The organism is Mixta mediterraneensis (assembly GCF_030283135.1).
GTDB lineage: Bacteria > Pseudomonadota > Gammaproteobacteria > Enterobacterales > Enterobacteriaceae > Pantoea > Pantoea mediterraneensis.
Genome location: NZ_JASUAZ010000014.1, coordinates 1 through 57,440, shown reverse-complemented (window position 1 = coordinate 57,440; position 57,440 = coordinate 1). Strand labels below are relative to the sequence as shown.

The following is a 57,440-nucleotide window of genomic DNA, read 5'->3' as shown; positions in this document are numbered from 1 at the left end:
TGGCTGCACGCGCCATTCGTGTAGCGTTTGTACCAGTCCGGCCTGCTGTTTACTGTTAAGCTGTTTCAGGCTGACGTCCGGCACTATTTTCATCTCTTGCAAGATCTCGACTAAACGCTTAGGCAGCAGTTTCGCCAGGCTGTTTTTCAGGCTGAGATTGGGATGCGCCTCGCGCTGCACATTAATAAATGCGTCCAGATCGCTGGCAGGCGACAAATTAATAGTGACGAATTCGCCTGGCTGCCAGTAACTTGAAATTTGTAGCACCGCCGGGCCGGATAAGCCGCGATGGGTGAACAGCATCGCTTCTTTAAACAGCGTGCCATCCTGCGCTTTAATGGTGGTATCCAACGCAACGCCGGAAAGCGTTTGTAATTGCGCCAGTAGCGGCTTGTGCAACGTAAAGGGCACCAGCGCTGCACGGGTGGGGAACACAGTGAGGCCAAACTGCTCCGCAATTTTATAGCCGAATGGCGACGCGCCCAGACCCGGCATAGACAGCCCGCCGCTGGCGACCACCAGTTTTCCAGCCTGCACGGCGCCATCACTCAATTGCAACATATAACCGGCTTCATTGCGGTTCACGCTCAGCACCTCCGAGCGCAGACGCAGCGAAACCCGTCCTTTTTCACACTCCTTCAGCAACAGCCCGACAATCTGTTGTGCCGAATCATCGCAAAACAGCTGACCCAGCGTTTTTTCATGCCAGGCGATGCCGTGCTTATTTACCAGATCGATGAAATCCCATTGGGTATAACGCGCCAGGGCGGATTTACAAAAATGAGGATTATGCGACAGATATGCCGCAGCTTCGGTATAAAGATTAGTGAAATTACAGCGGCCTCCGCCAGACATCAAAATCTTGCGTCCCGGCTTTTTGCCATTATCCAGCAGCAGAACGCGGCGGCCCCGAAGGCCAGCCTGCGCGGCACAGAACAAGCCTGCGGCCCCGGCGCCAACGATGATAACGTCAAATTGTTCCACTGCTACTTATCCCGCTTTATCAGAAAGGCGCAGATTGTAGTGATCTGCTCACTCCGACGCCAGTGTCAAAAAACCACCGTAAATATGTCATATTATAACTGATTAATTTTTAGGAAATTTTCTTTGATCCCGACAGGTAAATTACAACTTTCCCACAAATTAAAGCTATATTTCTCTTTCCCATACAGCATGTTGTCGCGGATAATGCGCCGCGTTCATGTCCTCCCAAAATGGCGTAACGCTTATGCTACATCTGTTTGCTGGCCTGGATCTTAGTACCGGCCTGTTATTGGTTCTTGCTCTGCTGTTTGTATTGTTTTACGAAGCAATCAATGGTTTTCACGACACGGCTAACGCAGTTGCGACGGTCATTTATACCCGCGCCATGCGGGCCCAGCTTGCTGTAGTGATGGCAGGCGTATTTAATTTCTTTGGCGTATTGCTCGGTGGTTTGAGCGTTGCCTACGCCATTGTTCATATGCTGCCTACCGATCTGTTATTGAATGTTGGATCGGCCCACGGTCTAGCCATGGTGTTTTCTATGCTGTTGGCGGCGATCATCTGGAATCTTGGCACCTGGTATTTAGGGCTGCCTGCCTCCAGTTCTCATACCTTAATTGGCGCGATTATCGGTATCGGTCTCACCAATGCGTTGATGAACGGTACTTCCGTGGTTGATGCGCTCAATATCCCGAAAGTGATCAACATTTTTCTGTCCCTGATTCTGTCGCCGATTGTTGGTCTGATCATCGCGGGTAGTTTGATTTTCATCCTGCGTCGTTACTGGAGCAGCACTAAAAAACGTGCGCGTATCCATATGACACCTGCTGACCGTGAAAAGATTGATGGCAAAAAAAAGCCGCCATTCTGGACCCGTATCGCCCTGATTATTTCCGCCATTGGCGTGAGCTATTCACATGGTGCTAATGATGGCCAAAAAGGCATCGGTCTGATTATGCTGGTTCTGATTGGTGTGGCACCGGCGGGCTTCGTGGTAAATATGAGCGCTTCCGGTTATGACATTACACGTACCCGCGATGCCATTAATCACCTCGAACAGTATTACCGCCAGCACAATGAGTCGCCGACGCACATCGTTCAGATGGCACCGCCTGTTCTGCCTACGCCAGAAGAAGTGCCGTCAGGCCCGCAGCAGTTCCATTGCGACAGCGCACGTGCGCTGCAAGCGGTGCAGCATGCGCAAGGATTGCTGAATAATCTGCAAAGCTATGACCAGCTGTCCGTTGATCAACGCAGCCAGATGCGTCGCCTGCTGTTATGTATTTCAGATACGGCGGATAAAACGGCGAAGCTGCCTGAAACCACCGCGGATGACCAACGCTTCCTCAACAAGCTGAAAAGCGATCTGCTCGGCACCATTGAGTATGCGCCAGTGTGGATTATCGTGGCGGTTGCTGTCGCGTTAGGCACGGGAACGATGATTGGCTGGCGTCGTGTGGCCACGACCATCGGTGAGAAAATTGGTAAAAAAGGCATGACTTACGCGCAAGGGATGTCGGCGCAGGTCACTGCTGCGCTGTCAATTGGGATTGCCAGTTATACTGGCATGCCGGTTTCCACCACGCATATCCTCTCTTCTTCTGTTGCCGGAACCATGCTGGTAGACGGCGGCGGATTGCAGAGCCGAACCATTAAAAACATTGCTATGGCATGGGTTTTCACTTTGCCAGTATGCATTGTGCTTTCAGGTTCGCTTTACTGGATAGCGCTAAAGCTGGTGTAAATCAGCGCTAACTGGGGCGACGCAAGTCGCCCTTTTTAATGCCAAATCGCCAACGCGATCAGGCTAATGACCACCAGTCCACACAACGAACTGGTCAAAATAAACTGGCCGCGTACCCGCTCACAGCGACGGATAAACTCTTCATCATGATGATCAAGGTAACGCTTTGACCAGATATAGCGTACCAGCCGTACCTGTTTGCTGGGTTGTCCATGAGAAGTGAAAAAACCAGCCCCATCAACGTACTGATACAGCAACGGATCGCAGCCTCGCAGTACCGCCAGTAAAGCGCGCAGTGAAGAGAAATAGCGTGCCATATTCACAATACAAACCACACACAGAGCCCAAAAAAGCGCGATAGTGCTGATCATCATGTTCCCCTCCCGGCTGGAACCGCAGAGACGCTTACAGCGGCGAAACGCTGAATACGCCCCACAGAAATTTCCAACCACTGAATAAACCAGACTGCGATATTGTTTTGACAAGCCTGGACGGCCAGTACATTAGGTAATGTGGCCGTCATTTTCAGTGTAGGAGAAATGTTTCATTTTTTTCCAGCGAGGATTTTCGTTCAGCGCGAGCAAATATCGCTTACTTTTGATCTTATTCACAACCGTAGCGGCTACAGAAGCATTTGTTAACATTCACGGCTATACTCAAAAACATAACAATATGCCGTCTGCTTCGTAGACGAAAACTTTGGTGGCGCTCATCGCCCGCTCGCGTAAAGGATTTCGCCTGGCTGTGACGCGGCAGAAAGACAGGTTGCCATCCTGAATCTTGTGAAAGGAGTTATATCATGGCTTATAAACATATCCTGATTGCAGTAGACCTTTCTCCCGAAAGCCAGTTGCTGGTGGATAAAGCCGTTTCGCTGGCTCGCCCTTATGATGCCAAAATTTCTCTGATTCACGTTGATGTGAATTACTCCGATCTCTACACCGGCCTGATTGACGTAAATCTCGGCGATATGCAGAAACGTATTTCCCAGGAAACGCATCAGGCGCTGAAAGGCTTATCTGACTCGGCGGGTTACCCGATCAGTGAAACCCTGAGCGGCAGCGGCGATCTCGGTCAGGTGTTAGTGGATGCGATTAAGAAGTACGACGTGGATATGGTGGTATGCGGTCATCATCAGGACTTCTGGAGCAAGCTGATGTCATCAGCCCGTCAGCTGATTAATACCGTGCACATCGACATGCTGATTGTGCCGCTGCGCGATGAAGAGGACGAATAAGCCTTCTCGCTGATAAAAAAGCCGGTTTGCGAACCGGCTTTTTACTGTAATTAATGTGCTAAGGGTGAATAAATATCAAAACGGTGGCTTTTCGTTACCACCGCCGATTGTGTTGCAATACCCGCCAGCGGCGGCGCGTAATCGGGACGTTTCACCACAATACGCTTTTTGGCCAGGCGCCGCGCCGGTTCCAGCAACGCATCAGCATCATCATCAGAACCAACCAGCGTCTGAAAGACCCGCATCTCCTTTTTCACCATCGCGCTTTTCTGGCGATGCGGATACATGGGATCGAGATATACCACATCAGGTTGCGGAGAAATATCGCTCAGCGCTTGTGCGCTAGAGGCGTGAATGAGTGTCAGCCGCTCACGCAACCAGTCACCAATTTCAGCGTCCTGATAGCCGCGCTGCAACCCATCTTCCAGCAATGCCGCCACCACCGGGTGTCGTTCCAGCATCCGCACCCGACAACCTAAAGCCGCCAGCACAAACGCATCGCGCCCCAAACCCGCCGTCGCATCCACTACATCCGGCAGATAACCGCCTTTGATGCCCACCGCTTTTGCCACCGCTTCACCGCGTCCGCCACCAAATCGACGACGATGCGCCATCGCGCCGGAAACGAAATCGACAAAAATGCCGCCCAGCTTCGGTTCATCGCGTTTGCGCAGTTCTAGATGCGCTGGCGTTTGTACCAGCGCCAACGGTGCATCATCATCGTGCTCTAGCTGCCAGCGCTGCGCTAAAAGTGATAAGGCGCCGTCTCCGGCGCCTGATTCATCGAGCAAACAGATTTTCACGTAACGACTTATCCCTGAATGCCGTAATGTTCCAGCATCGCATCCAGCTGTGGCTTGCGACCCCGGAAGCGTTTAAACAGCGCCATTGGCTCTTCTGAGCCCCCGCGCGTCAGGATAGTGTCGAGGAAGGACTGGCCGGTTTGACGGTTAAAAATACCTTCCTCTTCAAAGCGCGAGTAAGCATCAGCAGCCAGCACATCCGCCCACAAATAGCTGTAATAACCGGCTGCATAGCCACCTGCAAAGATATGGCTGAAAGCATGCGGGAAGCGTCCCCATTCCGGGCTGGGTACGACAGCAACAAGGTTTTTCACTTCACGCAGGGTTTCCAGGATTTGCGCGCCTTTTTCCGGATTGAATTCGGTATGCAGACGGAAATCAAACAGGCCAAATTCCAGCTGACGCAGGATAAACAGCGCCGCCTGGTAGTTCTTGGCCGCCAGCATTTTATCCAGCAACGCTTTTGGCAGCGGCTCGCCGGTTTCATAATGACCGGAGATAAAGGCCAGCGCGTCCGGCTCCCAGCACCAGTTTTCCATAAACTGACTTGGCAGTTCGACGGCATCCCACGGCACACCGCTGATGCCCGCAACGCCCGGCGTTTCCACGCGCGTAAGCATATGGTGCAAACCGTGACCAAATTCGTGGAACAGCGTGATCACTTCATCATGCGTGAACAGCGCTGGCTTGCCCTTCACCGGGCGGTTGAAGTTACAGGTGAGGTAGGCCACCGGTTTTTGCAGGCTGCCATCAGCTTTACGCATTTGGCCGACGCAGTCATCCATCCATGCCCCGCCACGTTTGTGCTCCCGTGCGTACAGGTCGAGATAGAAGCTGCCGCGTAATTCACCGGTTTCGTCAAACAGGTCGAAGAAACGCACATCCGGATGATAAACATCTACATCGGTGCGCTCTTTGGCGCTGATGCCGTAAATGCGTTTTACCACTTCAAACAAGCCCGCCACCGCGCGCGATTCCGGGAAATAAGGACGCAGTTGCTCATCGCTGATAGTGTAAAGATGTTGCTTCTGTTTCTCGCCGTAATAAGTGAGATCCCATGGATTCAGGTTATCAACGCCATGTTCTTTTTTTGCAAAGGCGCGAAGCTGTGCCAGCTCTTTTTCGCCTTGCGGGCGGGCGCGCTTCGCCAAATCGTTGAGAAAATCGATCACCTGTGACGGGCTTTCGGCCATCTTGGTCGCCAGCGATTTGTGAGCAAAGGAATCAAAGCCCAGCAGCTCAGCCAGCTCGTGTCGCAGTGCTAGCTCTTCCGCCATGATCGGGCCGTTATCCCATTTACCGGCGTTCGGGCCTTGATCGGAAGCACGCGTCGAGTAAGCGCGATACATCTCTTCACGTAGCGCGGCATTGTCGCAATAGGTCATGACCGGCAGGTAGCTTGGAATATCCAGCGTTAACAGCCAGCCTTCCTGCTCTTTGGCTTCCGCCTGTGCTTTTGCGGCGGCCATCGCGCTTTCCGGCATACCCGCCAGCGCATTTTCATCAGCGATCAGTTTGCTCCAGCCCATCGTGGCATCCAGCACATTGTTGCTGTAAGCAGAACCCAGTTCGGAGAGGCGCGCAGCGATTTCGCCATAACGCTTTTGCTTATCTTTTGCCAGGCCAATGCCGGAAAGTTCAAAATCACGCAGCGCATTATCTACCGCTTTCTTCTGTGCTAAATCCAGGGCCGCGTAATTGTCGCCTTCTTTCAGGTTGCGGTACGCCTGATACAACCCCTCATGCTGACCGACCCAGGTACTGTATTCTGACAGTAGCGGCAGCGTTTGCTCGTATGCCTGACGCAGCTCCGGGCTGTTTTTCACCGAATTAAGATGGCTAACCGGCGAGAAGATACGGCCAAGGCGATCGTCGGTTTCGGCTAACGGCTGAACCAGATTATCCCAGGTGTAAGGTGCGCCTTGCGCCACCACTTTTTCCACCATCGCACGGCAATCGTTCAATACCTCGGTAACGGCAGGAACTACATGCTCAGGCTGAATAGCAGAAAATGGCGGAAGGGTAAAAGAAGTGAGTAACGGATTGGTCATAGCGCAGTCCTTTATCAATGTATGAAGCGCGACGGGTCGCGCAATGCAATCTTAGTAACATGCGGCTAAGTGTAGCGAAAATCAATGGCAGGCAAGGCGAGGCGCGGAAGAAACGGGCAGTTGTCCGGTTCAGGGTGTAAAAAGCCGTGAAACATCAACAAAGCGGTGCAAATAAGAGTGGACAATGCGAAACGTCAGCAATTGTTCGCGTCTGGCGTTATAATCCCGCACATCGCTGTATCCCATTTTAGCTGCAACCTCGGAAATCCCATTTTTTATGCTGAGCTATCGCCACAGTTTTCACGCCGGCAACCATGCCGATGTGCTGAAACATACCGTACAGAGCCTGATTATCAGCGCGCTCAAAGAAAAAGAAAAACCGTTCTTTTATCTCGATACACATGCAGGTGCAGGACGTTATCAACTGAGCGGTGAACACGCTGAACGCACTGGCGAATATCTGGAAGGCATTTCACGTATCTGGCAGCAGCCCGATGCGCCAGAATTGCTGCAACCTTATTTTGACGCGATTCATGCCCTCAATCGTGGTGATACGCTGCGTTATTATCCAGGCTCGCCGTTAATTGCGCGTCATCTGTTACGTGAAGACGATAAATTACAGCTGACAGAGCTGCATTCCAGCGATTATCCGCTGTTGCGCAACGAATTCAGCAAAGACAGTCGCGCACGCGTTGAGCGTGCCGATGGGTATCAACAGCTGAAAGCCAGGCTGCCTCCGCCATCACGCCGTGGACTGATTTTGATCGATCCGCCGTATGAGATGAAAAGCGATTATCAGGCAGTGGTAAAAGGTATCCAGGAAGGCCACAAACGCTTTAGTACTGGCATTTTCGCGTTGTGGTATCCGGTCGTATTGCGCCAGCAGATCAAACATATGCTGCGCGATCTGGAAGCCACCGGCATTCGAAATATATTGCAAATTGAGCTGGCGGTTCGCCCTGATAGCGCCCAGCGCGGTATGACAGCATCCGGTATGATTGTTATCAATCCACCCTGGAAACTGGCGGGCCAGATGAAAACGCTGTTGCCGTGGCTGCATCAAAAACTGGTTCCGGCCGGTACGGGAAACTTCAGCGTGACGCAGGTCGTGCCAGAGTAACCCGACGTTTAGCCGCGATAATCTCTGTCGCGGCTGTTACCCTCGACGATACCCCTGTCAGATTATGTGCAGCAACGTTTCCTGTCATGCCCCTGCTGTTTTGCCTGCCCCGCCCATCCTAAATGTCGAATACCGCGAAATCATGCGCCAACTCGGTAGCAGGAAAGACAGACTGACATTCTGCCAACAGGCGCGCCATATCCTGTGGTAAATAACGTGAACTGAAATGAGTGGCAATCATGCGTTTTGCACCGGCTTTCTTTGCCGCCTCGGCTGCCTGGAGCGTAGTTGAATGTCCGCGCCCGTTAGCCTTCTCCATCATTTCCGCTTCAAGCGTGGTTTCATGCACCATGACATCAACATTCGCGGCCAGTTGTAGCGCAACGTCCGTCGGCGCGGTATCGCCGAAAATCGCCAGCGTTTTGCCTTTGGTAGCGGGACCAAGATAATCAGCGCCGTTAAATTCCCGGCCATCTTCCAGCGTAATGGTTTTACCCTGCTTCAACTGCTGATACCAGGGACCGCGCGGCACGCCTTCGGCTTTCAGGCGCAAGGCATCAAGAAAACCCGGCTTATCATATTGTTCAATGCGATACCCAAAGCATTCGATAACATGATTAAGCGGCCAGGCAGTGACGCGAAACTCGCCGTTATCCAGCACCGTTCCCGCCTCGATCTCTATAATTTCCAACGGATAGCTGGTATAGGAACCACTGAGCGACAGCGCGGTTTCGATAAAGGCTTTAATGCCTTTCGGTCCGTACACGGTGAACGGCTCCGTCAGCCCGGCCATAGAACGGCTGGTGAGTAAGCCGGGCAGACCAAAAATATGATCGCCATGCAAATGAGTGATAAAAATCTTATCTAGCCGCCCCGGTTTCAGTGCGCTGCGCATGAACTGATGCTGCGTGCCTTCGCCGCAATCAAACAGCCAGGTTTCCCCGCGGATAGAGTGCGTAAAAGCGATGGCAGACACATTGCGTTGCAGGCTGGGCGCACCGCCGCCAGTGCCAAGAAAAGTGAGACGCATGCTATGCTTCCCTGTAAAAGATGGAAAAATTTAACCCTATTACAATCATAGGTGCAAACTTTGCGTCAATTCGACCCGCAGCGTTACACTCTATGCCAATTTTTCTTGCAACCGAATGGATATAGCAATGACCCGACATTTTGACTATCTCGCCATTGGCGGCGGCAGCGGCGGCATCGCGTCAATTAACCGTGCGGCAATGCATGGACAGAAATGTGCTCTGATTGAAGCTAAAGAGTTGGGCGGCACCTGCGTCAACGTGGGTTGCGTGCCAAAGAAGGTAATGTGGCATGCTGCGCAGATTGCCGAAGCTATTCATCTTTATGGACCCGATTACGGTTTTGATACTACGGTCAATCGCTTCGACTGGGCAACCCTGGTGAAAAACCGCAGCGCCTATATCGACCGTATCCATACCTCGTATGACAACGTGCTAGGCAAGAATAATGTCGAGGTGATTAAAGGCTTTGCCCGTTTTGTTGATGCGCACACGGTGGAAGTAAACGGCGAAACCATTACCGCCGATCATATCCTGATTGCCACCGGTGGACGTCCGAGCCATCCGGGCATTCCAGGAGCCGAATATGGCATTGATTCTGACGGTTTTTTTGAACTCGATGCGCTGCCAAAGCGTACCGCCGTGGTCGGTGCAGGCTATATCGCGGTTGAACTGGCAGGCGTGGTGAATGCGTTAGGCTCAGAAACGCATCTGTTTGTGCGTAAACATGCACCGCTGCGAACCTTTGATCCGTTGATCACCGAAACCCTGGTTGAAGTGATGAACGCTGAAGGCCCCAGACTGCATACGCATGCGGTTCCAAAAGCCGTAATCAAAAACGCGGATGGCAGCCTGACGCTGCAGCTAGAGGGGGGTAGCGAGCAAACCGTTGATTGTCTGGTGTGGGCGATTGGTCGCGAACCCGCTAACGACACGCTGAATATTGATGTGGCGGGCGTGGAGCTGGACGAAAAAGGCTATATCAAGGTCGATAAATTCCAGAACACCAACGTGTCAGGTATTTACGCCGTGGGCGATAATACGGGTGCGGTTGAGTTGACGCCAGTTGCCGTCGCGGCGGGTCGTCGCCTTTCTGAGCGCTTGTTTAACAACAAGCCGGATGAACATCTGGATTACAACAATATCCCAACCGTTGTATTCAGCCATCCGCCAATTGGTACTGTGGGGTTAACTGAACCACAGGCACGTGAGCAGTACGGCGATGACCAGGTGAAAGTGTACAAATCCTCCTTCACTGCTATGTACACCGCAGTCACACAACATCGTCAGCCGTGCCGGATGAAGCTGGTTTGTGTGGGTAAAGAAGAGAAGATTGTTGGCATTCACGGCATTGGTTTCGGTATGGATGAAATGCTACAGGGCTTCGCGGTGGCGTTAAAAATGGGCGCGACTAAGCAAGATTTCGATAATACTGTGGCGATTCACCCGACAGCATCGGAAGAGTTTGTGACGATGCGCTAAACCGCTCAGGCAAAAACGCTGATCGCCTTTAAATTACCCTGTTTTCCAGCACAGGGTAATTTTTTTCCTGCCGCCCGGACCAACGTAGCCTTTTTACTTCTTTGACGATGCGGCCATATATGCCAACGCCGGTTAATTAAACCGCTCCAGCCAGCGCACATAGGCTTGATCCCACAACGCAGCAGGCGTGCCTGCTTTCCCCAAACCAAAGCCGTGACCGCCTTCGCTAATCTGAATCAGCTCAACCGGCACATGATTGCGGCGACAGGTGTTGCGCATTAACTCGGTGTTGAAAGGACTGGACGTGCGATCGTCTTCAGCCTGCGCTAAAAACGTCGGCGGATAGTTACGCGTGACATAGTTTTGCACCGACCAGCTGGCCTCATCCTGTGGTGTGGCATTTTTTCCCACCATCATCAAATGCGTCGTGGTGTGCTGATAGGGCATTTCGAGCGTAATGACCGGATAAATCATGCCAACGCTGTCAACGTTTGGCACCATCTCATCCAGTGGATCCTGGGGGGCGTAAGACGCAAAATCGGGTCGGGCTGCTGCCATCCCCAGCAGATGCCCACCGGCTGAGAAGCCCAGCACATGCACCTTGCGCTCAAACGAGCGCACCAGGCGAATAGCGCGCTGCGCATCCTGTAGCGGTGCCAGGTGCCCAGCTTGCCACTTCTCATGGGGCAGACGATAGCTCAATACATAGGCGGTATAGCCATTTGTATTAAGCCAGCGTGCGACTGGCCAGGCTTCGCGCCCCATGCCAATCCAGCGATAGCCCCCACCCGCCGCGATTAATACGGCCTCACCGTTAGGATTTTCCGGATTAAAACGCTGAATTGCCGGACTCACGATATTCGACCAGGAGCCATTTTTGCTGACATGTAGCTCACCGGACGGGCCGCCGCCGCCGGGAGGTTCATCCGGCCAGAGAGGAACGATGTCATTACGGGCAAACAATTTGCCGGTCGTCATCGAAAGCGCGAGCGCTCCCGAGCCGAGAATAAAGTGTCGACGCGTAATCATAATGCCTGTTATTTAATGCCAAACGAATCAGCCAACCATTGCGGCTCGCTGCGGTAATAGTAGAGACGAATCCAGTGCCAGATACTGGCGATTATGTCCGCAACTTTACCTTAAAATCCATAAAAAAACGCGTCGAAAAGACGCGTTTGTATGTGAGTGAAGCGGGCGGTATTAATCTTCTTGCTGAAACTGGGCCATGACGGCTTGTTCACACTGCTGCTCATCCGAACGCAATTTGGCGCGCTCGTCATCCCCTAATTGCAGCCATGCGCTGACGACATCATGCGCGGTATCCTCATCAAATTCCGGCTTTTTCATTGCAGATGACGACTGGCTTTGCGCCACATTTGATTTCATTTTCTCAACGTACTGGTCAGCATTAGAGGTCGAATGTTCGCTGCTGACAATGTGACACAACTGGCTGGCATAGACATTTTGTTCATTATCATCAGCAGCCAGTGCGCTGCCGGAAACCAGCATGCCCAGCAGCAGTATTTGCGTCGTTTTCATTTAATACTCCTGTTTTATCGGGTTAAGAAAATTATTGATTGCGATGGCGCGCTTCAAGCCGTTTCTGCCGCCAGTTAAGCAGCGGTGTCACCGTTACGCCATGAATCACAATGCTGCACACCACCAGCGTCAGCGCCATATCAACCATCAACTCGGCCTGTTCTCCCTCCATGCCATGAACCCAGGCGAAGGCAATATAGTTGAGGCTACCGATACCGCGAATTCCCAGCCAGCCGATCAGCAATCGTTGCGCCATGGGAATGCCGCCGCCAATGGTCACAAGCCATACCGCCAACGGCCGGACCACCACAAACAGCAACAGTCCGAGCAGCACGCCGTTAAGGTTCCAGTGATGCACCAGCGTCACGCCCAGCACCACCATCATCAACGCAGCCAGCAAGCGTTCGATAGTATCGCCAAACGATAGCGCATCCCCTACCACCAGCCCTACCGACTTGACCATGCCGTTGCCTTGCTGTTCCATACGTTTATTGGGGTTTACCAGCGCTTCGGCAGGCATTACACGCTCATCCTCAGACATATCATCCGACTGATAACGTTTGAACACGCGTAGCTCGGCACGGCGCAAACCCACACCGGCGGCAAAGGCGGCGAGGAAACCGGATGCCCCTAACCATTGCGCCAGCGCATAACTTAGCGCAATTAACGCCAGGGCAAGAAAGTCATTAGGCGCGACATCGCCATTCGCGCTGCGCAAGTGGGTTGCCAGCAAACCGATTATTCGCCCAAGGACGAACCCTGTCAGCAGCCCGCCGCCAATCGCCCACAGCACCTCTCTTGCGCCCCACTGCGTCAGCAACGCACCGTTCAGGCTCTGCCCGTTGAACAGCAGTAATGCCAGTACCAGCAACGGCAGAGCGGAACCGTCATTCATTCCCGCTTCACTGGAGATCGCCACGCGCAGCGAATCATCATCGCGTGCATCGTTAACTGAAATCAGACTTGCCAGCACCGGATCGGTAGGCGCCACAATCGCCCCAAACGCCAGCGCTAGCGGCCAGTCAAAGCCAATAAGCCAGTGCACCAATACGGTCATCGCCATCACGGTCAACAGCATGGCAGGAAACGCCAGCCGAACGCCGGTACGCAAGCTGTGGGCTTTGAGCGGCAGACGCAGCTTCAGGCCGGTAATAAACAGGGACGCCGCCATGGTAATTTCGGTGATATGCGCCACCAGATCGGCATGGCTGAGTATGTCAATTTGCAGGACGTTAAACATCCATGGGCCACACAGCAAGCCCGCAACCAAAAAGAGGCCGAATGGAGTGACCGGCCCACGGTGTATCCAACCGGAAGCCAGTGACATTAGCAACAACAGGCAACCCGTTGCGGCTGTCCAGGCAAGAAAATCCATAGTGATCCGTCTTAATTCGAGATTATCTCTAAGCCTGGCACAAGAATTGTCAGGCTGAAGGATCAGTTTTTAAGGCGGGGCGGCAAAGCAGGGTCAGGCTAACAACGTTGGCTCCGGTCGATAATGCCGATCCCGCTAAAGAGACAGCCAGTAAAGATGCCGCTATTTTTGCCATGATGAAGAGAAAGTATCAGAGCTGGCAGAGCACACGAGCGGCCCCGGATGAGCTGAAGGCGAGGCTTTTTGTACCGGGCCCTCACTGAGGACCCGTAAGCAGACGATCAGTTTTAATGCCCTTGTTTCTCACCACGCGACATCTTATCCAGCCAGCCCATGACAAATGCCGAGAGCACGAACGTCAGGTGAATAATCACATACCACATTAGCTTGTCATTAGTGACATTGCGCGCTTCCATAAAGACGCGCAACAAATGAATAGAAGAAATTGCCACAATCGAGGCCGCGACTTTATTCTTCAGCGAGCCGGAATCCATCTTTCCCAGCCAGCTCAGCTTCTCTTTATTTTCATCAATGTCGAGTTTAGAAACAAAATTCTCATAACCCGACAGCATCACCATAACCAGCAGGCCGCCAACCAGCGTCATGTCTACCAGCGACAGCAGCAGCAGAATCAGATCGTTTTCCGCAATGCTAAAAATGCCGGGCAACAGGTGAAAAATTTCCTGAAAAAATTTGATGGTTAGCGCCAGCAATCCCAGCGAAAGGCCAATGTAAACCGGAGCCAATAACCAGCGCGATGCATACATCAGATTTTCGGTAAAACGTTCCATAAGCTTCCAGTAATTTACCAATAAGTGAGGCATTATAACCGATGAACGGCAAATTTATTTCAATCCATTTTCACAAATCCAGGCAAGCGCGCCTTATCAATAACAGTCTACACGCCGCACACCTTAGCAGTGCCTCGCGATTTTTATCGGTTTATCCACTGATTTTTCAGCAAATTAAATTGTTTCGCAACCGGCTCTGAAGCCAGCCTTGTTAAACATCGCCCACACGTTCGGCTTGTTCTGCTGAAACATAGCGGTGCCTGCTCCGAAAAAGGTATGCGCGATCTTTCTGCTGACGATCTGGAACGCTGCATTGCGTAACGTAGCGATCGGCTGAGAACCAATGGTCACGTTGCGGATGAGTAACAGGGGCGGAGAAGCGAGAGACAGGCGCTGATTAATAAGATGCGATTTCTCAGCGCATCATCAGCGCGTCGATTGTGGATCAGCCTCTGAGATAAGCACCCTGCTTTTCTCAGAGGCGATAATACGTAAAGGTGCCTCACGTTTTTTCATCAAACGCGGCGGCAAGAATGTCCTTTATCCGCACGTTAAATTGCTTTGATGCTCTCTTCTTCCCTCTGTCTTTCGAAGCTTTCCTTACTGACCGGCTGTTCTTTACCGACACGCTCGATTGGGCCCATGACAAACAGGAACAGCACGGCGGCAAGCACGCAGTGGGCGCCGACAAATGCCAGTCCAATGCTGTAGCTGCCGGTCAAACCGACGATGATGCCAAACAGCAGTGGCGTGACGAAACCGGCGATATTACCGATGCCGTTAAAAATCGCGCCAGCCAGGCCAACCGCTTCTTTTGGCGCGGTATCGCTGATCACCGTCCAGGTGCCCGCTCCTGCCGCCACACCTTTGCCAAAAAAGGCAAACGACATAATGGCGATAATGCCGACATTGCTGGGGATCACCGCCGCCAGCGTCAGACTTGCCGCCATCAGCATACCAACGATATAAGGAGTTTTGCGTGCCCAGGAAACGCTCCAGCCGTGCGCGAGCAGCTTGTCAGAGATGTAACCGCCGCTAATACCACCGAGGAAACCGAACAGCGCCGGAGCAATAGTGGCTAAACCGGCATCAAGAATATTCATGCCGCGCGCCTGCACCAGATAAATAGGGAACCAGGTGATAAAGAAATAGCTCAGCGCAATGATGCAATACTGTCCGAGGTAGGCGCACCATAACATACGGTTAGTCAGCAATTTCCTGAATATCGCTTTGCTCAGCACCGGACGCTCCTTCAGCGTTTTCGCGGAGTCAATATCCACCAGCCCGCCCCCATCAACAATGTGGCGCAGCTCCGTTTCCGATACGCCTGTATGATTTCGCGGTTCACGCATATAACTGGCCCAGACAAGCACGGTCACCACGCCAATGCCGCCTAATACGAAGAACGGCCATTCCCAGCCGTAGCGTGATACCAGCCAGCCGGAAAGCGGTGAGAATATGGCGACAGCGAAGTATTGCGCCGAACTAAACAGCGAAGAGGCGCGACCGCGTTCCGCGCCAGGAAACCACATGATAACCACGCGGGCGTTGGCCGGAAAACTTGGCGCTTCAATCAATCCCAGCACAAAGCGCAGGCCGAACATCAGCACCAACGCACCGGTCATACCGCTGGAAAACTCACCGACAAAGCCCATCGCAATGGTGGCTATTGACCAGAGAACCAGCGTCACGCCATACACTTTTTTGGCGCCAAAACGGTCAAGAAACAGGCCGCCGGGGATCTGGCCGATCACGTAAGCCCAGCTAAATGCCGACAGGATCAGTCCAAGTTGGATCGCTGACAGGCCAAACTCCTCTTTGATCGCCGATCCGGAGATCGACAGGATCGAGCGGTCGGCATATGCCACAACCGATAAGAACAAGATCAAACACAATATCCAGATGCGAACATGCGTCGTTTTGGTCACGCGTTTATCTTTCAACATGAGGTGAATTCCTTAAAAAGGGGCAGCTCCATGCCGCAAAGATTTTTTTCAGGAATACCGCTGAAATTCCCCTGTCCAGGCAATATAGATAGAAGAGCAATAAAAGGTCATTGTGCGATTGGTGAGATTATCAGACGCATTTGCCGGAAATTTTGGCATCTGCCACAACACGCAGTGCGACGCTGCACATAAGCCAAAAAAGAATCCTGTTTTTGCTGTGGAATGTGCGCCAGGTCGAAGAAATCGGTCACTATGACAGCTATGCGCCCTCTATTTTTCAGCAAAATGTGCACCCGTTAGCAACAGTAAAATCAGCAAGTTGCCAAAGCGCGGGCCGACACTTAGGCTACAAATGAATTCATTCAACCATTTTATTTTTGAATGAAAATAAAATTCTAAAATACCCTGCGGAGTTTGCGATGAAGAAAAACGCATTTGTATTGCTGTGCCTGTTAGGTGTCTCCACTTCTGCGCTGGCTGAAAAAATTGGCGTGTCGATGGCCTACTTTGACCAAAACTTTTTGACTATTATTCGACAGGCGATTGATAAAGAAGCAAAAGCGCGCGGACTGGAAACGCAGTTTGAGGACGCACGCGGCGATGTCGGGCGACAAACCGATCAGGTGCAAAGTTTTATCGGTTCAGGTGTGGATGCCATCATCGTCGATCCGGTCGATTCGGCCAGTACACCGGTGCTGGCTAAGCTGGCGCAACAGGCGAAGATCCCGCTGGTATTCGTGAACCGTTCACCCGGCAATAAGGCATTGCCGCCAGGCGTCGTGTTTGTTGGCTCTGACGAACGCGAATCAGGCGTGCTGCAAATGGAAGCGCTGGCGAAGATGGCCAACTATCGCGGCAACGTCGCCATTATGATCGGCAATCTGACCGATGCCGGCGCATTGCAGCGCACCAAAGACGTTGAACAGGTCGTCGCGAAATATCCCAATATGAAAGTCGTGCTGAAACAGACCGCCAATTACTCGCGTAGCGAAGGCGTGGATCTGATGATTAACTGGCTGTCGAATGGCGAAGACATTGATATTGTCGCCGCGAATAATGACGAGATGGCGATCGGTGCCACCATGGCAATTGCACAGACGAAACCGAATAAAACCATTCTGATCGGCGGTATTGATGCGACACCAGACGGATTAAAATCGCTGGCTAAAGGCGGTATGCAGGTCACGGTTTTTCAGGATGGGATTGGACAGGGCAAAAAATCGGTTGAAGTGGCACAACGTTTAATGAAAGGCGAAAAAGTCGATTCGCATCAATGGATCCCCTTTGAGCTGGTCGCTAAACAGAATATGCAGCAGTACGTTGAAAAAAGTAAATAAATGCGAAACCGGAGCAGCTGAACGGCTGCTCCGTTCTTTATCTGGCAGGCAATAACGTCGCCATCATCACCACATCATGCAGTTTACCTTCCCGCAGCGATGCCTGCCGACGCACACCTTCGCGCTCAAAGCCGAGACGTTCATACAAGCGCAGCGCACGGTGATTATCGTGAAACACTTCCAGTTCGATGCGCGTCACGCCCAACCAGTTTTGTGCATATTCTATGCCAGTACGAATCAGACGCTCGCCTACTCCACGTCCGCTAAAGGCGGGATCAACGCCGATGCCAAAGCTGATGCAATGGCGGGTACGCGGCTTATTATCGACAAACAGCGTTAACTCGCCCACCATCTGGCGATCAATTTCGGCGATAAAGGCGATATAACCTTCAGCGTCCATTTTTATAAATTTCTTTTCCCACGTGGCTACGCTTGGATACGGCATTTGTAGCGTCCAGGGATAAACATCAGGATGGCTGTACAAACGCTGATAAGTCGCAGCATCGCCTGGTTCACGTCCACGAATAATAATTTCCATATTTTCTCCTGTTAGACGATAGGTTTTATTGCACTAAGCTGTAACTCTTCATGGGACGGAAAGAGTGAATCTATGTTGTATCGTCGTTTTGAACGTTTTATCAATATTTTTCAGGATGCTCCCACCGATACGCCGCCATCCTCAGTCTGGCCTTTCTATCTTTATTACCTGCGTCAGGTGTGGCCCAGTTTCGCCGCGCTACTGGTCGTGGGGCTAGGATCAGCGCTGATTGAAGTAGCGCTTTTCAGCTATTTAAGCCGCATTATTGACCTGGTTAACCATTCAACACCCGCCAGCCTGTTCAGTGATAACGGGCGAATTTTATTGTGGATGGGTTTTGTCGCGCTGATCCTGCGGCCAGTTTTTATTGCTCTGCATGACATGCTGGTACATCAGAGTATTAATCCCAGTATGACCAGCATGATCCGCTGGCAACACCACAATTATGTGTTGCGTCAGAGCCTGAATTTCTTTCAGAGCGATTTCGCGGGGCGCATTGCACAGCGCATTATGCAAACGGGCAACGCGCTGCGTGATTCTGCGGTGCAGCTGGTAGACGCTATCTGGCACGTGCTGATTTATGCCGTGACCTCGCTGTTCTTGTTCGCCGAGGCGGACTGGCGTTTGATGATCCCCCTGGTGATCTGGATTATTGCGTATAGCGCCTCGCTGCGTTTCTTTGTGCCACGCGTGAAAGCGCGTTCGGTGGTGTCGTCGGAAGCGCGCTCAAAATTGATGGGAACCATTGTGGATGGATACACCAATATCGCCACCATCAAACTGTTCGCCCACAGCGATTTAGAACGTCAATACGCCCGTGAAGCCATCCAGGAGCAAACCGATAAAACACAGCATGCCAGCCGCATGGTGACCAGTATGGATTTAACGCTGTCAGCGCTGAACGGCCTGCTGATTGTCTCCACCTCCGGGCTGGCGCTGTGGTTATGGAGTGAATCGCTGATTAGCGTCGGCGCCATCGCGCTGGCGACCGGCCTGGTGATCCGCCTGGTGAATATGTCTGGCTGGATTATGTGGGTAGTGAACGGCATTTTCGAAAATATCGGCATGGTGCAGGATGGCCTGAATACCATTGCCCAGCCGCTCAGCGTGCAGGATGTACCAAAGGCTAAAGCGCTGGAAGTCACACGCGGCAATATCCGTTTTGAAGATGTGCGCTTCGATTACGGCGGTGGCCGTCAGGTCATTAACCGCCTCAACCTCGACATTAAACCCGGTGAGAAAATTGGACTGATTGGCCCGTCTGGCGCAGGCAAATCCACTATGGTGAATTTACTGCTGCGGCTGTACGACCTAAACGGTGGCCGCATTATGATTGATAATCAAAACATTGCAGACGTCTCGCAGGAGAGCCTGCGCGGCCAGATTGGCATGATCACTCAGGATACCTCGCTGTTACACCGCTCAATCCGTGAAAACTTGCGGTATGGACGCCCCGATGCCAGCGAGCAGGAACTGGCGACGGCAATTCATCGTGCCCGTGCCGATGAATTTATTCCGTTACTGTCCGATTCGCTGGGACGCACCGGATTAGATGCGCACGTTGGTGAGCGCGGCGTGAAGTTGTCGGGCGGTCAACGTCAACGTGTGGCGATTGCGCGCGTATTACTGAAAGACGCGCCAATTCTGATTATGGATGAAGCGACCTCCGCGCTTGATTCGGAAGTCGAAGCAGCCATTCAGGAAAGCCTGGAATCGTTGATGCAGGGTAAAACGGTGATCGCCATTGCGCACCGTTTATCAACCATCGCGAAAATGGATCGCTTAGTCGTGCTGGAGAAAGGTGAGATTGTCGAGATGGGCAGCCACCGCGAACTGCTGGCACAAAACGGCCTGTACGCCCGCTTATGGCAACATCAAACCGGTGGTTTCGTCGGCGCCGATTAATCACCACGTCGATAGGGTAAGGCGTCGCGCGCTTCCTCAGCCCAGGCGCGCACGCCCTCTCTTTCCTGCTGAAGAAATTCATTCACGGCTTCGCGCAGGCCCGGATGCATTAAGTAATGCCACGAATGGGTGATCAGCGGCTCGAAGCCGCGCACCAGTTTATGCTCCCCTTGCGCCCCCGCATCAAAGCGCTGCAATCCTTCGGCGATAGCAAAATCCATTCCCTGATAGAAGCAGGTTTCAAAGTGCAGCCGATCGAACTCTGCCAGACATCCCCAATAACGCCCATAGAGTGCTTTACCATCCTTGAGGTAAAACGCCATCGCGGCCGGTTGCTGCTGTAGGCGTGCAATCACAACGCGGATATTTTGTGGCATCCGCTCAGCCAGCAGGCTAAAGAAATCACGCGTCAGATAAGGCCGTTGACCGCGTACCGCGTAGGTATTGGCGTAGCAGGTATAAACAAAATCCCACTGCTCCTCACGCAGCTGATCGCCACGATAGCCGTCAAATTCGAAGCCGCTCTGCATTACCTGTTCACGCTCTTTGCGCAACTGTTTGCGCTTACGTGACATTAGCGTGTCGAGAAAATCCTGGAAGTCGCGATAGCCGCGATTGTGCCAGTGATATTGAAGCCCCAACCGTGCCAGCCAGTTTTCACTTTGCAATAACCGGTTAGCCTGTGCATCAGTGAAATTAATATGCGCGCTGCTCAGGCCGCTTTTGCGCAGCGTTTCCGGTAAGGCAACCAGCAGCTGAGCGACTGCACTGGCGTCACCGAGCAAGCGCGCGCCAGTCACCGGGCTAAAAGGGATCGCGCCGAGCCATTTGGGATAATAGCGAATGCCTGCGCGCTGGCTGGCATCGGCCCACGCGTGATCAAAGACGTATTCGCCCATTGAATGGCGTTTGCGGTAGCCGGGGATTGCGGCACGTAATATGCCGTTTTCGCGCCACAACAGGTGATCGGGCTGCCAGCCGGATTCAGCGCGCACACTGCCGCTCTCCTCAAGGCTGGCAAGAAAAGCATGGCGTAAAAAAGGTTGATCGTCAGGTAAGATCGCATCCCACTCGGCGGCAGCGATTTCCGCTAATGAAGTCAGGTGAATCAGCGACATCAACAACTCCAGATAGGTTCGGGCGAGCGATCAGTCAAGCAGGTTTTTGGAGATAGGGGAAGCGCGATGGCACCTAATGTGAAGGTTGCGAGCCGCTTATTTACCCGTCTATGGCTGCCAGCCATCGTGATGGATCGCCTTGTCGGCGATCGGAAATTTGTTACCATGCGTGGAACTGTTAGTATCGATCACATCAGCCCGGTCATTATTCAATCAACACATTGCATCTCAACTGTATGGTCCGCCAGACCCAGCCCTGAGTCATTACGGTTTTCAAGGAATAAACATGGCAAAAGCACTGGTGATTTTTCTGCATGGCGTAGGCAGCAACGGCGACGATCTTGCACCGATTGGTCGGCATTGGTCATCATTTTTACCGGATGTGGCGTTTGCTTCGCCAGATGCGCCTTACGCCTTTGAGCAAGGGTTCGGGTATCAATGGTTTAGCCTGACAGGCGTAACTGCAAAGAACCGCCCAGCCCGCGTGCGTGCAGCGCGGGATGCATTTGACGCCACAATCAGCGCGATCATGGCGCAAAACGGCATGGCCGATCGCTGGGAAAACGTCATGCTGGTAGGTTTTTCACAAGGATCGATTATGGCGCTGGATGCGTTGGCAAGCGGACGCCATCCGCTGGCGGGCGTGGTCGCTTTTTCAGGCCGACTGGCGTTTGATGGTCCGCTTACGCCGCAAGCTTATACGCCGGTTTTGCTGATTCATGGACGCGCCGACGAGGTTATTCCGTGGCGCGAAAGCGAGTCAGCGACAGAGCGGCTTAAAAGCGCTGGCATCGCCACCGAAACGCGGTTTGAACCTAATACCGGACATACGATTTCTGCCCAGGGCGCGATGGATGCTGTAGCGTTTATCGCGCAGTGTTTACAGGATTAAGGCCAGTAACGATTCAACGCTTGCCACGCTTGTTGTGCCGCTTCGGCCGGCGGCAAGCGTTTAAGCGCATCGTTAAAGACTTCAATCCCAACCGGACCTTGATAACCAACGCTTTTCAGTTTATCGACAAACTGTTCAATTTCGATAATGCCGTCACCCGGCAGCAAGCGCTGATGACGCGCCATATCGATTAACGCTTGTTTATCCTGCGACGGTCTTTCTGCCATATCGCACAGTTGCACTTCATAAATACGATCGGCGGGAATGCCGTCCAGCTGCGATGCATCGCCGCCAGGGGCACAAATGTGGAACAGATCGACCACCAGACCGATATTGGGCTGATCGAGGCGCTGCAAGCGTTCCCATGCCAGCGGCAACGTATTATCAACGCTACACCATGCCATTGGCTCGTACATAATGCGCATTTTATAGCGCGCGGCTTCCGATGCCATCCAACGCAAATCATCATCAATGCGTTCGGGAATGCAATCTTCACGCGTACTGGCGGGCGCCTGAATAGTGTCACAGCCCAGCGCCTGCGCCATCTGGATAAACTGGCGCAACTCTTCACGCTTCTGGATACGTAAGCCAGCGGACGTGCCGGTAGAATCGCGTAATACCTGCAAATTGGTAAAACCTATCCCTTGCTGATCCGCAAATTGCGCTAACGCTGCAGCGCCCTGCTCGCTGGCTTGCACATCCTCACGCCAGATTTCGACCTGATCGAAACCCGCCGCCTGTGCCGCCTGCAATTTTTGCTCGGGCCCACCGTGTAACAACACCAGGTTAAGGAATTTAGGGTTATGGCTCATTAACGGGCTCCTTAATCGTCTGGATTAATCGGTGTCTGAATATTCAGGTTCAGTTGTTCACGCCTGGCAGCAGCGCTTTCTTTACAGAACCTGAAACAGTATCTACCTCTTAAGTGTTATTTCAAGGACGATTTCACTCCCTTTACGCGTCAGGCATCACCCCAGCGCATTGATGGCAGCAAAGCCGATAAAGGTCATCAGCAACGAACCCGTAACGTGAATGAACACGCTCGACATCGCCCAGAAATACTTACCTGATTGTAGCAGCAAGATAATTTCAGCAGAGAAGGTGGAAAAAGTGGTCAGGCCGCCACACAAACCGGTGACGATCAGCAGTTTCCAGGTCTGGTCGATATGCGGATTTTTTACGAACCAGGCCAACGCAGCGCCGATAATAAAGCCGCCGATTAAATTCACGATCAACGTGCCAGGCGGCAGATTAGGAAACAGCGCGTTAAAACGCAGCGAAATAAGCCAGCGCAACGAACAGCCAACCGCCCCGCCTAACATTACGGCTAACAGTGATTTCAACATCAATAATGCTCCTGATTAAGAATGACGCGCAGGCTAGCGGTGAGAGGCAAAAAACGCACCTGACACAGCCGCTCCTGCGCGAGGATTACGGTTTATGTCAGGCGTCATCAGCCGCAGATTAAATCCACAGCGGTTGGGAAAGGTGGAACGCCATCACCTTAAGGGGACGATAATACGTGCCAGAGTAAAAACTGACAACTCAGGGAATTAAGGACACCGCAACGCGAAACGCGGAATTTTTATCGCTCAGCCGTGCACTTTCAAGTAGGTTGGAATGCCCAACCTAAGCGGGTTTCCCCTTAACCAGGAGAACATCATGCGCACCTTGATTTTTGATACTGATATTGGTGTTGACGATGCCTTTGCGCTGGCATATGCCGCAAAAACGCAGCGTCTGCTTGGCATTACCACGGTTTTTGGCAATGTCAGCGTGCATCAGGCAACGAAAAATGCCCGGCTGTTTTGCGAGAAAATGGGAATCGTTGCGCCGGTTTATCGCGGCTGTTCCCGGCCGCTGGCTCTGGCACCTGGCGCTCCCGCTAAGCTACATGGCGAGGATGGGCTTGGCGATGCGTTCGAGAATACCTACAGTGACCAGGCGCCAGGCGCGGTGCAGTTCATTATTGATAGCGTGCGTGCGCAGCCGCATGAAATCACCCTGGTGGCGATTGGCCCGCTGACCAATATCGCCAGCGCCATTAATCAGGCGCCCGACATCATTTCGCAGGTAAAAGAACTGGTGATTATGGGCGGCGCGTTTGGCACCGACGGACATGCGGGCAATGTGACGCCGTTTAGTGAATTCAATATCTGGAAAGATCCGCACGCTGCCGATCAGGTGCTGTCCTCAGCATTGCCGGTTATTTTATTGCCGCTGGATGTTACTCACAAAGTGCTTATTCGCGGCGAAGAAATGCATCAACTTAATCAGCCGGTATTGAGCGCTATTTGCCGTCCTTACCTTGCTTACAGCCTGGCGAAAGAAGGCTTTGACGGCATGGCGCTACACGACACGCTGACCATTTCCTGGCTGTGTTTGCCCCAGGCTTTTACTCTGACAGAAAGCCCGCTACGGGTTATTACCGAAGGCATCGCCAGCGGGCAAACGGTGCGTAAACTCAGCGCGTTAGCGTCACGCGAGGATGCTTTTCGCGATCTGCCCACACAGCGTATCGCTTTACAGGTTGATGCCCAGGCGGTACGTACGCACTTTTTTAACGCACTGAAAATTAAAGATTAAAATGGATAACCCCTTTGATTAACTCGCGATTATTAATCACCTGCGGCTCAAAAGTCTCAGCCAGCGTCGAGAAAGCAAAATGTTTATTCAGCATCATCCCGGCGTGTAATTTACCGCTGGCCATCAACGCCCGGACGTGATCAAAGTCCTCACGTGTCGCATTGCGGCTGCCCATCAGCGTGGTTTCTTTTTTATGGAATTCACTGTCAGGGATGACCAAATCACCTTTATGCAGGCCGACATAAACAATGGTGCCACCGTGGCGCATTAAATTTACCGCGTTGTTCATCGCTGCCGGGCTGCCGGTAGCATCGATCACTTTTAGCGCCAGTCGGCCATTAAACTGTTCACGCAGCGCGTCGTAAAAACCGTCGTCTGCCGGATGTAACGCCACCAGGCCCAGCTTGTCTTTCACATGCTGACGACGAAACTCGCTGGTATCTGCAACCACGACTTTTGCCCCGCTCGTAGCGGCAATCGCGGCCACGCCAAGGCCAATCGGCCCTGCTCCCACCACTAACACATGCTCATCGGCAATAATGCCGGCGCGACGTACCGCGTGGGCGCTGATGGCAAAAGGTTCAATCAGCGCGGCGGCTTCCGGCGCCACATCATCCACAGCCAGCAGGTTGCTGACCGGCACATTCAGGTATTCACAAAAGCCGCCATCCTGATGCACGCCGATGACCGAAATCTTTTCACAGCAGTTGGTTTTACCGCTCTGGCAGGCATCGCAGCGCTGGCAGGCAAGATAAGGGATCAGCGCCACGCGCTGGCCTGGCGTAAAACCGCAGGTGCCGCTGCCCAGCGCGACCACTTCGGCACATAATTCATGGCCCAGTACGCGTGGATAACTAAAGAAAGGCTGATTGCCTGCCCAGGCGTGAATATCGGTTCCGCAAATGCCGGCGGTGAGAATTTTAATCAGCGCTTCGCCTGCGGCGGGCGTGGGCGTTTCACGTGTCGCCCACACCATTTTACGCGGCTCTGCAATAACCAGCGTTTTCATTATCGTCATGATGATCCTCCCATTGTCTTGCAGGCATTTATGACGAATCACGCGCCGCCCGTGGATTTCCGCTGTGGAATCTGTGAAGCACAACGATTTTTTTGGGCTTTGAATGGTTTTTAATGCATAAAAAACCGGAGGCGATATGAGTCGAAGCCAGAATTTGCGGCACAACGTGATTAACCAAATGCTGGAAAGCATTGCTCAGCGCCATATCCGATCGCCTCTGCCGCCGCAGGCTGCGCTGGCCGAAATGTTCAATATCAGCCGCACTACGGTACGCCACACGCTGCATTATCTGCATCAACGCGGCGTGCTGGAAAAGGTTGAAGAGAGCTACGTTATTGTGCGCGATCCCACCGACGATGACGGTTTTAGCGGGTTAAAGCCCCCCATAGAACAGCAGGTCAGTCAGTTCGAGCAGGCGTTTTTTAATATGATTAACCAGCGCCAGTTGATGCCAGGCGATACCTTCAGCGAGCTCCAACTGGCACATCAGGTAAAAGTCAGTCCGGTGGTCGTGCGTGAATTTCTGCTGCGCTTTATGCGTTATGATCTGCTGGAGCCGGTAAAGCGCGGGCAATGGCGAATGAAAAAGTTTACTCAGGATTACGCCGAGAAGTTATTTGAGCTGCGTGAAATGCTGGAAACACATGCGCTGAGTCGCTTTCTCAACCTGCCTGCTGAGGATGAACGCTGGATTCAGGCGCGCGATCTGCTGGATCGCCACCGATCGATGCGCGATACCATTGCCAGCAACTATCGTCACTTCGCCGCATTAGATAAACAGATGCATTCGCTGATTTTATCCGCTGCTAACAATCCGTTTTTCAATCAATCGCTGGAAATTATTTCGGTGATTTTTCACTCGCATTATCAATGGGATGAAAGTGATTTAAAGCAGCGCAACATTGTGGCTCTGGAAGAGCATATGACGATACTCACGGCGCTTATTGGCCGTCAGGACGTGGATGCGCTATGTGCATTGCATACTCATTTAGCAACAGCCAAATCTTCAATGGTGCGCTCCATTCACCAATATCATTAAGTACCGATTAAAAACCGCAAAGCATTAGCTCCCGCACGAAACCGAAACATCTTTGCAACATTATCCTGTCATTGCTTTTAGTCTCGACGGCAACGTCAAGGCGTCTCTCCTTTTGACCGCCGCGCGAACATCCGCTTTCACCATAACGATAAGTATTCAGCTCTGGGAGGTTGCAATGGACAAGACATCGGTTACCGGCCGCGATACCAGGCCCGGTGAGCCTGCCGTTCAGGATTACATCCCGATGCGCAGCGATGTGGTGCGCTCGCCGCGCATTCGTAAAATTCAGGTAACGGCCATGCTGCTGTTGCTATTCGCCGCCATGATTAACTATCTCGATCGCAGCTCGCTTTCTGTTGCCAATATGACTATCCGTGAAGAAATGGGCCTGAACGCGACGGAAATTGGGTTGCTACTGTCTGCATTTTCGCTGGCATATGGTTTGGCTCAGTTGCCGTGCGGTGCGCTGCTGGACCGCAAAGGTCCGCGCATTATGCTTGGTGTGGGTATGTTCATCTGGTCGCTGTTTCAGGCAGCCGCCGGGCTGGTGCATAACTTTACTCAGTTTATCTTCGTGCGCATCGGCCTGGGCGTGGGTGAAGCGCCAATGAATCCGTGTGGCGTTAAAGTCATTAACGACTGGTTCAACATTAAAGATCGCGGTATGCCAATGGGCATGTTTAACGCCGCCTCAATGATTGGCCTTTCCGTGGCTCCGCCTATCCTGGCGGCCATGCTGCTGGTACTTGGCTGGCGCGGCATGTTCGTTACTATCGGCATTATGGGTATTTTTCTTGCCGCTGGCTGGTACATGCTTTACCGCGATCGTGACAACAATACGCTGAGCGCAGAAGAGATTAATTATCTGCAAGCGGGTAGCGTGGCGTCACGGAAAGAACCTATCAGCTTCAAAGCGTGGCGAGGCCTGTTCAGGCAGCGCACCATGTGGGGAATGATGATTGGTTTCAGTGGGATCAATTACACCGCATGGTTATATATCGCCTGGCTGCCGGGCTACCTACAGTCAACCTACAATCTGGATCTGAAAAGCACCGGCCTGCTGGCGGCGATTCCCTTCCTGTTTGGCGCTGCGGGCATGTTGCTGAATGGCTATGTGGTGGATGCGCTGGTACGTCGTGGTTACGATGCAGTAAAAACCCGTAAAGCGTGTATCGTCAGCGGTATGGTGTTGTCTGCCGCGTTCACCGCCATTGTGACGCGGGCCACCGATACCACCAGCGCGGTAACGCTGATTGGTATGGCGCTGTTCTGCATCCACTTTGCCGGAACCTCGTGCTGGGGGCTGATCCATGCCAATGTGACAGCACGTATGACGGCGTCGGTCGGCAGCATTCAGAACTTTGCCAGCTTTATCTTCGCCTCGTTTGCCCCGGTGATTACTGGCTGGGTACTCGATACCACCAAATCATTCAGCCTGGCGCTGATGATTTGTGCCTGCGTCACCTTAGCTGGCGCGCTGGCTTACCTGGTGCTGGTGCGTAAACCGATTACCGACAACGATTAGTCCCTGCCGTGACGGCGCTGTTTAATTCAGCGCCGTCAGCGTTACACCGTGTCGCACGCCGTAACGCTGAATCCCTGAAATGACTTTTTCGACGCTGAGCGGTGGAGGGGGTGGCAACAGCGGCGCCCGCTCACGCAGCGCTGAGTCGAAGCGCGCTAGTGTGGCGAAGTCACGCGGAAAACGTTCAGTATCAACGCCAACGAAGGCCCCCTCATCCCGGGCAAAATTCAGCAATTCCTGCCAGCGTGAAATTTCTGCCAGCCCAATACTTTCCGTACCATGTGAAAACAGCATCATGTCGATATTGCGGAACGGTGGCTGTTTTTCCAGAAATTTTTGCAACGTTGCCGCTGATGACGAAGTACAAAATACCAGCCAGAACGGGATCGCGTGCTGATGCATGCTGCACCAGGGATCCATCAACAAGAAGCTGTCTACCGTCAGACGAGTCGGCAAAATACCTGCCGCCAGATACCAGTCACGATAAATTTCAGCGACGACAAAACTCAGCGCTTCCGGCTCTTCATAGCGGATTTCCATCAGTTTCAGGCCCTGCGAAGTCGCCAGGCTTTTTAGCGGCGAAATCAGATAACCGTCTAAACCCCATTCCGCTTCCGGTACCGTGTCGGTGACAGCAGGCGCGTCCCATTTATCGCGTCCGATACCATAACGCGCCAGATAGCCAGCAACACGCGGCCCGCCTTGCAGATACTCTTTTTCGGTCGCGCCGCCCAACGCCCCAAACTGAAAGAATGAGCGATCGCTGGTGCGCGTGACCGGCCATTGTCGCGTACAGTGATTAATAAACAGTGTGGAACCGGCTGGCAAACTGCCCATCAAAAACTCGTTAAACGCCAGCGGCAGTGCACGCATTTTCAGGCGGTAGTAACTCATTTGATCGAGCATAAGCCGGTCCTGATTCGGATCCTGCATGTGATGGACCGCCAGCTGCGGCCAGGCCGCCAGCAAAGCGGCCGCTACCGGCTTGCCTTGTTCAAAACCGGCCTGGGCATCATCGGGATCGTTATTCAGGGCACGCACCGGGCAGAGAAAAGTCTGGGGAAGCCACGGCACGCCCATTGCCGCTGCCAGGTGAATCATCGCCCCGTTCGACGAGCCGATAAACGCCGCCGGGTAGGATTGCTGGGGATATTCACTCACCATCCATTCGGCGATGCCCTCAATATCCAGTTCGCCCGCTTGTTTCAGGGTGATGCCTTCCGCCATGCCACCAACGGCGTAGCCCCATTCACGCAACCGCCTGGGAAGTTTATTTAGTGATGGCAGCAGCCGATCCAGCGTTGGCGACTGGCTGGGGCTGGCGAATGGGCGATCGTGCAGGGCGTTGGCCAGCGCCACCAACATCGCAGCAGAGGAGTCAAAGCGGGCAATACCTTTTGGCGGTTTACTCATGATGATTCTCCTGCTGAACGCGCGCCAGGAAGGGACGGATCGCGCGACAGAAACTCCATGGATAGACAAAGTGCAGCGTATGAGTGCCGCCTCGCAAAGTGAGGGTTTCACCGTTAGGCAGTAGCGCGGCAAGCTCTTCGACCCAGCGTGTTGGCGATACGGGATCGCGCGAGCCACGCAGCAGCAACGTTGGCGCGGTGATATAGGTCAGCCGCCGCTCAATATGATCGCGCATCATGGCGCGCAAGGTGCCAAAGGCGCGCCATAAGCCGGCTTTGGCGTAGTCAATTAACGCCAGTTCGCCCGGTGGCCGATGTGATTCCAGCCGCCCGTTGCGCCAGTCACGCCATATTTGCCGTGGCAGACTGCGCGCATGACGATCAACGGTTGGACCTTGCAACACTAATCCAGCCACCGCGTCCGGGTGCTTCACCGCCAGCGCGGCCAGAATCTGGCAGCCAAACGAGTTGCCGATCCAGATGGCCCGCTGAAAATTGTTGTGCTGCAACCATAACCACAGCGCATCGGCTAACGCATCCACCGATAAAATCGGCGCTTTCGCCGGTAGCGCACTGGCGCCAAATCCAGGCAGATCGGGGACTAAAACGTGATAGTCACGGCTTAACGCTAACGCCAGATCTTCCATTGCCCGGCCCGACATCACCAGGCCGTGAATCAGCACCACCGGCAAACCGTGGCTTTCATTAGGTGTGACGCGGGTGAAAATGCGCCAGTCACCAATCTGCTGATAATAACCGGCTAATCCAGCATGATGGCTGCGCGGCGAAACGGGCGGCGTTTGCTTTAACCGCTGCCACTTCTTAATGCCCCACAGCGTGGCAGCGGTTGCTAACCCCACGCCTGCCACCAGCGCAGCACGCTGTCGTCGTTTACTCTGGATAGTTCGTCTCATCCGTTGCTCCTGTTCCGACGTAATAATTCAGTGTAGGTCGGGATTCAGCGGCAGGCGGTTAATCATTCACTGTTCAGGCCACCACTGTGCTGGCAGTAGCGACGAGCTGAAATATTCCGATGACGGCATGGCTTCTTCCAGTTTCAACCTTTGTCTCATCGCTAAACGTGGGCCACGCTGGCCGATGAAGCGAAGAGGCTCACAGTGTCTGGCGACAACGAGAATGCCAGGATGCAGGCAATCAATCACAGATCAAAATCGTCAGCTCGCAGCACACCGCGGAAAGGATGCTTTGCCGATCAGGAAGAAAAAGATGAGAAACTGTCGTACGGCCTCGCTGTAATAGCGTTTCGCGTGCAGATAGCCAATCAGAAGAGAATTTATTTGATACACAAAAGGAAAACGGGAGGAGAAGTGATAATCACCGGTCAATCCCTGACCGCGATTATCGAGGGTTACTTGCCCGCGATGCTTAGTTCAAAGCACCCGGCGGTACGTGTTTAAACATCTCAACATATGCGCGGAACACGTACTTTATCATGCGTTTCATGGGATACCCGGTTAAAAATTAGTTGAAGAAATACGAGAAAAGTATAACTTCTGCGCATTTTCCGGGCAATAAATTTTGAGGAAGATCACAAAATTTCTGTTCAGGTGCAGGCTAAGCGCTTAATTCAGATAGCCAAGATGCTCTGCCAGAATAGTAGAGCCAACGGCAATCAATACTAAACCACCCAGAATTTCCGCCCATTTACCCAGGATCGGGCCGATAAAGCGTCCGACCAGCACGCCGGTAGTTGCCATAACGGTGGTGGCCGCCCCAATAGTTAACGCCGTGGTAATGATATTCACCTGGAGAAAAGCCAGGCCGACGCCCACTGCCAGCGCATCCAGACTGGTCGCGACGGCGGTGGTTGCTAATACCATAAAACCGTGACGCTGCGGTGCTTCGCAGGGTTCTGCCGCCGTCTGGCGAAACCCTTCCATCATCATGCGAGCGCCAAGAAACGCCAGCAGGGCAAACGCTACCCAGTGATCCCACGCCATGATATAGCGGCTGGCAGCCAGTCCAATCGCCCAGCCAATCAGCGGCGTTAAGGCTTCGATTGAGCCGAAAATCAGACCGGTACGCAGCGCTTCTTTAAATCCGGGACGATGCAGTGTCGCACCTTTGCCAAGTGCAGCAGCAAAAGCGTCCATGGACATACCTAATGCGAGAATGAGCGTAGCAATAAAAGTCATGATTTCTACGGTTGCGATGAAAAAGTCAGCCTTTACGCTGCTTTCACCACACATTTCGTTCAGTAATGAAAAAGTGCGCGCAGTCTAGCACGCATATCAAGAGATAAAAAGACAGTAAAATCATGGGTTTAAGCATAGCAAAGGCTATACCTCTTAACTTTCGCTATGTTTGCCGCTAAGTCGATGGTGTAAAAGCCTTTTCTCGGTTCTTTAGGCGTGTTTGTGAACGCATCGGATAGCGCAGCACGCCGTTGTGGGATTGAACCGCAGGGCAGATTGCCGGAAAATGTCGGGCTAACCTTTAGAGAAATGTCGTAATGAATAATCCCTTCGAAACCTTAGTTATCCCCGGCGGCATCCTGCTGCTTAGCTTCCTTTCTGCCCTGCTATTGCCTGCGCCGGCGTTTGGCATCCCTCTGGCGCAACATCTGCTGGAGATTTTCCATTTCCAGGATCTCAGCCAGCTTTATACCGTGGTGTTCTGTATTTGGTTTTTGCTGCTGGGCACGCTTGAATTTTTTGTGATTCGCTTTGTCTGGCGTCGTTGGTTTCGCGTGTAAGATCGCGTCCAGGTCCTGGCAATGCCGTTTAAACAGAGTAAAGCGCGATGGCTGCACGTATCCGCAGCCTTCTTTTCAGAGCCACAAATATGTAACATTATTTTTACGATAATGGGATAACCGTCACGTCGATAAAAAAACGCACAAATTCTCAACTTCATTTTAATCATTAAAAATCAATTAGTTAATAAAATCGCTTAAAAATAAATCAGTAAAGGGCATCTTTTCCGTCAAAGCAAAGCTGTAACATCTCATGCCGTTAACTTACTGAGTTAATGCAAAAAAATTCCTTATACCCCGTCAGCTTTGATGATTAATTCTTATGCTGAATCATTTCTGCATTTAAAAAATAAACAAATGTTTAATTCAGATGCGAGAATGTTATATTCGCAAGACAAAGCATAACGTGCAGTTAACCGTTATCACCGCTTTAACCTATACCTGAGTCTTAACCTTTGAGAAGTAGCGCAACGCGCTCGAAAGAAGCGTGTCTATTTCGCCTGCAAACCTGTTGAGCTTCAGGTCAACAGAAGAGGAGATGTCGCCTCATGTGCAAATCAGCAGTAAACCTCGCGCTCGCGATGAGTGCCATCGGCAAGGACACCACCATCACGCAGGTGCGTAAAGACGTAGACGTGCTGCTTATTGGCGCAGGCGTCATGAGCGCAACCTTAGGCGCCTGGCTGCAAGATTTAGAACCGGACTGGTCGATCGAAATGGTCGAGCGGCTGGACAGCGTGGCGGAAGAATCATCTAACGGCTGGAATAATGCCGGTACTGGCCATGCCGCGCTGGCTGAACTGAACTATACGCCGCAAAAAGCCGACGGCAGCATCGACATCTCTAAGGCGGTAGCGATTAACGAATCGTTCCAGATTTCTCGCCAGTTCTGGGCTTATCATGTTCAGAAAGGCAACCTGCGAAACCCTAAAAGCTTTATCCATAGCACGCCACATATGAGTTTTGTCTGGGGCGACGATAATGTTTCTTTCCTGCGCAAACGTTATCAGGCGTTGCAGAAAAGCACGCTGTTTCGCGGTATGGATTACTCAGAAGATGCGCAGCAGCTTGAAGCCTGGATCCCACTGGTGATGAAGGGCCGCGATCGGACTCAGAAAGTGGCAGCAACCTGGACCGAAATGGGCACTGATGTGAACTTCGGGGAAGTGACGCGCCAGTTGATCGCTTCGCTGGAAAAAAAACCAGGCTTCCGTCTGCGTCTGCGTCAGGAAGTACGCGATATTACCCGTCTTGATGATGGTCGCTGGCAGGTCACGCTACATTGTCTGACGAACGGCACACGGCGCACACTGACGGCAAAAACCGTATTTATCGGTGCTGGCGGCGCCGCGCTACCGCTGTTGCAAAAAGCCGGTATCCCGGAAGCCAGTGGATATGCCGGTTTCCCGGTAGGCGGCTCCTTCCTCGTCACTGAAAACCCGGACGTGGTGAAGCAGCACATGGCGAAAGTCTATGGCAAAGCCAGCGTTGGTGCGCCGCCCATGTCAGTGCCACATGTGGACACTCGGGTTTTAGATGGCAAGCAGGTACTGCTGTTTGGACCCTTTGCCACCTTCTCTACTAAGTTTCTTAAGCAAGGCTCGTTGCTGGATATGTTCGCTTCAATGAACAGTTCGAACCTGCTGCCGATGATGCACGTTGGTCTGAAAAGTTTTGACCTGGTGAAATATCTGATGGATCAGGTGCTGCAAAGCGATCGCGATCGGATGGATGCGCTGCGCGCCTATGTGCCGCAGGCGAAGCAGGAAGACTGGCGTCTGGTGACCGCTGGTCAGCGAGTCCAGATCATCAAGAAAGATGAGGAACAAGGCGGCGTGCTGCGCCTTGGCACCGAAGTAGTGGCGTCAGAAGATGGTTCCATCTCTGCGCTGCTGGGCGCGTCTCCGGGGGCGTCAACCGCCGCGCCAACCATGCTGGAGCTGCTGTATAAAGTGTATCCAGAGCAAATGGCATCGCCAGAATGGCAAAATAAAATCCGCGCGGTGATCCCTTCCTGGGGTCGTAAGCTGAACGGCGACGTGGCGCTGACCGAGAGAGTGCTGGCTGAAACCAGCCGCATCCTGCAACTCGATTACGCGCCGGTAACGCCCATGGCGGCCAACGACGAAGCGCGCGAAACAGCGCACGTTGTGGGAAAGTAACCCGTTAATTCTCTTCTCAGGGCCTCGCATGACGAGGCCCTTTTGTTTCGTGGCGTCCTGGTCGACTGGCTGATTCTCTATTAGGGTTAGTGGTGTGCTGCATCACTTTGCCCGCTGAATCAGGAGAAAACTGTATGTCCCAGCCGACCGCCGCCGATGAACTCACCTTACTGGATCGCTACTGGCGTGCCGCCAATTATCTGTCCGTTGGACAGATTTACCTGATGGAAAATCCGCTGCTACGCGAGCCATTAAAACCAGAACACATCAAACCACGTCTGCTTGGGCACTGGGGCACCACGCCGGGGCTGAACTTTATCTATGCACATCTGAACCGCATCATTCGCCAGCGCGATCTGAACCTGATCTATATCTGCGGGCCGGGGCACGGTGGACCGGGGATGGTAGCCAATACCTGGCTGGAAGGCAGTTATAGCGAAATCTATCCGCACATCAGCCCGGATGCGGAAGGTATGCAGCGGCTATTTAAGCAGTTCTCTTTTCCTGGAGGCATTCCGAGCCACGCGGCCCCAGAAACGCCCGGTTCAATCAATGAAGGCGGCGAGTTAGGCTATTCACTGGCGCATGCCTTTGGCGCCGCCTTCGATAATCCGGATTTAGTGGTGCCTTGTGTGATTGGGGATGGCGAAGCCGAGACCGGGCCGCTGGCGTCAAGCTGGCACGGGATCAAGTTTCTCAATCCTGAGCGTGACGGCGCGGTGCTGCCGATCTTGCATCTCAATGGCTACAAAATTGCTAACCCAACGATTCTTGGGCGCGCCAGCGATGATGATCTACATCAGTTATTCAGCGGCTACGGCTACGAGCCGCTTTTTGTTGCGGGTCATGAACCGGAAAAAATGCATGTCCAGATGGCCGAAGCGCTGGATAACGCCTTTGAGAAAATCGCAGCTTATCAAGCGGAAGCTCGTGCAGGTAAGGTCACAGAAGGCATTCCACCCTGGCCAATGATTATTCTGCGGAGCCCGAAAGGCTGGACAGGCCCACAAACGGTTGACGGCAAGAAAGTGGAAGATTTCTGGCGGGCGCATCAGGTGCCGGTTTCCGCCTGCCGTGAAAATGACGCGCATCGCAAGATCCTTGAGGAGTGGATGCGCAGCTATCAGCCAGACGATTTGTTTGATGAACACGGTCGGCTTAAAGCCGAATTGCAGGCGCTGGCACCCCAGGGCGATAAACGCATGGGGGCATCTCCCTTTGCTAACGGCGGCTTATTACGACGTGAGCTGAACACGCCAGATATAGGTGAATTTGCATTCGACACGCAGAAACCCGGCTCACAACAGGCGCAGGCTACCGAGCAGCTTGGCCGCTATCTGAGCGCAATTTTCCAGCGTAATAAAGATAATTTCCGTCTGTTTGGTCCCGATGAGACCGCCTCAAACCGCTTAACGCCCGTGTTTGACGCCACGAATAAAACCTGGCTGGAAGCGGTAAAACCTTATGATGAACAGCTCGCACGTGATGGCCGGGTGATGGAAATTCTCAGCGAACATCAGTGCCAGGGCTGGCTGGAAGGTTATTTACTTACCGGCCGTCACGGCTTGTTCAACTGTTATGAAGCGTTTATCCATATCGTCGATTCGATGTTTAATCAGCATGCTAAGTGGTTGAAAGTGTTGCGTAAACTAGGCTGGCGCAAACCCATCTCATCACTCAATTATCTGCTTTCGTCCCACGTCTGGCGTCAGGACCATAATGGCTACAGTCATCAGGATCCCGGCTTTATTGATCATGTTGCCAACAAAAAAGCCGATATTGTACGCATTTATCTGCCGCCCGATGCCAACACGTTATTGTGGGTGGGCGATCACTGCCTGCATACCTGGGATCGCATCAATGTCATTGTGGCCGGTAAACAGCCGTCGCCCCAATGGCTGGATAGGAACAGCGCGATTGCCCATTGCGAAGCCGGGATGGGCGAGTGGTTATGGGCAGGCTCTACACCTGAAGGCGAGTCACCGGATGTGGTCATGGCCTGCGCCGGTGACGTCCCGACGCTGGAAACGATGGCAGCGGTTGATCTGCTGCGCGGTTACCTGCCTGACCTGCGTATTCGCGTGGTAAACGTGGTGGATTTGCTGGCGCTGCAAACGAAGGAGCAACACCCGCATGGCAAATCGGAAGAAGAATTCGATGCGCTGTTCACTCAAGACAAGCCGGTGATTTTCGCCTTTCATGGCTATCCCAGTCTGATACATCGGCTGACTTACCAACGCAACAATCACCGCAACTTCCACGTACGCGGCTTTATAGAAGAAGGCACCACCACCACGCCCTTTGATATGACGGTGCTAAACGAACTCGATCGTTATCATCTGGCGCAGGAAGCCATTCTGCGCGTGCCGGGACTGGCGGATAAACATCCCGAACTGTTAGATGATTTACAGGAACGCATCGCCGAGCATCATCGCTATGTCCGTGAATATGGCGAAGACGTGCCGGAAGTGCGCAACTGGTTATGGCCATCGCAGGACGCGCCGGGCGCGCCAGATTAAGCGTTGAGCGCCGCCACCAGCATCCAGGCTGTCGCCGCCACCCGCGACAGCGCCCTCAGAACGTTAAACAGACGGCGCTTTTACTCAATCTGTAAATGGCGGCGCAGGCCATCGCCCAGCGCCGTCCAGACTAAAATGCACGATAGACTGAGCGGTTGTGTCGCGTTAACGGCGGCAAGTCAGCAAAATTGACGTTGCCGGTTATTCAGGTAGCCAGAAAATAAAATTGCTCCACAGGTGATAATCCTTCACGTTGTGGGTTTTGCCCTTTACGTATCATCAGGCAACACCGAAAAACAGGCTGTTACCCGACTGCACCTTAATACGACACAACCCTCTACTCTGGCTGGATTAAAGCATTACCCCTGGATTTTCATGTTTTACGCCGTCATCGCAACGGCGATAAATTAATCACGCCCGGCCTGGCGGAAAAACAATAACCGTTCTGAGCATGAACCCACCTAACTTTAATTACTGATTAATCGTTACCGTCTTTTTATCACCATATTTACATTGCTTCGTCGGAATGCTGGCAATCATTTTATCAATCTCAGGCTGGGTGATATTTTTTGCGATTGAAAAGTTCACGACACCACCTGATCGATGATCGGGTGACGCATAGTTGCCATCCGGTAAATTATTGTCTGTACTGTATTCCAGCTGATACCAGCCTTCTACCGGTGATGTTGAAACATGGTCATATCCATTTGCGATGGGTACAGAAATACGAGGGTGGGATTCATCCTGATCCGTCAGCTTTTGCAGATTTTTATCTTTGAAGAACAGTCTGTAGCGTTTTTTATCCGTAGGATAAGCGGTAATTATCGGACCACTGCTATGTTCCTGACGAATACGCATGCTATTACTGTCATCCGGCGTAATGAAATAGAGCGTTGGCATACGCTCTGGGTCTTTCGTCACGTAACGTAAATTACGTACCGTCGCCATCTCTTTGATTTGTTTCAGGCAAATTTGCTGATCCGCACTCAGCGCTGCGTGCTCATCCTTTGAAATAGTATTATCTGTGGTTGGTTTAATAGGATCGATAGTTTTGTCGTCACTGGCACTATCATGATTATTTTCAGCGGCACCTATTTTTTTCCATGCTTTATAGTTACCGTGATTTTTTCTGGATTTTCTGTCGTGCACCACTGTGACTGATAGACACTCCCATTATAATTTACGGTGTCATTCTTGCAGTATTGGGTTCCGTTTTTCCATTCCTGATGACTGGCTGCCGTTGCACCTAATGTAATTGCCATGCATCCCATGAGTAATGAGAGCTTAAATTTTTTTGTGATTTTCATTTTATAACCATCCTTGCTAAGAAAGGGAATAGTATATTTTTAAAATACGGCAAGAATCCTCCACTTCCCGGAAGAAGAAATTCGTTTTCTGATTAAGTTATTTCTTTGTGGCGCGTAGAGAAGGAAGAAACGGGAGGATTGTGTCGCATTAAAGTGTCGTCACTGGATAAGGCGTTTTGTTGGCATAAACGCAACGTGAACAGAGGATGGTGTATGGACGAAATCTACCTTAAATCAGAGGAGGTTAGCCATTGGTGGTTACGATCATCATCTCCGCACGCTGCGTCGTCGTTATGTCATCAGTCTGGAAGCGCGTGGACTGACTGCGCGCTCCTTTTCCCAGATATGCGGCCACCTTACCGCGCGGTGGCTTTGTTTTCTGAGTTGAATTGCCAGGTAGCGTGATGAGAGACCTGATCAGCTATTACAGGAGCAGATTTGCGTCACGCCGGATGTGCGCTGTTCCTTAAGCGAGCGCTATTATCATGCGCTGCACCGATCCTGATGTTATCCGTTCGATGATCGGTATACCTGGACAATTAAGCGTGCCGGGGCGATAGGCTGCGAACTGACCGGTCTGGCGCCAGGCCAGAATTACGGCGTGCCGTTGCGGCCCCAGACGGTGTAGCCGTGGCGCTCGGTCAGGCGTTCATAGTAGGTACGCACTGCCGAATAATCAGGATGATCCAGCGGCGTTTCAAACCAGCGGTTTACTGCAAGGCCAATGGGAATATCGGCGAGCGTAAAGTGATGACCGGCAACGAAGCGGCCGGTTTTTTCCAGCTGCTGATTGAGAATATTCATGGTGTGTGTCCAGCCTTTACAAGCGGCGGCCAGCAGGCGCGGATCCTGATGTGCAGGTGAATGACGGACCAGCGACATAAACGCGTAGCGCCACGAGGTATTCAGCTCGGTAGATTGCCAGTCCATCCATTGATCAACGCGTGCACGCGCCTGCGGTTGCGTCGGGTAAAGCCATTCGCCGCCGTAGGCATTGGACAAATAGCGCAGAATGGCGTTGGATTCCCATAGCACAAAGTCATTATCTTTAAGCACCGGGATCAACGCGTTAGGATTGAGAGCCATAAACTCCGGCGCATGCAGCGATTTAACGTCGTCGCCCCACTGCTCGCGTTCGTAATCCAGCTTCAGCTCATCACACAGCCACAAAACTTTGCGCACGTTTATTGAGGTGGTGCGCCCGAGAATTTTCAACATAGCCAGCTCTCATAGTGAAATGTTTAACTTATTCATAGCGCTGTTAACAGCGATAAGCAATCGCCAGACAGAAAAAGCCCGTTTCAAACCACAACCAGGAAGGAGAGACAATGAAGGTCGCGTTTAAGCAAGTGGATGTTTTTACCTCATCAGCGTTTAACGGTAACCCGCTGGCGGTGATTATGGATGCGCAGGGATTGAGTGACGAACAGCTGGCTGCGATTGCACGCTGGACAAATTTGTCGGAAACCACCTTTGTGTTGCCACCGCAACATGCGCAGGCTGACTATCGCGTACGTATTTTTACCGTCGAAGGTGAATTACCGTTTGCGGGTCATCCCACTCTCGGCACCGCGCATGCGTTGCTGGAAGCCGGTTGGCCGGTTAAAACGCCGGGAAAAATTGTGCAGGAGTGCGGCGTGGGTAACGTCACAGTAAAAATTGCTGACGACGGTGCGCTGGCTTTTGCCGCGCCAGCCGCTACGCTGAAGCCATTTAGTGATGCCCTGATGAGCAGCGCACTTAACAGTGATGCGTTTGATCTTACGCAAACCGCGACCGTCGTGGATATGGGAATACGCTTTTTACTGATCCCGATGGTCAGTGCGGAGGCCGTTCTGGCGATTAAACCGAACGTCAGCGATCTTCAGCGTCTTCTTAAATATGCTGGCGTGAACGGCGTCATGCCGTTTGGACGTCTGCCAGAGGGTGAAGCGGAGCAGTATGAAGTACGTGGCCTGCTGGTTGAACATGGCAGCCTGACCGAAGATCCCATCACCGGTAGCGCTAACGCCTGCCTGGCTCGTTACTTTGCGGCTCAGGGCCAGACTGCCCGCTATTGCGCGCGTCAGGGCACGGCGATTCAACGCGAAGGCCGCATCCATGTCGATTTTGATGGCGACATCATCTGGGTTGGCGGCCATACCATGACGGTGATTGATGGCAATATTCAGCTATAAAAAAACGGGCGACAACATTGTCGCCCTCTGATCAGGTTGCCTGCCCACCTGAGGCTTCAATGCGCTGGCCGGTGATCCACCCGGTTTCATCGCTCAACAAGGCGGTGACAGCATCGCCAATATCATCCGGCAAGCCAACCCGACCCAGTGCGGTTAATGAGGCGATGTGTTGATTCAGTTCTGGGTTATCACGAACCCGACCACCGCCGAAATCCGTTTCAATCGCGCCTGGGGCCAAAACGTTAACGCGGATACCGCGCTCGCCTAACTCTTTCGCCTGATAGCGCGTTAAGACTTCCATTGCGCCTTTTATCGATCCGTAGGTGCCTGAACCCGGCAGGATAATGCGCGTCAGACCGCTGGAGATATTAAGAATGCGTCCCCCATCGGCTATCACGGGCAATAGCTTCTGGGTCAGGAAGAACGGACCTTTGAAATGTACATTAATCAGGCTGTCAAATTCCTCTTCGCTGGTTTCCGCAAGCGGTTTGTAATGGCCAGTACCGGCGTTGTTCACTAAATAGTCAAAGTGTTCTCGCTGCCAGCGATTTTGCAATTCGTTCTGCACGGAAGCAACGAAGCCATCAAACTGCCGGGTATCGCTGACATCCAGCGCCAGCGCCACTGCGCGGCCTCCAAGCGCTTCAATCTCTTTCACCACCGCCTGCGCTTCTTCCGCCTGGCTGCGGTAGGTTAAAATAATATCTGTCTGCTTTGCGGCCAGTTTCAGGGCTGCATTCTTACCTAAACCGCGGCTTCCGCCGGTAATCAACGCTATTTTACGCTTCATGTTTCGCTCCTGTTGCAAAATTGAACACAATTTAAGGATATTCGCGAATAATTGATCTATAAACGCAGTTAAATACGCAGCACTGTTTCAGTTAAAACAACAATCGGTGAACAACATGGATAAAATTCACGCAATGCAGGTGTTCGTCCGGGTTGCCGAAATGGGCAGTTTTACCCGTGCTGCAGAAAGCTTAGGCCTTCCTAAAGGTAGCGTATCGCGGCAACTACAAGCGCTGGAAAATCAGATGGGCACCCGGCTGCTGCACCGCACGACGCGACGGGTGCAGCTCACCCAGGACGGGCTGGTTTATTACGATCGCTGCCTGGATTTGCTGTCAATAATCGAGGATATGGATAGTCTGTTTCAGCACGATCCCGCAACCTTAAGCGGCAAACTGCGGGTGGATATGTCAGTGGCAATGGCAACCGGTTTTGTTCTGCCGCGCTTGCCGGAATTCTTGCAGCACTATCCCGGTGTCGAAATAGAGCTCAGCAGCAGCGATCGCCAGGTTGATGTGGTTCGCGAAGGCTTTGACTGCGTTATTCGTGTAGGCGAGCTGAAAGATTCCGGTTTAATTGCCAGAAAAATCGGCACCCATAGCTTGATCAACTGCGCCAGCCCTGGTTACCTTTCGCGCTTTGGTATGCCGATCCGCCTGGAGGAGTTGTCACAGCATGCGATGGTGCATTACACCCAGCAACTGGGCCAGCCTTCGCCGGGGTTCGAGTATTACGATGGTAAGCAGTGCCATTTTGTCCAAACCGGTGGCGTGGTGACGGTAAACAGCACTGAAACCTATCGTGCCGCTTGTCTGGCAGGACTGGGCATTATTCAGGTGCCGGCGCTCGGAATTCGGAAATTACTGGAAACAGGCGAGCTGGTTGAGGTGCTGCATCATTTTCCCGCGAAACCCATGCCGATTCATCTGCTCTACCCGCATCGTCGCAATGTGGCGCGACGCGTGCGGGTATTTATGGAATGGCTGAGCCAGGTCCTGCAGGAGTACGTCACCTGACAGACTATAATTTGTTTTTGATCATTAACAGGATAATAAGCGTCTATGACAGACAACCAGGAGAAACAACAGGAAACGCAGCCGGAGAAGCCGCTGATTGATATTAAAACCGGCCATAAATCAGTCGATGACTCAATTGCGCGCGTGTCGCGCTTTGCCGCCTGGTTGCAGGCTATTCCGGCGGTAGCGCATTTTATTCGCGCAATTGATCGCTTTAACGATCGTCTCGGCAGTCAGTTTGGCGCGGCCATTACTTACTTTTCGTTTTTGTCTCTGATCCCTATTTTAATGGTGTCTTTTGCGGCGGTTGGTTTTGTGCTGGCTTCAAACCAGGGGTTACTGACCGATGTGATCAATAAAATAGTGAGCAGCATTAGCGATCCGACTTTAGCCACCACCCTGAAAAACACCGTAAATACCGCCGTTCAACAACGTGCCACCGTAGGAATTACCGGCTTACTGCTGGCGCTTTATTCAGGGCTGAACTGGATGGGTAACCTGCGGGAAGCGATTCGCGCCCAGTCACGTGACGTTTGGGAACGTAAACCCGACGACAAAGAGAAAATCTGGAAACGCTATATTCGTGACTTTCTGTCGCTGACCGGTTTGATGTTGGCGCTGGTGATCGCCTTATCGCTGACGTCTGTTGCCGGTTCGGCACAGGCCAGTATCGTGAATGCACTGGGGCTGGGGGGCATAGAATGGCTTCGTCCGGCGCTGACCATCATCGCCACCTCCATTTCTGTCTTAGCCAATTATCTGCTGTTTCTGTGGATTTTCTGGATTCTGCCGCGCCACAAGCCACGTAAAAAGGCGCTGTTTCGTGGCACCTTGCTGGCGGCAATAGGTTTTGAAATTATTAAATTTGTCATGACGCTGACGTTGCCTAAACTGGCAAGTTCACCTTCTGGGGCAGCGTTTGGTTCAGTGCTCGGCCTGATGGCGTTTTTCTATTTCTTTGCACGTTTAACGCTGTTCTGCGCGGCGTGGATCGCGACTGCCCGCTATAAAGATGACCCGGTCGAGCAGCCAACCGACCGCACGTCGCGTAACGGATGATGACAAAGCATTAATAACAGCGGAAAATTTCCCCCTTCGGCTATTTTTAAAGCAAACAGCAGGATGAATAGCTGAGGGGTCACTTTTATTAAGCCATTTTGTAGAGCATCTCGCCAAATTTCGGCCTCTTCTCCCTGCCATAACCCGGCATTGGTTCAGACTCAAAGATTATCCACTTTTTCCTTGCTAAGGCCTGTCGTAGCGCGGCTTTTCGCCATTGAATGACGTCATTCAGGTGCGTAAGATTCTTGATCTCATTTACAAATAAGAAACAATTATGCAAGCCTCCATCTCAGAAATAATTGATAAGCAACATGAGCCAACGCCGGTCAATTCGCGTAGCAAAGTGGTCATTGCCTCGCTGGTCGGCACGGCCATCGAATTCTTCGATTTTTATATTTACGCCACCGCCGCCGTCATCATTTTTCCACATATCTTTTTCCCACAGGGTGATGCTACCGTCGCGACGCTACAATCACTGGCAACCTTTGCCATCGCCTTTGTGGCGCGTCCGATTGGTTCCGCGCTCTTTGGTCACTTCGGCGATCGCGTAGGACGTAAAGCCACATTGGTTGCGTCACTGCTAACCATGGGAATTTCTACCGTGGTGATCGGTCTGCTGCCGGGCTACGAATCGATTGGCGTGATGGCCCCCCTGTTGCTGGCGCTGGCACGTTTTGGTCAGGGTTTAGGATTAGGTGGCGAATGGGGCGGCGCAGCGTTGCTGGCCACGGAAAATGCACCGGCCAGGAAACGCGCGCTTTATGGTTCATTCCCTCAGTTGGGCGCACCGATTGGCTTCTTCTTCGCCAACGGTACATTTCTGCTGCTCTCCTGGCTGCTTACCGATCAGCAATTTATGGACTGGGGCTGGCGTGTACCCTTTATCCTTTCAGCAATATTAGTTTTGATCGGGCTGTATGTGCGCGTTTCGCTGCATGAAAGCCCGGTATTTGCCAAAGTGCAAAAAGAGAAGAAGCAGGTGCGCGTGCCAATTGCAGCGCTGTTGAGTAAGCATTTGACCGCGACGATCCTCGGCACCTTTATCATGCTCGCCACGTATACACTGTTTTATATTATGACCGTTTACTCAATGAGTTACGGTACGGCACCCGCCCCCGCTGGCCTCGGTTTCTCGCGCAACAGCTTCCTGTGGATGCTGATGGTCGCGGTAATTGGCTTCGGTGTTATGGTGCCAGTTGCGGGCCTGCTGGCGGATCGCTTTGGTCGCCGTAAAACCATGATCGTGATTACCTTGCTGATTATCGCGTTTTCGCTCATGTTCCCGGTGCTGCTGGGTTCAGGTTCACAGGCACTGGTGATGGGCTTTCTGCTGCTCGGCCTGAGCATTATGGGTTTGACCTTTGGCCCGATGGGTGCGCTGTTGCCGGAGCTGTTCCCGACGGAAGTGCGTTATACCGGCGCATCGTTCTCATATAATCTGTCGTCAATTTTAGGAGCGTCTGTTGCGCCATATATTGCGACCTGGCTGAACACCCATTACGGCCTACAGGCGGTGGGACTCTACCTGGCGTCAATGGCAGTGCTGACGTTGATCGCACTGATTGCCTGCAAAGAGACGCGCCATCAGACGCTGTATGAAGTGTAAAATCATGGATGATGCCATGGAAGCCCGGCTCAGGCCGGGTTTTTTACTGGCGCTGGACGCCATGAATCGGCAGAAGGGCCGCACTTCGCAGTGCCTGCAAATTGCTATAAAAAAACCCCGGCAAGCCGGGGTTTTTCTCTGCTGAAAATCGCGTCAGGCGAAATTAACCCGCGACAGCGATGCGCTTCATATCAGTCATGTAGCCACGCAGCTTACGCCCTACAGCTTCGATTGGATGCTGGCGAACCGCTTCGTTGACATCACGCAACTGCGCGTTATCCACCTGGGTACCTTCAACGGTTTTGCCCAGATCGCCCGGCTGTAATGTGGTCATGAACTCTTTCAGCAACGGAACCGCTGCAAAAGAGAACAGGTAGTTACCGTACTCCGCGGTATCAGAAATAACCACGTTCATCTCATACAGACGCTTACGTGCGATGGTGTTCGCAATCAGCGGCAGCTCATGCAGTGATTCGTAGTAAGCCGACTCTTCAACTATTCCCGCATCAACCATGGTTTCGAAAGCCAGCTCAACACCCGCTTTTACCATCGCGACCATTACCACGCCTTTGTCGTAGTAGTCCTGCTCTTCGATTTTACCGTCGTACTGAGAAGCCGTTTCAAATGCTGTTTTGCCGGTCTCTTCACGCCAGGTCAGCAAATTTTTATCGTCGTTCGCCCAGTCAGCCATCATACCGGAAGAAAATTCGCCAGAGATGATGTCATCCATGTGTTTCTGGAACAGCGGCGTCATAATGGTTTTCAGCTGTTCAGACAGCGCATAAGCGCGCAGTTTTGCCGGGTTAGACAGGCGATCCATCATCAGGGTGATACCACCAAACTTCAGCGATTCGGTGATGGTCTCCCAGCCGAACTGAATCAGTTTTTCAGCGTAAGAAGGATCGGTACCTTCAGCCACCAGCTTGTCGAAGCACAACAGTGAACCCGCTTGCAGCATGCCACACAGGATAGTTTGCTCACCCATTAAGTCAGATTTCACTTCGGCAACGAAGGAAGACTCCAGCACACCAGCGCGGTCGCCACCGGTTGCCGCAGCCCAGGCTTTAGCAATTGCCATACCTTCGCCTTTTGGATCGTTTTCTGGATGAACCGCGATAAGCGTAGGCACGCCGAAACCACGTTTGTACTCTTCACGCACTTCGGTGCCAGGACATTTTGGCGCAACCATGACGACAGTGATGTCTTTACGAATGGTTTCGCCCACTTCAACGATGTTAAAACCGTGCGAGTAACCCAGTGCTGCGCCATCTTTCATCAGCGGCTGCACAGCCTGAACAACGGCTGAGTGCTGTTTATCTGGCGTCAGGTTCACAACCAGATCGGCATGGGGAATCAGTTCTTCATAGGTGCCCACTTTGAAACCGTTATCGGTCGCTTTGCGCCAGGATGCACGTTTCTCGGCAATCGCTTCCGCACGTAACGCGTAGGCAATATCCAGACCAGAATCACGCATATTCAGACCCTGGTTCAGGCCCTGAGCACCACAGCCAACGATGACGACTTTTTTACCTTTCAGGAAGCTGGCACCGTCCGCGAACTCGTCACGCGCCATGAAACGACATTTGCCTAATTGCGCTAACTGATTGCGCAAATTCAGTGTATTGAAATAGTTAGCCATGGGTACTCCGGTGAGGTTGTGTTTACTGTTTTTGTTCAGGTTCAGCGATAAGGATAACGCCGCGAATGTCCCCATCATATGACAGGAAATCTGTTGCTTAAATTGATATATTAACAATATCACATTGCAATATTTGCAATATCCACCTGAGGCGATGCGCGTATGGATTTACGAGACCTGAAACTGTTCCTTCATCTGGCCGAAAGCTGCCATTTTGGTCGCACTGCACGCGCCATGCACGTTAGCCCGTCTACGCTCTCACGTCAGATTCAGCGCCTGGAAGAGGATGTCGGTCACGCTTTATTTATGCGTGATAACCGCACCGTAACGCTAACCGAAGCCGGTGAACGCCTGCGTCAGTTCGCTCAGCAGACCCTGCTGCAATATCAACAGTTGCGTCATGTGATGGATCTTAACGGTCCCTCGCTCAGTGGCGAGTTGCGTTTGTTCTGCTCAGTCACCGCAGCGTACAGCCATCTTCCCCCCATTCTTGACCGCTTTCGCGCTGAGCACCCGCAGGTGGAAATCAAGCTCAATACCGGTGATGCCGCCGATGCGGTGGAGAAGGTGCATACCGGTGATGCCGACCTGGCGATTGCCGGACGTCCCGAGACGTTGCCCGCCAGCATAGATTTTATGCCACTGGGGCTGATTCCGCTGGTGCTGATCGCGCCAGCGCTGCCCTGTGCGGTACATGCGCAAGTCACGCAGGTCACGCCAGTCTGGTCACAAATTCCGTTTATTCTGCCGGAGCAAGGGCCGGCACGCCGTCGAATTGATCTCTGGTTTCGTCGCCATCGCATTCCGAACCCGCTGATTTACGCCACCGTTTCCGGCCATGAGGCGATTGTATCGATGGTGGCACTGGGTTGCGGTATTGCTTTACTGCCTGAAGTGGTGCTGGAAAACAGCCCGGAGCCGGTACGCAATCGCGTGTTAATGCTGGATAATATTGAGTCGGTCGCGCCGTTCGAACTGGGTGTCTGCGTACAAAAAAAGCGGCTCGGCGAGCCGCTTATTAGCGCATTCTGGAGCCAGCTGTGATTACTGTCCGGTAAGGAAGAAGCGAAACGCCGGATTATGGGTTTCGTCATGGAAGTCGTAACCCAAATCGGTAAGATGCTCTTCGAAACGGGGTTCAACATCGCCGAGTTCGAACGCCGCCAGCACACGACCATAATCAGTGCCGTGACTGCGATAATGGAACAGCGAAATATTCCAGTGCGTACCGAGCGTTTGCAGGAATTTCAGCAACGCGCCCGGCGCTTCCGGGAATTCAAAGCTGAACAGACGCTCACGCAGCGGTTTGGACGGACGTCCTCCCACCATATAGCGCACATGCAGCTTCGCCATTTCATCATCAGACAAATCAACAACCTGATAGCCGCCTTCGCTCAGTTGGCTGATGATTTCGCTGCGCTCTTCCAGTCCACGCGTTAAGCGCACACCGACAAAAATGCAGGCTTTATCAGCGTCAGCGTAGCGATAGTTAAACTCGGTAATCGACCGTCCACCCAGCGTCTGACAAAACTTCAGAAAGCTGCCCTGCTGCTCCGGAATGGTCACGGCTAATAGCGCTTCGCGCTGTTCGCCCAACTCGCAGCGCTCTGAAACGTAACGCAGACCGTGGAAGTTAACGTTAGCCCCAGATAATACGTGCGCCAGCCGTTCGCCTTTGAGGTTGTGCTGATGGATATACTTTTTCATTCCTGCCAGAGCCAGCGCGCCAGAAGGCTCAGCTACCGCACGCACATCCTCGAACAGATCTTTCATCGCCGCGCAAATCGCATCGCTGTCAACGGTGATGATGTCATCCAGGTATTCCTGACACAGACGGAAAGTTTCACTGCCGATGCGTTTAACCGCCACGCCTTCGGCAAACAGTCCAACCCGTGGCAGATCCACCGGCTGTCCGGCATCCAGCGCCGCTTTAAGGCAGGCGGAATCCTCCGACTCAACCGCAATCACCTTGATTTGTGGCATCAGCTGTTTGATTAGCACCGCCACGCCCGCCGCCAGACCGCCGCCGCCAACCGGCACAAATACGCGATCGAGATGGGCATCCTGTTGCAGCAGTTCCATCGCCAGCGTGCCCTGACCAGCGATTACCGCCGGGTGATCAAACGGTGGCACAAAGGTATAGCCCTGCTGCTGCGATAACTCAATGGCTTTGGCTTTCGCCTCGTCAAAGTTCGCCCCGAACAGATAAGCCTCACCGCCAAATGCGCGCACTGCATCAACTTTGATCTCAGCTGTCGCCAGCGGCATGACAATCAGCGACTTAATGCCCAGTTTGCTGGCAGAGAGCGCTACGCCTTGTGCATGGTTACCGGCCGAAGCCGTTACCACGCCGCGCGCTTTTTGCTCCTGGTTGAGACCAGCGATCATCGCGTAAGCGCCACGCAGTTTAAAACTGTGCACTGGCTGGCGATCTTCGCGCTTCACCAAAACGGTGTTGCCGAGACGCGATGATGTTTTCTCCATTTTTTGCAGCGGCGTCACCTGCGCAACTTCATAAACAGGTGCGCGCAGCACGGCGCGCAGATACTCTGCACCGCAAGGCGCATCGGATAGCGGTTGAGACTCAGCCATCGGTTAGCCTCCCAGCTTGCTCTTGTCGCGCACCGCGCCTTTGTCTGCACTGGTCGCGAGTGAAGCGTAAGCACGTAGCGCAAACGACACTTCACGCTCGCGATTTACTGGCGTGTAAGCGGCATCACCACGCGCTTCCTGCTCTTCACGACGCGCATGTAGTTCGTTGTCCGGCACTGCCAGCTTGATACCGCGATTCGGAATATCAATCTCAATGGTGTCGCCATCTTTCACCAGCGCGATGGTGCCGCCATTGGCTGCTTCTGGCGAGGCGTGACCGATTGAAAGGCCCGAGGTTCCCCCCGAAAAACGACCATCGGTAATCAACGCGCAGCTTTTGCCGAGCCCCATCGATTTCAGATAAGTTGTCGGATACAGCATTTCCTGCATGCCTGGTCCGCCTTTCGGTCCTTCGTAGCGGATCACCACCACGTCGCCCGCGACCACTTTGCCACCCAAAATCGCGGTTACCGCATCGTCCTGGCTTTCATAAACTTTGGCCGGGCCGCTAAAGGTAAGGATTTCTTTATCCACGCCAGCCGTTTTCACGATGCAGCCATCTTCTGCAATGTTGCCGTACAGCACCGCTAAGCCGCCGTCTTGCGAGAAGGCAAATTCACGGGTGCGAATACAGCCATCCTGACGATCGTCATCCAGCGTGTCCCAGCGACACTCCTGGGAGAAAGCTTGCGTGGTTCGAATGCCTGCCGGGCCGGCGCGGAACATTTTCTTCACCGCCTCGTCCTGAGTCAGCATGATGTCGTACTGATCCAGCGTTTCACGCAGGCTCAGGCCCAGCACGTTGCGTACCTGGTTATCGAGCAAACCGGCGCGATCTAACTCGCCCAGAATACCGATAACGCCACCAGCGCGGTGCACGTCTTCCATATGATATTTCTGGGTGCTGGGTGCCACTTTACACAGGTGTGGAACCTGGCGTGACAGGCGGTCGATGTCGGAGATATTGAAGTCGATCTCTCCTTCCTGTGCCGCCGCCAGCAGGTGCAGAACGGTGTTAGTCGAGCCGCCCATGGCGATGTCCAGCGTCATCGCATTTTCGAACGCCGATTTACTGGCGATGCTACGTGGCAGCACGCTGTCATCGTCCTGCTCGTAGTATTTCTTCGCCAGTCCCACAATACGTTTGCCCGCGTTGATAAACAGGTCTTTGCGGTCTGCATGGGTTGCCAGCAATGAACCATTACCTGGCTGCGACAGGCCCAGCGCTTCGGTCAGGCAGTTCATCGAGTTAGCGGTGAACATACCAGAACAGGAGCCACAGGTTGGACATGCAGAACGCTCGATCTGCTCGCTGTCGGCATCGCTGACGTTCGGGTTAGCACCCTGAATCATCGCATCCACCAGATCCAGCTTGATGATTTTGTCGGAGAGTTTGGTTTTACCGGCTTCCATCGGACCACCGGAAACAAAAATCACCGGAATATTCAGGCGCAATGAGGCCATCAACATGCCGGGAGTAATTTTGTCGCAATTGGAGATACAGACCATGGCATCAGCGCAGTGCGCATTGACCATGTATTCAACCGAATCCGCAATCAGCTCGCGTGAAGGCAATGAATACAGCATGCCGCCATGTCCCATGGCAATACCGTCATCAACCGCGATGGTGTTGAACTCTTTGGCGACACCGCCCGCCGCTTCGATCTGCTCAGCGACCAGTTTACCCAGATCGCGTAGGTGGACGTGACCGGGTACAAATTGAGTGAATGAGTTGACCACGGCGATAATCGGCTTGCCGAAATCATCGTCGGTCATTCCTGTCGCGCGCCACAAGGCACGGGCACCCGCCATATTACGGCCATGGGTGGTAGTGGCGGAACGGTACTTAGGCATGCTCTATTTACTCCAGTAAGAAAAAGCTCGCGGACGTCGTTTGACGCCCGCGCAATATCTAATTATGCGTTGACCGGATCTAACCAGCCCCATTTGTCTTCAGTCTCGCCAGTAAACAGGCCAAAGAACGCCTGCTGAATGCGTGCGGTAACCGGACCACGTTTGCCTTCGCCAACCTGAATACCGTCTACGCTGCGAACCGGGGTGATTTCTGCTGCTGTGCCTGACATGAAGATTTCGTCGGCCAGATACAGCGATTCACGCGACAGCGTTTGCTCACGGACTTCAATCCCCATGTCGAGCGCCAGCTTGATGATTGCATCACGCGTGATGCCCGGCAGCGCCGAAGAGGTGAACGGTGGCGTGAACAGAATGCCGTCTTTCACTTCGAACAGGTTTTCACCGGCGCCTTCTGAAATATACCCGTTGGTATCCAGCGCAATCCCTTCCTGATAACCGTGGCGGCGTGCTTCGCTGCCTACCAGCAGTGAGGACAAGTAATTACCGCCCGCTTTTGCCGCCGTTGGCAACGTATTAGGTGCTACGCGGTTCCAGGAAGAGACCATGGCGTCGATGCCTTGCTCCAGCGCTTCGGCACCCAGGTAAGCGCCCCACGGGAACGCGGCAATGATCACATCGGTGCTGAAACCATCTGGCGGGTTCACGCCTAAGCCCACATCACCCACGAATGCCAGCGGACGGATATAGGCGCTTTTCAGATTATTGACGCGGATGACTTCGCGGCAGGCTTCCATCAGCTCGTCAACATTTGCCTTGATGGGGAAACGATAAATTTTGGCTGAGTCGTGCAGACGTTGCATATGTTCGCGATGGCGGAACACAACGGGTCCTTTGTGAGAGTCGTAGCAGCGCACGCCTTCAAATACTGAAGTGCCGTAGTGCAACGCGTGTGACATAACGCTGACCTTCGCGTCTTCCCACTTAACCATCTCGCCATTGAACCAAATAAAGTCTGCTTTCTTCGTACTCATTTTTTTATTCCTTTCGCGGCTATGCGCGGATTTGTTGTGTTGTTTGGTGTTGTATCTGGACGCACGCGACATCCATCAGTTTGCTTAACTGCGAAGACAGTAAATCGACTGAGCGCTGGCTGGCAACGGTCATTTCGATATTAACGTTATCGGCATTCGCCACTGATGCCATGTTCATGGAACACACCTGGAAACCACGGTGACGAACCACGCGTAAGATGCGCTCCAATATTTCAGGACGGAAGCGAGCTTCGATAGACAATTGATGCTGGATCATGCGGTTTTCTCCATCATGTTTGCGTTGCTGGCACCCGGTGGTACCAATGGCCAGACGTTTTCATGCTCATCAATCGCAACATGCAGGAAGTAAGGACCTTCGCTGTTCAGCAGAGCATCAAGTGCGGCGTCGACCTGTTCTTTTCGGGTGATACGCTGGCCTGGGATGTTAAAGGCGCTGGCCAGCGTGAGGAAATCGGGGTTATCAGACAGATTTGTTTCACTATAGCGACCATCAAAAAACAGCTGCTGCCATTGACGCACCATGCCTAAACGCTGGTTATCCAGCAGCACGATTTTTACCGGCAGCTTGCCACGTTTGATCGTGCCCAATTCCTGAATATTCATCATGATTGAGCCGTCGCCCGAAACACAGATAACCGTGTCCTGGGGACGAGCAACCTGTGCGCCGATGGCCGCAGGTAAACCAAATCCCATCGTGCCCAGGCCGCTGGACGTGATGAAATTTTCAGGCGCGCTAAAAGACATGTGCTGAGCCGCCCACATCTGATGCTGTCCAACATCTGTGGTAATGACGGCATTATCAGGTTTACGATCGGATAACTGCTTTAACAACAGCGGGGCATAAATTGCCTCACCCGGATGATCGTAACGCCAGCTATGCATCGCCTTAAGCGCTTTCACCTCTTCGCGCCAGGCATCAATTTGCAGCGGCTGACTTAAAGCTGGAAATACGTGATTGAGATCGCCTTGCAGAGAAACGTGCGCACGGCGCAGTTTGTTGAGTTCAGCCGGATCAACATCCAGATGAATCACATTAGCCAGTGGCGCAAAGGTATCCAGCTTGCCGGTCACGCGGTCATCAAAGCGCGCGCCAACGGCAATCAGTAAATCGCAGGACTGAACAGCAAAGTTGGCAGCTTTGGTTCCATGCATGCCCAGCATACCGAGATAAACGTCGCTATCTTTATCGACGCTGCCTAAACCTTTCAGGGTCGCAACGGCTGGTATGCCGGTTTCTTGTGCCAGCGCACGCAGCGCCGGCACTGCCTGCGCCATGCCCACTCCACCGCCGATATACAGTATGGGTTTTTTTGCCTGCGCCATCAGCGTACGTGCTTCCAGAATGGCTTCATGTGGCAACGCTAACACTTCTTCAACCGGCAGTAGATGGGGCGCAGGCTCACCCTTAGCGATCTGAATATCTTTAGGAATATCTACTAATACCGGGCCAGGGCGGCCAGACTGGGCGATGGCGAACGCTTCTGCCATGACGGAAGGCAAATCATCAAGCGATTCAACGAGAAAGCTATGTTTGGTACAGGCTAAGGAAAGACCCAACACATCAATTTCCTGAAAGGCGTCGGTTCCGATGAAAGCCGATGAGACCTGACCGGTCAGCGCGACCACGGGAACAGAATCCATCATTGCGTCAGCAAGGCCGGTGATGAGGTTAGTGGCTCCTGGGCCAGACGTTGCGATGCACACGCCTGTTTTGCCGGTTGATCGCGCATAGCCAATGGCGGCCATCACGGCTCCCTGTTCATGCCTACACAGTAGGTGTTCCACGCCGCCATCATAGAGCGCATCATAGACCGGCATGATTGCGCCACCAGGATAGCCAAATACGGTATCAACTCCCTGCGCGCGTAAAGCCTGAACCACCCACTGTGCACCTGTCATCGCTATTCTCCTTTATCCTGCTGGGAACAACAGAATTTTATGCTACTGTTCATTGCTTGTTCCTTAATGATTGACTGATATTCTGTCTGGTCGAAAAAAAACCCCCGGACCTTTCGGTGCGGGGGTTTTTCGAATTCCGGGCTTGATTTTTAAGCCTTTCTTTCTCCAGGCGATGCCCCGCACGGTGGGAAAATAATCACCACCACGCTAATCACGACTAGGCTAATCACTTGTAGAAGGGCTTTCATAGGTCGTTCAATTCTTTTACGAGTTCGAAGTAATGTCTACAGAGGTATCATAGTTACCGTGGCAATTACAATAATTTTAATCATTTTTTTTCGTAAGAGTAACCTGCACCAGCAATCATCCCATTGTAATTAAAACAATATTTATTGATTGATAAATATTCATCACTTTACTGACGTAATAATTTATCGCTGCTTTTGCACGCATTCTCGCAATGACTTGTACCCTGCTGCACATGATGGTGGTTTGTTGCGTAGTGGCTCGCGTATAAGTTTTATCTTCCTCGCCGTGGAAAAAATAGTGCGACAAAATCGCTGTAACAAGGAGCGGTTATGTCATTGTCGAAAGTACTCACACGCGCTGCATTAGGGGTAGAAGCTCCGCTGGTCACTATTGAGGTACATATCAGCAATGGTTTACCTGCGCTGACGTTGGTTGGCTTACCCGAAACAACGGTGAAAGAGGCGCGCGAGCGTGTGCGCAGCGCCATTATTAATAGCGGTTTTAACTTTCCAGCGAAGCGCATCACCATCAATTTGGGTCCCGCAGATTTGCCGAAAGAAGGAGGTCGCTACGATCTGCCAATGGCGATTGCCATTCTTGTGGCCTCTGAACAGCTTCCTGCCGGGAAACTCAACCAATACGAATTTCTGGGTGAGCTGGCTCTTGATGGCGCGCTCTGTCGCGTTCAGGGCGCAATTCCGGCGGCAATGGCGGCGCTTGAGGCTGGCCGCCAGCTGGTGCTTTCAAATGAGAATCAAGCAGATGTTGGACTTATCCGTCAGGGTATGTCATTAGTCAGCACGCATTTGTTAGGGGTATGTGCTTTTTTGCATAATCAATGCGAGTTAACGGTGGCTACGCCGCAGGAAGATGTGGTCGAGAATTTTAGCGAAGATTTAAGCGACATTATTGGTCAGGATCAGGGTCGCAGAGCGTTAGAAATTACCGCGGCGGGAGGCCACAATTTGATGCTGATTGGCCCGCCGGGAACGGGGAAGACTATGTTAGCCACACGGTTGCCTGGCATAATGCCTCCCTTAAGCGATCAGGAAGCGCTGGAGTACGCTGCTATTGCCAGCCTGGTTAACAGCGGTGACTTGCATCAAACATGGCGTAAGCGGCCATTCAGGTCCCCTCATCACAGCGCTTCGCTGCATGCTTTAATTGGCGGTGGCTCGCTGCCTCGTCCCGGCGAAATTTCGTTAGCGCATAATGGCGTGCTTTTTTTAGATGAACTGCCTGAATTCGATCGCAAAGTTTTAGACTCGCTCCGTGAACCGATTGAATCCGGTGAAATTGCGATTTCTCGCGCCCGGGCAAAAGTAACCTACCCCGCTCGTTTTCAGCTAATCGCCGCTTTAAATCCAAGTCCAACCGGTCATTATCAGGGGCAGCATAATCGTTGTTCCCCTCAGCAGGTTTTACGCTATCTCAGCAAACTCTCGGGGCCGTTTCTTGATCGATTTGATTTGTCACTGGAAGTGCCTCTATTACCCAGCGGGATGCTGAGCAAGGAACGCCAAACCGGTGAATCATCAGCAAAAGTTCGTGATCGTGTTTTGACAGCCCGGACGCTGCAAATGGCACGCGCAGGGAAAATCAATGCGCATATGAGTAATGCAGATATTCAGTGTTGGTGTGATCTTCGTAAGGAAGATGCAGAATGGCTTGAAGCCGTATTAAACAAACTGGGTTTATCTGTACGGGCATGGCAGCGGATAGTAAAGGTAGCGCGTACGATAGCGGATTTAGCCGGCGAAAGTGATATTAGCCGGGCCCATTTGCAGGAGGCGGTAAGTTATCGCAGTGTTGAGCGGTTGTTGATCCATCTTCATAAAAGTCTGCAGTAAAAAAGGGGCTTTCGCCCCTTCTCTTAATCATCGTTATCGCTGTAGTCTTCAACAGTATCCATTTGCGGCTTGCCGCCCGATAAAGTGTGAAAACGTTTAGGTCGTTTAATACGTGCAGTATATTTTGACCATACTCGTTCAGCTTCTGTTTGCGGCTCACGCAGCCCACGACATACTTCAATGAACAAACGTTCTTCTTCTGTTACTGGCTCGCGCTTTGACAAATCAAGCTCGTTAAAAGCGAAACCGTGCCGCTCAAGAAGCTGTGCTTCTTTAATAGTAAAGTCACCGTGACGCGAGAAACCGCGTGGGTAATGTTTGTTATCAAAGAACCGATTTTCTGTTGAGAAGCTTTCCGCCATGTTACACGCTCCTGATTCTCGTATGGCCGTGCTATTTATGGCGCGGAGTATTAGATAGGCTTGACAGAGTGTAAAACAAAACATTTAAATCTATACGACAAACATTTTTTGGGAGAACACTGTGGATACGGAATTACTGAAAACTTTCCTGGAAGTGAGTCGAACTCGCCATTTCGGGCGCGCGGCAGAAGCACTTTACTTAACGCAATCTGCTGTCAGTTTTCGCATCCGTCAGTTAGAAAATCAGTTAGGGGTTAATCTTTTTACTCGTCACCGCAATAACATACGATTGACCTCAGCCGGTGAACGTTTATTGCCATATGCTGAAAGTTTGATGAGTACATGGTCAATGGCCAAGAAGGAAGTCTCGCATACTCAGCAGCATCATGAGCTCTCAATTGGTGCCAGTGCCTCGCTTTGGGAAGCCTATCTGACGCCGTGGCTACGGACGCTATATGAGAATCGGGAAAGCCTTCATCTGGAAGCCCGTGTGGCGCAACGACATCTGCTGGTTAAGCAATTGCATGAACGTCAACTTGATCTGTTGTTGACGACTGAGGCACCCAAAATGGATGAACTAACCAGCCAGCAAATCGGCCATATTTCTTTAGCATTATTCCGTGCGCGCAAAACTGAGAAACGTGAGAAATACGATTACATTAAACTGGAATGGGGAGCTGATTTTCATCAGCATGAAAGTTATCTTTCGGGAGGAGATGACGTACCGGTTTTAACAACTACGTCTGCACATGTGACGCGGGAATTATTATATACCACTAGCGCCTGCGCTTTTTTGCCTGATTACTGGCATGGCCTTTATAGTGATTTAATGATTATTCCTGACACGCCAGTCGCTGTCCGTCCGCTTTATGCAGTATGGTTGCAGAATAGCGATCAACAGGCGCATATCAGACAGCTTTTGAAGTTTCCAGTGATGGTGCGCTAACGTAAGGAAAGGCGATTTTAATATTGCTGCCTGACCGCCAATTAAGTCAGTTATTGAGTTAGCTGCCTTAATTTTTTTCTTAGCGACAAAGCAAAAAAAAACCTTTGCCTGAGCAAAGGTTTTTCTTTGTACTGCCGTCCGCCCGCAGGCTGACTTCAGGTATTTCGCCCATCCCGCGTCACCGGGGTGGTCATGGCCGGTATACTGTACCG

Annotated in this window: 50 protein-coding genes, 1 pseudogene and 1 riboswitch (1 of these 52 running past the window's edge); of the genes and pseudogenes, 21 read left to right on the top strand and 30 right to left on the bottom strand. The window is 52.5% G+C overall.

The genetic code is table 11. From position 1 onward, the window contains the following. A protein-coding gene (locus tag QRY16_RS10895) for a BaiN/RdsA family NAD(P)/FAD-dependent oxidoreductase (protein ID WP_289776592.1) crosses the window boundary here: on the bottom strand, positions 1-984 show its 5' portion. The gene continues 201 nt to the left of window position 1, outside the view; the window shows 984 of its 1,185 coding nt (coding positions 1-984); the start codon lies at positions 982-984; the stop codon falls past the left edge of the window. A gap of 244 nt (positions 985-1,228) precedes the next feature. Here QRY16_RS10895 and pitA point away from each other — a divergent pair, with 244 nt between their 5' ends. Continuing rightward, positions 1,229-2,728: an inorganic phosphate transporter PitA gene (pitA, locus tag QRY16_RS10890; protein WP_289776611.1), complete on the top strand. Its 1,500-nt coding sequence runs from the start codon at positions 1,229-1,231 to the stop codon at positions 2,726-2,728. A gap of 35 nt (positions 2,729-2,763) precedes the next feature. Here pitA and uspB read toward each other — a convergent pair whose 3' ends face one another. Next, positions 2,764-3,099: a universal stress protein UspB gene (gene uspB, locus QRY16_RS10885; protein ID WP_193405720.1), complete on the bottom strand. Its 336-nt coding sequence runs from the start codon at positions 3,097-3,099 to the stop codon at positions 2,764-2,766. A 428-nt stretch (positions 3,100-3,527) separates the two neighbouring features. Between uspB and uspA the strand changes: the two genes are divergently transcribed. Beyond that, on the top strand, positions 3,528-3,965 hold the full coding sequence (gene uspA, locus QRY16_RS10880) for a universal stress protein UspA (protein ID WP_289776591.1): 438 nt from the start codon (positions 3,528-3,530) through the stop codon (positions 3,963-3,965). 50 nt (positions 3,966-4,015) lie between these two features. Here uspA and rsmJ read toward each other — a convergent pair whose 3' ends face one another. Further along, positions 4,016-4,768 (bottom strand): 16S rRNA (guanine(1516)-N(2))-methyltransferase RsmJ, encoded by a 753-nt coding sequence (gene rsmJ / locus QRY16_RS10875; protein WP_193405576.1) that lies wholly within the window; start codon positions 4,766-4,768, stop codon positions 4,016-4,018. A gap of 8 nt (positions 4,769-4,776) precedes the next feature. Next, a complete protein-coding gene (gene prlC / locus QRY16_RS10870; RefSeq protein ID WP_289776590.1) occupies positions 4,777-6,819 on the bottom strand; it encodes an oligopeptidase A in 2,043 nt (680 codons plus the stop codon). Between the two features lie 277 nt (positions 6,820-7,096). On the opposite strand from prlC, the gene QRY16_RS10865 reads away from it, so the two are divergent. After that, positions 7,097-7,939 (top strand): 23S rRNA (adenine(2030)-N(6))-methyltransferase RlmJ, encoded by an 843-nt coding sequence (locus tag QRY16_RS10865; RefSeq protein WP_193405574.1) that lies wholly within the window; start codon positions 7,097-7,099, stop codon positions 7,937-7,939. 118 nt (positions 7,940-8,057) lie between these two features. Here the strand turns inward: QRY16_RS10865 and rnz are convergent, their stop codons facing one another. Beyond that, on the bottom strand, positions 8,058-8,969 hold the full coding sequence (gene rnz / locus QRY16_RS10860; RefSeq protein ID WP_289776589.1) for a ribonuclease Z: 912 nt from the start codon (positions 8,967-8,969) through the stop codon (positions 8,058-8,060). 127 nt (positions 8,970-9,096) lie between these two features. Between rnz and gorA the strand changes: the two genes are divergently transcribed. After that, positions 9,097-10,449: a glutathione-disulfide reductase gene (gene gorA, locus QRY16_RS10855; RefSeq protein ID WP_289776588.1), complete on the top strand. Its 1,353-nt coding sequence runs from the start codon at positions 9,097-9,099 to the stop codon at positions 10,447-10,449. A 132-nt stretch (positions 10,450-10,581) separates the two neighbouring features. On the opposite strand, the gene QRY16_RS10850 is transcribed toward gorA, so the two are convergent. The 5 genes from QRY16_RS10850 to QRY16_RS10830 form a co-directional block, all read right to left on the bottom strand. Further along, positions 10,582-11,478, bottom strand: coding sequence for an alpha/beta hydrolase (locus QRY16_RS10850; RefSeq protein ID WP_193406042.1), 897 nt, complete (start codon positions 11,476-11,478; stop codon positions 10,582-10,584). 171 nt (positions 11,479-11,649) lie between these two features. Next, positions 11,650-11,988: a hypothetical protein gene (locus QRY16_RS10845; RefSeq protein WP_193406043.1), complete on the bottom strand. Its 339-nt coding sequence runs from the start codon at positions 11,986-11,988 to the stop codon at positions 11,650-11,652. Positions 11,989-12,019: 31 nt separating this feature from the next. Beyond that, entirely contained in the window at positions 12,020-13,363 is a 1,344-nt protein-coding gene (locus tag QRY16_RS10840) for a cation:proton antiporter (protein ID WP_289776587.1), read from the bottom strand. A 287-nt stretch (positions 13,364-13,650) separates the two neighbouring features. After that, positions 13,651-14,154, bottom strand: a complete 504-nt coding sequence (locus QRY16_RS10835) for a TIGR00645 family protein (protein WP_289776586.1) — start codon at positions 14,152-14,154, stop codon at positions 13,651-13,653. 551 nt (positions 14,155-14,705) lie between these two features. Beyond that, positions 14,706-16,100 carry an MFS transporter gene (locus QRY16_RS10830; protein WP_193406047.1) on the bottom strand — a complete coding sequence of 465 codons (1,395 nt, stop codon included), beginning with the start codon at positions 16,098-16,100 and terminating at the stop codon, positions 14,706-14,708. Positions 16,101-16,519: 419 nt separating this feature from the next. On the opposite strand from QRY16_RS10830, the gene QRY16_RS10825 reads away from it, so the two are divergent. Further along, entirely contained in the window at positions 16,520-17,437 is a 918-nt protein-coding gene (locus QRY16_RS10825) for a sugar ABC transporter substrate-binding protein (RefSeq protein ID WP_289776585.1), read from the top strand. A 37-nt stretch (positions 17,438-17,474) separates the two neighbouring features. Here QRY16_RS10825 and QRY16_RS10820 read toward each other — a convergent pair whose 3' ends face one another. Then, positions 17,475-17,975 (bottom strand): GNAT family N-acetyltransferase, encoded by a 501-nt coding sequence (locus QRY16_RS10820; protein ID WP_289776584.1) that lies wholly within the window; start codon positions 17,973-17,975, stop codon positions 17,475-17,477. Between the two features lie 72 nt (positions 17,976-18,047). Here QRY16_RS10820 and QRY16_RS10815 point away from each other — a divergent pair, with 72 nt between their 5' ends. After that, a complete protein-coding gene (locus tag QRY16_RS10815; RefSeq protein ID WP_289776583.1) occupies positions 18,048-19,880 on the top strand; it encodes an ABC transporter ATP-binding protein in 1,833 nt (610 codons plus the stop codon). Here the strand turns inward: QRY16_RS10815 and QRY16_RS10810 are convergent. Beyond that, on the bottom strand, positions 19,877-20,998 hold the full coding sequence (locus tag QRY16_RS10810; protein ID WP_289776582.1) for a GNAT family N-acetyltransferase: 1,122 nt from the start codon (positions 20,996-20,998) through the stop codon (positions 19,877-19,879). The two genes, QRY16_RS10815 and QRY16_RS10810, sit on opposite strands and share 4 nt — an antisense overlap. 286 nt (positions 20,999-21,284) lie before the next feature. Here QRY16_RS10810 and QRY16_RS10805 point away from each other — a divergent pair, with 286 nt between their 5' ends. After that, entirely contained in the window at positions 21,285-21,890 is a 606-nt protein-coding gene (locus QRY16_RS10805; RefSeq protein WP_193406052.1) for an alpha/beta hydrolase, read from the top strand. Here QRY16_RS10805 and QRY16_RS10800 read toward each other — a convergent pair. Both QRY16_RS10800 and crcB read right to left on the bottom strand, forming a co-directional pair. Then, the gene (locus tag QRY16_RS10800) at positions 21,887-22,702 is read right to left on the bottom strand and encodes a sugar phosphate isomerase/epimerase family protein (protein WP_289776581.1); all 816 of its coding nucleotides are present in this window, start codon (positions 22,700-22,702) and stop codon (positions 21,887-21,889) included. The genes QRY16_RS10805 and QRY16_RS10800 overlap by 4 nt on opposite strands. Before the next feature lie 156 nt (positions 22,703-22,858). Next, entirely contained in the window at positions 22,859-23,236 is a 378-nt protein-coding gene (crcB, locus tag QRY16_RS10795) for a fluoride efflux transporter CrcB (RefSeq protein ID WP_289776580.1), read from the bottom strand. A 91-nt stretch (positions 23,237-23,327) separates the two neighbouring features. After that, positions 23,328-23,403: riboswitch (Fluoride riboswitch) on the bottom strand. Positions 23,404-23,552: 149 nt separating this feature from the next. Between crcB and QRY16_RS10790 the strand changes: the two genes are divergently transcribed. Further along, a complete protein-coding gene (locus QRY16_RS10790; protein WP_289776579.1) occupies positions 23,553-24,476 on the top strand; it encodes a nucleoside hydrolase in 924 nt (307 codons plus the stop codon). On the opposite strand, the gene QRY16_RS10785 is transcribed toward QRY16_RS10790, so the two are convergent. Further along, the gene (locus QRY16_RS10785) at positions 24,466-25,494 is read right to left on the bottom strand and encodes a zinc-binding alcohol dehydrogenase family protein (RefSeq protein ID WP_289776578.1); all 1,029 of its coding nucleotides are present in this window, start codon (positions 25,492-25,494) and stop codon (positions 24,466-24,468) included. The two genes, QRY16_RS10790 and QRY16_RS10785, sit on opposite strands and share 11 nt — an antisense overlap. Positions 25,495-25,630: 136 nt before the next feature. Here QRY16_RS10785 and QRY16_RS10780 point away from each other — a divergent pair, with 136 nt between their 5' ends. Beyond that, a complete protein-coding gene (locus tag QRY16_RS10780; protein ID WP_289776577.1) occupies positions 25,631-26,533 on the top strand; it encodes a GntR family transcriptional regulator in 903 nt (300 codons plus the stop codon). 175 nt (positions 26,534-26,708) lie between these two features. Further along, entirely contained in the window at positions 26,709-28,058 is a 1,350-nt protein-coding gene (locus QRY16_RS10775) for an MFS transporter (protein ID WP_289776576.1), read from the top strand. A gap of 21 nt (positions 28,059-28,079) precedes the next feature. On the opposite strand, the gene QRY16_RS10770 is transcribed toward QRY16_RS10775, so the two are convergent. The 3 genes from QRY16_RS10770 to mntP all read right to left on the bottom strand — a co-directional run bounded on the left by QRY16_RS10770 (position 28,080) and on the right by mntP (position 31,626). Continuing rightward, the gene (locus QRY16_RS10770; protein WP_289776575.1) at positions 28,080-29,471 is read right to left on the bottom strand and encodes a hypothetical protein; all 1,392 of its coding nucleotides are present in this window, start codon (positions 29,469-29,471) and stop codon (positions 28,080-28,082) included. After that, the gene (locus QRY16_RS10765; RefSeq protein ID WP_289776574.1) at positions 29,464-30,384 is read right to left on the bottom strand and encodes an alpha/beta fold hydrolase; all 921 of its coding nucleotides are present in this window, start codon (positions 30,382-30,384) and stop codon (positions 29,464-29,466) included. Before QRY16_RS10765 ends, QRY16_RS10770 begins: the two co-directional genes overlap by 8 nt. Positions 30,385-31,053: 669 nt before the next feature. Beyond that, positions 31,054-31,626 (bottom strand): manganese efflux pump MntP, encoded by a 573-nt coding sequence (gene mntP / locus QRY16_RS10760; protein ID WP_193406060.1) that lies wholly within the window; start codon positions 31,624-31,626, stop codon positions 31,054-31,056. Positions 31,627-31,943: 317 nt separating this feature from the next. Here mntP and QRY16_RS10755 point away from each other — a divergent pair, with 317 nt between their 5' ends. The 3 genes from QRY16_RS10755 to QRY16_RS10745 all read left to right on the top strand — a co-directional run bounded on the left by QRY16_RS10755 (position 31,944) and on the right by QRY16_RS10745 (position 36,867). Beyond that, positions 31,944-32,186: a DUF1158 domain-containing protein gene (locus QRY16_RS10755; protein ID WP_193406061.1), complete on the top strand. Its 243-nt coding sequence runs from the start codon at positions 31,944-31,946 to the stop codon at positions 32,184-32,186. A gap of 548 nt (positions 32,187-32,734) precedes the next feature. Further along, positions 32,735-34,348, top strand: coding sequence for a malate dehydrogenase (quinone) (gene mqo, locus QRY16_RS10750; RefSeq protein ID WP_289776573.1), 1,614 nt, complete (start codon positions 32,735-32,737; stop codon positions 34,346-34,348). 134 nt (positions 34,349-34,482) lie between these two features. After that, the gene (locus QRY16_RS10745; RefSeq protein ID WP_289776572.1) at positions 34,483-36,867 is read left to right on the top strand and encodes a phosphoketolase family protein; all 2,385 of its coding nucleotides are present in this window, start codon (positions 34,483-34,485) and stop codon (positions 36,865-36,867) included. 471 nt (positions 36,868-37,338) lie between these two features. Here the strand turns inward: QRY16_RS10745 and QRY16_RS10740 are convergent, their stop codons facing one another. After that, positions 37,339-38,016, bottom strand: a complete 678-nt coding sequence (locus tag QRY16_RS10740) for a hypothetical protein (RefSeq protein ID WP_289776571.1) — start codon at positions 38,014-38,016, stop codon at positions 37,339-37,341. Next, positions 37,959-38,129, bottom strand: coding sequence for a carbohydrate-binding protein (locus QRY16_RS22200; RefSeq protein WP_419776122.1), 171 nt, complete (start codon positions 38,127-38,129; stop codon positions 37,959-37,961). The genes QRY16_RS10740 and QRY16_RS22200 overlap by 58 nt, the downstream gene beginning before the upstream one ends. 289 nt (positions 38,130-38,418) lie before the next feature. Here QRY16_RS22200 and QRY16_RS10735 point away from each other — a divergent pair. Then, positions 38,419-38,802: pseudogene (locus tag QRY16_RS10735) on the top strand (aminotransferase-like domain-containing protein); the annotation flags it as partial. On the opposite strand, the gene QRY16_RS10730 reads toward QRY16_RS10735, so the two are convergent. Then, a complete protein-coding gene (locus QRY16_RS10730) occupies positions 38,769-39,392 on the bottom strand; it encodes a glutathione S-transferase family protein (protein WP_289776570.1) in 624 nt (207 codons plus the stop codon). The pseudogene QRY16_RS10735 and the gene QRY16_RS10730 sit on opposite strands and share 34 nt — an antisense overlap. A gap of 110 nt (positions 39,393-39,502) precedes the next feature. Here QRY16_RS10730 and QRY16_RS10725 point away from each other — a divergent pair, with 110 nt between their 5' ends. Then, positions 39,503-40,351 (top strand): PhzF family phenazine biosynthesis protein, encoded by an 849-nt coding sequence (locus QRY16_RS10725; protein WP_289776569.1) that lies wholly within the window; start codon positions 39,503-39,505, stop codon positions 40,349-40,351. A 31-nt stretch (positions 40,352-40,382) separates the two neighbouring features. Here QRY16_RS10725 and QRY16_RS10720 read toward each other — a convergent pair whose 3' ends face one another. Further along, positions 40,383-41,141, bottom strand: a complete 759-nt coding sequence (locus QRY16_RS10720) for an SDR family NAD(P)-dependent oxidoreductase (RefSeq protein ID WP_289776568.1) — start codon at positions 41,139-41,141, stop codon at positions 40,383-40,385. 115 nt (positions 41,142-41,256) lie between these two features. Between QRY16_RS10720 and QRY16_RS10715 the strand changes: the two genes are divergently transcribed. The 3 genes from QRY16_RS10715 to QRY16_RS10705 all read left to right on the top strand — a co-directional run bounded on the left by QRY16_RS10715 (position 41,257) and on the right by QRY16_RS10705 (position 44,824). Further along, positions 41,257-42,156: a LysR family transcriptional regulator gene (locus tag QRY16_RS10715; protein WP_193406067.1), complete on the top strand. Its 900-nt coding sequence runs from the start codon at positions 41,257-41,259 to the stop codon at positions 42,154-42,156. A gap of 45 nt (positions 42,157-42,201) precedes the next feature. After that, a complete protein-coding gene (yhjD, locus tag QRY16_RS10710) occupies positions 42,202-43,215 on the top strand; it encodes an inner membrane protein YhjD (protein WP_289776567.1) in 1,014 nt (337 codons plus the stop codon). A 277-nt stretch (positions 43,216-43,492) separates the two neighbouring features. Beyond that, positions 43,493-44,824, top strand: a complete 1,332-nt coding sequence (locus QRY16_RS10705; RefSeq protein WP_289776566.1) for an MFS transporter — start codon at positions 43,493-43,495, stop codon at positions 44,822-44,824. A gap of 163 nt (positions 44,825-44,987) precedes the next feature. Here the strand turns inward: QRY16_RS10705 and ilvC are convergent, their stop codons facing one another. Continuing rightward, on the bottom strand, positions 44,988-46,463 hold the full coding sequence (gene ilvC / locus QRY16_RS10700) for a ketol-acid reductoisomerase (RefSeq protein ID WP_289776565.1): 1,476 nt from the start codon (positions 46,461-46,463) through the stop codon (positions 44,988-44,990). Between the two features lie 162 nt (positions 46,464-46,625). On the opposite strand from ilvC, the gene ilvY reads away from it, so the two are divergent. Continuing rightward, on the top strand, positions 46,626-47,507 hold the full coding sequence (ilvY, locus tag QRY16_RS10695) for an HTH-type transcriptional activator IlvY (RefSeq protein ID WP_289776564.1): 882 nt from the start codon (positions 46,626-46,628) through the stop codon (positions 47,505-47,507). On the opposite strand, the gene ilvA is transcribed toward ilvY, so the two are convergent. The 6 genes from ilvA to ilvL all read right to left on the bottom strand — a co-directional run bounded on the left by ilvA (position 47,508) and on the right by ilvL (position 54,069). Further along, entirely contained in the window at positions 47,508-49,055 is a 1,548-nt protein-coding gene (gene ilvA, locus QRY16_RS10690; protein WP_289776563.1) for a threonine ammonia-lyase, biosynthetic, read from the bottom strand. Positions 49,056-49,058: 3 nt separating this feature from the next. Beyond that, positions 49,059-50,909: a dihydroxy-acid dehydratase gene (gene ilvD, locus QRY16_RS10685; protein ID WP_289776562.1), complete on the bottom strand. Its 1,851-nt coding sequence runs from the start codon at positions 50,907-50,909 to the stop codon at positions 49,059-49,061. A 62-nt stretch (positions 50,910-50,971) separates the two neighbouring features. Beyond that, positions 50,972-51,901 (bottom strand): branched-chain amino acid transaminase, encoded by a 930-nt coding sequence (locus QRY16_RS10680; RefSeq protein ID WP_289776561.1) that lies wholly within the window; start codon positions 51,899-51,901, stop codon positions 50,972-50,974. 19 nt (positions 51,902-51,920) lie between these two features. After that, complete coding sequence (ilvM, locus tag QRY16_RS10675) at positions 51,921-52,178, bottom strand: acetolactate synthase 2 small subunit (RefSeq protein ID WP_193406074.1); 258 nt, start codon at positions 52,176-52,178, stop codon at positions 51,921-51,923. Further along, positions 52,175-53,821 carry an acetolactate synthase 2 catalytic subunit gene (ilvG, locus tag QRY16_RS10670; RefSeq protein ID WP_289776560.1) on the bottom strand — a complete coding sequence of 549 codons (1,647 nt, stop codon included), beginning with the start codon at positions 53,819-53,821 and terminating at the stop codon, positions 52,175-52,177. Before ilvG ends, ilvM begins: the two co-directional genes overlap by 4 nt. 149 nt (positions 53,822-53,970) lie before the next feature. Then, positions 53,971-54,069, bottom strand: coding sequence for an ilv operon leader peptide (ilvL, locus tag QRY16_RS10665; protein WP_193406076.1), 99 nt, complete (start codon positions 54,067-54,069; stop codon positions 53,971-53,973). Positions 54,070-54,399: 330 nt separating this feature from the next. On the opposite strand from ilvL, the gene QRY16_RS10660 reads away from it, so the two are divergent. Then, positions 54,400-55,920, top strand: a complete 1,521-nt coding sequence (locus QRY16_RS10660; RefSeq protein WP_289776559.1) for a YifB family Mg chelatase-like AAA ATPase — start codon at positions 54,400-54,402, stop codon at positions 55,918-55,920. A gap of 23 nt (positions 55,921-55,943) precedes the next feature. On the opposite strand, the gene QRY16_RS10655 is transcribed toward QRY16_RS10660, so the two are convergent. Continuing rightward, positions 55,944-56,282, bottom strand: a complete 339-nt coding sequence (locus QRY16_RS10655) for a MaoP family protein (protein ID WP_289776558.1) — start codon at positions 56,280-56,282, stop codon at positions 55,944-55,946. Positions 56,283-56,403: 121 nt separating this feature from the next. On the opposite strand from QRY16_RS10655, the gene hdfR reads away from it, so the two are divergent. Beyond that, positions 56,404-57,228: an HTH-type transcriptional regulator HdfR gene (gene hdfR, locus QRY16_RS10650; protein ID WP_289776557.1), complete on the top strand. Its 825-nt coding sequence runs from the start codon at positions 56,404-56,406 to the stop codon at positions 57,226-57,228. Positions 57,229-57,440 lie beyond the last annotated feature (212 nt).

Bases quoted from the DNA above. Each gene is read 5' to 3' on its own strand.
- yhjD (WP_289776567.1), top strand. From the start codon at position 42,202: ATGACAGACAACCAGGAGAAACAACAGGAAACGCAGCCGGAGAAGCCG.
- crcB (WP_289776580.1), bottom strand. From the start codon at position 23,236: ATGTTGAAATCACTGTTAGCCGTAATGTTAGGCGGGGCGGTTGGCTGT.
- QRY16_RS10780 (WP_289776577.1), top strand. From the start codon at position 25,631: ATGAGTCGAAGCCAGAATTTGCGGCACAACGTGATTAACCAAATGCTG.
- mqo (WP_289776573.1), top strand. From the start codon at position 32,735: ATGTGCAAATCAGCAGTAAACCTCGCGCTCGCGATGAGTGCCATCGGC.
- QRY16_RS10730 (WP_289776570.1), bottom strand. From the start codon at position 39,392: ATGTTGAAAATTCTCGGGCGCACCACCTCAATAAACGTGCGCAAAGTT.
- QRY16_RS10865 (WP_193405574.1), top strand. From the start codon at position 7,097: ATGCTGAGCTATCGCCACAGTTTTCACGCCGGCAACCATGCCGATGTG.
- rnz (WP_289776589.1), bottom strand. From the start codon at position 8,969: ATGCGTCTCACTTTTCTTGGCACTGGCGGCGGTGCGCCCAGCCTGCAA.
- QRY16_RS10805 (WP_193406052.1), top strand. From the start codon at position 21,285: ATGGCAAAAGCACTGGTGATTTTTCTGCATGGCGTAGGCAGCAACGGC.
- QRY16_RS10775 (WP_289776576.1), top strand. From the start codon at position 26,709: ATGGACAAGACATCGGTTACCGGCCGCGATACCAGGCCCGGTGAGCCT.
- QRY16_RS10755 (WP_193406061.1), top strand. From the start codon at position 31,944: ATGAATAATCCCTTCGAAACCTTAGTTATCCCCGGCGGCATCCTGCTG.
- uspA (WP_289776591.1), top strand. From the start codon at position 3,528: ATGGCTTATAAACATATCCTGATTGCAGTAGACCTTTCTCCCGAAAGC.
- QRY16_RS10705 (WP_289776566.1), top strand. From the start codon at position 43,493: ATGCAAGCCTCCATCTCAGAAATAATTGATAAGCAACATGAGCCAACG.
- QRY16_RS10850 (WP_193406042.1), bottom strand. From the start codon at position 11,478: ATGATTACGCGTCGACACTTTATTCTCGGCTCGGGAGCGCTCGCGCTT.
- gorA (WP_289776588.1), top strand. From the start codon at position 9,097: ATGACCCGACATTTTGACTATCTCGCCATTGGCGGCGGCAGCGGCGGC.
- uspB (WP_193405720.1), bottom strand. From the start codon at position 3,099: ATGATCAGCACTATCGCGCTTTTTTGGGCTCTGTGTGTGGTTTGTATT.
- ilvC (WP_289776565.1), bottom strand. From the start codon at position 46,463: ATGGCTAACTATTTCAATACACTGAATTTGCGCAATCAGTTAGCGCAA.
- QRY16_RS10655 (WP_289776558.1), bottom strand. From the start codon at position 56,282: ATGGCGGAAAGCTTCTCAACAGAAAATCGGTTCTTTGATAACAAACAT.
- QRY16_RS10815 (WP_289776583.1), top strand. From the start codon at position 18,048: ATGTTGTATCGTCGTTTTGAACGTTTTATCAATATTTTTCAGGATGCT.
- QRY16_RS10790 (WP_289776579.1), top strand. From the start codon at position 23,553: ATGCGCACCTTGATTTTTGATACTGATATTGGTGTTGACGATGCCTTT.
- QRY16_RS10725 (WP_289776569.1), top strand. From the start codon at position 39,503: ATGAAGGTCGCGTTTAAGCAAGTGGATGTTTTTACCTCATCAGCGTTT.
- QRY16_RS10680 (WP_289776561.1), bottom strand. From the start codon at position 51,901: ATGAGTACGAAGAAAGCAGACTTTATTTGGTTCAATGGCGAGATGGTT.
- ilvD (WP_289776562.1), bottom strand. From the start codon at position 50,909: ATGCCTAAGTACCGTTCCGCCACTACCACCCATGGCCGTAATATGGCG.
- QRY16_RS10830 (WP_193406047.1), bottom strand. From the start codon at position 16,100: ATGTTGAAAGATAAACGCGTGACCAAAACGACGCATGTTCGCATCTGG.
- QRY16_RS10720 (WP_289776568.1), bottom strand. From the start codon at position 41,141: ATGAAGCGTAAAATAGCGTTGATTACCGGCGGAAGCCGCGGTTTAGGT.
- QRY16_RS10765 (WP_289776574.1), bottom strand. From the start codon at position 30,384: ATGAGACGAACTATCCAGAGTAAACGACGACAGCGTGCTGCGCTGGTG.
- ilvA (WP_289776563.1), bottom strand. From the start codon at position 49,055: ATGGCTGAGTCTCAACCGCTATCCGATGCGCCTTGCGGTGCAGAGTAT.
- QRY16_RS10715 (WP_193406067.1), top strand. From the start codon at position 41,257: ATGGATAAAATTCACGCAATGCAGGTGTTCGTCCGGGTTGCCGAAATG.
- prlC (WP_289776590.1), bottom strand. From the start codon at position 6,819: ATGACCAATCCGTTACTCACTTCTTTTACCCTTCCGCCATTTTCTGCT.
- QRY16_RS10840 (WP_289776587.1), bottom strand. From the start codon at position 13,363: ATGGATTTTCTTGCCTGGACAGCCGCAACGGGTTGCCTGTTGTTGCTA.
- QRY16_RS10820 (WP_289776584.1), bottom strand. From the start codon at position 17,975: ATGGAAATTATTATTCGTGGACGTGAACCAGGCGATGCTGCGACTTAT.
- pitA (WP_289776611.1), top strand. From the start codon at position 1,229: ATGCTACATCTGTTTGCTGGCCTGGATCTTAGTACCGGCCTGTTATTG.
- QRY16_RS22200 (WP_419776122.1), bottom strand. From the start codon at position 38,129: ATGGCAATTACATTAGGTGCAACGGCAGCCAGTCATCAGGAATGGAAA.
- QRY16_RS10770 (WP_289776575.1), bottom strand. From the start codon at position 29,471: ATGAGTAAACCGCCAAAAGGTATTGCCCGCTTTGACTCCTCTGCTGCG.
- ilvY (WP_289776564.1), top strand. From the start codon at position 46,626: ATGGATTTACGAGACCTGAAACTGTTCCTTCATCTGGCCGAAAGCTGC.
- ilvM (WP_193406074.1), bottom strand. From the start codon at position 52,178: ATGATCCAGCATCAATTGTCTATCGAAGCTCGCTTCCGTCCTGAAATA.
- QRY16_RS10825 (WP_289776585.1), top strand. From the start codon at position 16,520: ATGAAGAAAAACGCATTTGTATTGCTGTGCCTGTTAGGTGTCTCCACT.
- ilvL (WP_193406076.1), bottom strand. From the start codon at position 54,069: ATGAAAGCCCTTCTACAAGTGATTAGCCTAGTCGTGATTAGCGTGGTG.
- QRY16_RS10845 (WP_193406043.1), bottom strand. From the start codon at position 11,988: ATGAAAACGACGCAAATACTGCTGCTGGGCATGCTGGTTTCCGGCAGC.
- QRY16_RS10800 (WP_289776581.1), bottom strand. From the start codon at position 22,702: ATGAGCCATAACCCTAAATTCCTTAACCTGGTGTTGTTACACGGTGGG.
- ilvG (WP_289776560.1), bottom strand. From the start codon at position 53,821: ATGACAGGTGCACAGTGGGTGGTTCAGGCTTTACGCGCGCAGGGAGTT.
- QRY16_RS10785 (WP_289776578.1), bottom strand. From the start codon at position 25,494: ATGACGATAATGAAAACGCTGGTTATTGCAGAGCCGCGTAAAATGGTG.
- mntP (WP_193406060.1), bottom strand. From the start codon at position 31,626: ATGACTTTTATTGCTACGCTCATTCTCGCATTAGGTATGTCCATGGAC.
- QRY16_RS10835 (WP_289776586.1), bottom strand. From the start codon at position 14,154: ATGGAACGTTTTACCGAAAATCTGATGTATGCATCGCGCTGGTTATTG.
- QRY16_RS10745 (WP_289776572.1), top strand. From the start codon at position 34,483: ATGTCCCAGCCGACCGCCGCCGATGAACTCACCTTACTGGATCGCTAC.
- QRY16_RS10810 (WP_289776582.1), bottom strand. From the start codon at position 20,998: ATGTCGCTGATTCACCTGACTTCATTAGCGGAAATCGCTGCCGCCGAG.
- QRY16_RS10660 (WP_289776559.1), top strand. From the start codon at position 54,400: ATGTCATTGTCGAAAGTACTCACACGCGCTGCATTAGGGGTAGAAGCT.